The sequence below is a fragment of the Caballeronia sp. LZ034LL genome (assembly GCF_031451215.1).
Classification (GTDB): domain Bacteria; phylum Pseudomonadota; class Gammaproteobacteria; order Burkholderiales; family Burkholderiaceae; genus Caballeronia.
The window spans coordinates 963,243-1,004,558 of the sequence record NZ_JARUXR010000004.1; the positions used below are offsets into that span (position 1 = coordinate 963,243).

General features: G+C 65.5%; 42 protein-coding genes and 1 riboswitch (1 of these 43 cut by a window edge). Of the genes, 17 read left to right on the forward strand and 25 right to left on the reverse strand.

Going from position 1 to position 41,316, the window contains the following annotated elements; all coding sequences use genetic code 11:
* A protein-coding gene (locus tag QCE83_RS31810) for an ethanolamine ammonia-lyase subunit EutB (protein WP_309820439.1) crosses the window boundary here: on the forward strand, positions 1-902 show its 3' portion. 487 nt of this gene lie to the left of the window's left edge; only the last 902 of its 1,389 coding nucleotides appear in the window; its start codon lies off the left edge, out of view; its stop codon occupies positions 900-902.
* Positions 899-1,687: an ethanolamine ammonia-lyase subunit EutC gene (gene eutC, locus QCE83_RS31815; RefSeq protein ID WP_309820440.1), complete on the forward strand. Its 789-nt coding sequence runs from the start codon at positions 899-901 to the stop codon at positions 1,685-1,687. The genes QCE83_RS31810 and eutC overlap by 4 nt, the downstream gene beginning before the upstream one ends.
* Here the strand turns inward: eutC and QCE83_RS31820 are convergent.
* The 3 genes from QCE83_RS31820 to QCE83_RS31830 form a co-directional block, all read right to left on the reverse strand.
* The gene (locus QCE83_RS31820) at positions 1,684-3,537 is read right to left on the reverse strand and encodes a sigma-54-dependent Fis family transcriptional regulator (RefSeq protein ID WP_309820441.1); all 1,854 of its coding nucleotides are present in this window, start codon (positions 3,535-3,537) and stop codon (positions 1,684-1,686) included. The two genes, eutC and QCE83_RS31820, sit on opposite strands and share 4 nt — an antisense overlap.
* A 151-nt stretch (positions 3,538-3,688) precedes the next feature.
* Positions 3,689-3,862: a DUF1328 domain-containing protein gene (locus QCE83_RS31825; protein ID WP_309820442.1), complete on the reverse strand. Its 174-nt coding sequence runs from the start codon at positions 3,860-3,862 to the stop codon at positions 3,689-3,691.
* 169 nt (positions 3,863-4,031) lie between these two features.
* Positions 4,032-5,180 carry an OpgC domain-containing protein gene (locus QCE83_RS31830; protein WP_309820443.1) on the reverse strand — a complete coding sequence of 383 codons (1,149 nt, stop codon included), beginning with the start codon at positions 5,178-5,180 and terminating at the stop codon, positions 4,032-4,034.
* Between the two features lie 305 nt (positions 5,181-5,485).
* Here QCE83_RS31830 and QCE83_RS31835 point away from each other — a divergent pair, with 305 nt between their 5' ends.
* Both QCE83_RS31835 and QCE83_RS31840 read left to right on the forward strand, forming a co-directional pair.
* Positions 5,486-6,238: a TerC family protein gene (locus QCE83_RS31835; RefSeq protein ID WP_309820444.1), complete on the forward strand. Its 753-nt coding sequence runs from the start codon at positions 5,486-5,488 to the stop codon at positions 6,236-6,238.
* A gap of 192 nt (positions 6,239-6,430) precedes the next feature.
* Positions 6,431-6,907, forward strand: coding sequence for a hypothetical protein (locus QCE83_RS31840; protein WP_309820445.1), 477 nt, complete (start codon positions 6,431-6,433; stop codon positions 6,905-6,907).
* 43 nt (positions 6,908-6,950) lie between these two features.
* Here QCE83_RS31840 and QCE83_RS31845 read toward each other — a convergent pair whose 3' ends face one another.
* The 7 genes from QCE83_RS31845 to QCE83_RS31875 form a co-directional block, all read right to left on the reverse strand.
* Positions 6,951-7,352, reverse strand: coding sequence for a DUF4186 domain-containing protein (locus tag QCE83_RS31845; protein WP_309820446.1), 402 nt, complete (start codon positions 7,350-7,352; stop codon positions 6,951-6,953).
* A 7-nt stretch (positions 7,353-7,359) separates the two neighbouring features.
* Positions 7,360-8,082, reverse strand: coding sequence for a precorrin-4 C(11)-methyltransferase (gene cobM, locus QCE83_RS31850; RefSeq protein ID WP_309820447.1), 723 nt, complete (start codon positions 8,080-8,082; stop codon positions 7,360-7,362).
* The gene (locus QCE83_RS31855) at positions 8,079-8,822 is read right to left on the reverse strand and encodes a cobalt-precorrin-6A reductase (protein ID WP_309820448.1); all 744 of its coding nucleotides are present in this window, start codon (positions 8,820-8,822) and stop codon (positions 8,079-8,081) included. The genes cobM and QCE83_RS31855 overlap by 4 nt, the downstream gene beginning before the upstream one ends.
* A 37-nt stretch (positions 8,823-8,859) precedes the next feature.
* A complete protein-coding gene (cbiE, locus tag QCE83_RS31860; RefSeq protein ID WP_309820449.1) occupies positions 8,860-10,071 on the reverse strand; it encodes a precorrin-6y C5,15-methyltransferase (decarboxylating) subunit CbiE in 1,212 nt (403 codons plus the stop codon).
* Positions 10,072-10,430: 359 nt separating this feature from the next.
* Positions 10,431-10,802 (reverse strand): type VI secretion system tube protein Hcp, encoded by a 372-nt coding sequence (locus QCE83_RS31865; protein ID WP_309820450.1) that lies wholly within the window; start codon positions 10,800-10,802, stop codon positions 10,431-10,433.
* Between the two features lie 127 nt (positions 10,803-10,929).
* Complete coding sequence (locus QCE83_RS31870) at positions 10,930-11,478, reverse strand: hypothetical protein (RefSeq protein ID WP_309820451.1); 549 nt, start codon at positions 11,476-11,478, stop codon at positions 10,930-10,932.
* Positions 11,465-11,872 carry a DUF3592 domain-containing protein gene (locus tag QCE83_RS31875; protein ID WP_309820452.1) on the reverse strand — a complete coding sequence of 136 codons (408 nt, stop codon included), beginning with the start codon at positions 11,870-11,872 and terminating at the stop codon, positions 11,465-11,467. The genes QCE83_RS31870 and QCE83_RS31875 overlap by 14 nt, the downstream gene beginning before the upstream one ends.
* Positions 11,873-12,535: 663 nt before the next feature.
* Between QCE83_RS31875 and cobG the strand changes: the two genes are divergently transcribed.
* The 4 genes from cobG to cobJ are packed head-to-tail and all read left to right on the forward strand — an operon-like array spanning position 12,536 to position 16,809.
* Positions 12,536-13,798 carry a precorrin-3B synthase gene (gene cobG / locus QCE83_RS31880; RefSeq protein ID WP_309820453.1) on the forward strand — a complete coding sequence of 421 codons (1,263 nt, stop codon included), beginning with the start codon at positions 12,536-12,538 and terminating at the stop codon, positions 13,796-13,798.
* Complete coding sequence (locus QCE83_RS31885; RefSeq protein WP_309820454.1) at positions 13,791-14,417, forward strand: precorrin-8X methylmutase; 627 nt, start codon at positions 13,791-13,793, stop codon at positions 14,415-14,417. The genes cobG and QCE83_RS31885 overlap by 8 nt, the downstream gene beginning before the upstream one ends.
* A complete protein-coding gene (locus QCE83_RS31890; protein ID WP_309820455.1) occupies positions 14,414-15,142 on the forward strand; it encodes a precorrin-2 C(20)-methyltransferase in 729 nt (242 codons plus the stop codon). Before QCE83_RS31885 ends, QCE83_RS31890 begins: the two co-directional genes overlap by 4 nt.
* Entirely contained in the window at positions 15,130-16,809 is a 1,680-nt protein-coding gene (cobJ, locus tag QCE83_RS31895) for a precorrin-3B C(17)-methyltransferase (protein WP_309820457.1), read from the forward strand. The genes QCE83_RS31890 and cobJ overlap by 13 nt, the downstream gene beginning before the upstream one ends.
* Positions 16,810-16,813: 4 nt before the next feature.
* On the opposite strand, the gene QCE83_RS31900 is transcribed toward cobJ, so the two are convergent.
* From QCE83_RS31900 to cobW, 5 genes are all read right to left on the reverse strand, one after another.
* Entirely contained in the window at positions 16,814-17,275 is a 462-nt protein-coding gene (locus QCE83_RS31900; protein ID WP_404985990.1) for a type VI secretion system amidase immunity protein Tai4, read from the reverse strand.
* A 102-nt stretch (positions 17,276-17,377) separates the two neighbouring features.
* Entirely contained in the window at positions 17,378-17,950 is a 573-nt protein-coding gene (locus QCE83_RS31905) for a VWA domain-containing protein (RefSeq protein WP_309821199.1), read from the reverse strand.
* A gap of 104 nt (positions 17,951-18,054) precedes the next feature.
* Positions 18,055-19,077 carry an ATP-binding protein gene (locus QCE83_RS31910; RefSeq protein ID WP_309820458.1) on the reverse strand — a complete coding sequence of 341 codons (1,023 nt, stop codon included), beginning with the start codon at positions 19,075-19,077 and terminating at the stop codon, positions 18,055-18,057.
* Complete coding sequence (gene cobN, locus QCE83_RS31915) at positions 19,074-22,850, reverse strand: cobaltochelatase subunit CobN (protein ID WP_309820460.1); 3,777 nt, start codon at positions 22,848-22,850, stop codon at positions 19,074-19,076. Before cobN ends, QCE83_RS31910 begins: the two co-directional genes overlap by 4 nt.
* Before the next feature lie 6 nt (positions 22,851-22,856).
* Complete coding sequence (gene cobW, locus QCE83_RS31920; protein ID WP_309820461.1) at positions 22,857-23,948, reverse strand: cobalamin biosynthesis protein CobW; 1,092 nt, start codon at positions 23,946-23,948, stop codon at positions 22,857-22,859.
* 309 nt (positions 23,949-24,257) lie between these two features.
* Between cobW and QCE83_RS31925 the strand changes: the two genes are divergently transcribed.
* On the forward strand, positions 24,258-24,680 hold the full coding sequence (locus tag QCE83_RS31925) for a cobalamin biosynthesis protein (protein WP_309820462.1): 423 nt from the start codon (positions 24,258-24,260) through the stop codon (positions 24,678-24,680).
* 162 nt (positions 24,681-24,842) lie between these two features.
* Here the strand turns inward: QCE83_RS31925 and QCE83_RS31930 are convergent, their stop codons facing one another.
* Positions 24,843-24,977 carry a hypothetical protein gene (locus QCE83_RS31930; RefSeq protein ID WP_309820463.1) on the reverse strand — a complete coding sequence of 45 codons (135 nt, stop codon included), beginning with the start codon at positions 24,975-24,977 and terminating at the stop codon, positions 24,843-24,845.
* A gap of 218 nt (positions 24,978-25,195) precedes the next feature.
* On the opposite strand from QCE83_RS31930, the gene cobO reads away from it, so the two are divergent.
* The 3 genes from cobO to QCE83_RS31945 are packed head-to-tail and all read left to right on the forward strand — an operon-like array spanning position 25,196 to position 27,338.
* Positions 25,196-25,798, forward strand: coding sequence for a cob(I)yrinic acid a,c-diamide adenosyltransferase (cobO, locus tag QCE83_RS31935; protein ID WP_309820464.1), 603 nt, complete (start codon positions 25,196-25,198; stop codon positions 25,796-25,798).
* 5 nt (positions 25,799-25,803) lie between these two features.
* Positions 25,804-27,108, forward strand: coding sequence for a cobyrinate a,c-diamide synthase (locus QCE83_RS31940; RefSeq protein WP_309820465.1), 1,305 nt, complete (start codon positions 25,804-25,806; stop codon positions 27,106-27,108).
* Complete coding sequence (locus QCE83_RS31945) at positions 27,105-27,338, forward strand: DUF1289 domain-containing protein (RefSeq protein ID WP_309820466.1); 234 nt, start codon at positions 27,105-27,107, stop codon at positions 27,336-27,338. The genes QCE83_RS31940 and QCE83_RS31945 overlap by 4 nt, the downstream gene beginning before the upstream one ends.
* A gap of 68 nt (positions 27,339-27,406) precedes the next feature.
* Here QCE83_RS31945 and QCE83_RS31950 read toward each other — a convergent pair whose 3' ends face one another.
* Both QCE83_RS31950 and QCE83_RS31955 read right to left on the reverse strand, forming a co-directional pair.
* On the reverse strand, positions 27,407-28,210 hold the full coding sequence (locus QCE83_RS31950) for a CbtA family protein (RefSeq protein ID WP_309820467.1): 804 nt from the start codon (positions 28,208-28,210) through the stop codon (positions 27,407-27,409).
* 9 nt (positions 28,211-28,219) lie between these two features.
* The gene (locus QCE83_RS31955; RefSeq protein WP_309820468.1) at positions 28,220-28,453 is read right to left on the reverse strand and encodes a CbtB-domain containing protein; all 234 of its coding nucleotides are present in this window, start codon (positions 28,451-28,453) and stop codon (positions 28,220-28,222) included.
* 28 nt (positions 28,454-28,481) lie between these two features.
* A riboswitch (cobalamin riboswitch) is annotated at positions 28,482-28,608 on the reverse strand.
* Between the two features lie 48 nt (positions 28,609-28,656).
* Here QCE83_RS31955 and QCE83_RS31960 point away from each other — a divergent pair.
* The 3 genes from QCE83_RS31960 (at position 28,657) to QCE83_RS31970 (ending at position 30,028) form a co-directional block, all read left to right on the forward strand.
* On the forward strand, positions 28,657-29,214 hold the full coding sequence (locus QCE83_RS31960; protein ID WP_309820469.1) for a histidine phosphatase family protein: 558 nt from the start codon (positions 28,657-28,659) through the stop codon (positions 29,212-29,214).
* Between the two features lie 80 nt (positions 29,215-29,294).
* Entirely contained in the window at positions 29,295-29,666 is a 372-nt protein-coding gene (locus tag QCE83_RS31965; protein WP_309820470.1) for a DUF1428 domain-containing protein, read from the forward strand.
* Between the two features lie 47 nt (positions 29,667-29,713).
* Entirely contained in the window at positions 29,714-30,028 is a 315-nt protein-coding gene (locus QCE83_RS31970) for an antibiotic biosynthesis monooxygenase (RefSeq protein WP_309820471.1), read from the forward strand.
* A 110-nt stretch (positions 30,029-30,138) separates the two neighbouring features.
* Here QCE83_RS31970 and QCE83_RS31975 read toward each other — a convergent pair whose 3' ends face one another.
* The gene (locus QCE83_RS31975) at positions 30,139-30,459 is read right to left on the reverse strand and encodes a hypothetical protein (protein ID WP_309820472.1); all 321 of its coding nucleotides are present in this window, start codon (positions 30,457-30,459) and stop codon (positions 30,139-30,141) included.
* A gap of 92 nt (positions 30,460-30,551) precedes the next feature.
* On the reverse strand, positions 30,552-31,502 hold the full coding sequence (gene lhpI, locus QCE83_RS31980) for a bifunctional Delta(1)-pyrroline-2-carboxylate/Delta(1)-piperideine-2-carboxylate reductase (protein ID WP_309820473.1): 951 nt from the start codon (positions 31,500-31,502) through the stop codon (positions 30,552-30,554).
* Positions 31,503-31,788: 286 nt separating this feature from the next.
* On the opposite strand from lhpI, the gene ppk2 reads away from it, so the two are divergent.
* On the forward strand, positions 31,789-32,691 hold the full coding sequence (gene ppk2 / locus QCE83_RS31985; protein WP_309820475.1) for a polyphosphate kinase 2: 903 nt from the start codon (positions 31,789-31,791) through the stop codon (positions 32,689-32,691).
* A 41-nt stretch (positions 32,692-32,732) separates the two neighbouring features.
* Here ppk2 and QCE83_RS31990 read toward each other — a convergent pair whose 3' ends face one another.
* From QCE83_RS31990 to QCE83_RS32010, 5 genes are all read right to left on the reverse strand, one after another.
* The gene (locus tag QCE83_RS31990; RefSeq protein ID WP_309820477.1) at positions 32,733-32,957 is read right to left on the reverse strand and encodes a hypothetical protein; all 225 of its coding nucleotides are present in this window, start codon (positions 32,955-32,957) and stop codon (positions 32,733-32,735) included.
* Positions 32,958-33,121: 164 nt separating this feature from the next.
* The gene (locus QCE83_RS31995) at positions 33,122-34,645 is read right to left on the reverse strand and encodes an efflux transporter outer membrane subunit (protein WP_404985998.1); all 1,524 of its coding nucleotides are present in this window, start codon (positions 34,643-34,645) and stop codon (positions 33,122-33,124) included.
* Positions 34,642-37,842: an efflux RND transporter permease subunit gene (locus tag QCE83_RS32000; RefSeq protein WP_309820481.1), complete on the reverse strand. Its 3,201-nt coding sequence runs from the start codon at positions 37,840-37,842 to the stop codon at positions 34,642-34,644. The genes QCE83_RS31995 and QCE83_RS32000 overlap by 4 nt, the downstream gene beginning before the upstream one ends.
* 31 nt (positions 37,843-37,873) lie before the next feature.
* Positions 37,874-39,070, reverse strand: coding sequence for an efflux RND transporter periplasmic adaptor subunit (locus QCE83_RS32005; RefSeq protein ID WP_309820483.1), 1,197 nt, complete (start codon positions 39,068-39,070; stop codon positions 37,874-37,876).
* Positions 39,071-39,163: 93 nt separating this feature from the next.
* Positions 39,164-39,982, reverse strand: a complete 819-nt coding sequence (locus QCE83_RS32010) for an alpha/beta hydrolase (RefSeq protein ID WP_309820484.1) — start codon at positions 39,980-39,982, stop codon at positions 39,164-39,166.
* Positions 39,983-40,200: 218 nt separating this feature from the next.
* On the opposite strand from QCE83_RS32010, the gene QCE83_RS32015 reads away from it, so the two are divergent.
* Entirely contained in the window at positions 40,201-41,211 is a 1,011-nt protein-coding gene (locus QCE83_RS32015; protein ID WP_404986001.1) for a LysR family transcriptional regulator, read from the forward strand.
* The last annotated feature ends 105 nt before the right edge of the window (positions 41,212-41,316 follow it).

Here is a 41,316-nt window from a genome sequence, read left to right on the forward strand (position 1 = left end):
CGAATCATCCGACCGACGATCCCAAGGGCATCGCCGCCGCGATGCTCGACGGCCTCTTCTACGGCTGCGGCGACGCGGTCATCGGCATCAATCCGGCCTCCGATTCGCCCACCGCCATCGGCACGCTGCTCACGATGATGGACGACTTCCGCCAGCGCTACGACGTGCCGATGCAGTCCTGCGTCCTCACCCACGTCACCAACACGCTCGCGGCGATCGAACAAGGCGCACCGGTGGATCTCGTGTTCCAGTCGATCGCAGGCACCGAACGCGCCAATGCGAGCTTCGGGGTGTCGCTTGCGCTGCTCGAGGAGGCGCGCGACGCGGCGTTGTCGCTCGGGCGCGGCACGGTCGGCGACAACGTCATGTACTTCGAAACCGGCCAGGGAAGCGCGCTGTCGGCGAACGCGCATCACGGCGTCGACCAGCAGACCTGCGAAGCGCGCGCCTACGCGGTGGCGCGCCGCTTCCAGCCGCTGCTGACGAATACGGTAGTCGGCTTCATCGGTCCGGAATACCTGTACGACGGCCGGCAGATCATTCGCGCGGGACTGGAGGATCACTTCTGCGGCAAGCTGCTCGGCGTGCCGATGGGCTGTGACATCTGCTACACGAATCACGCCGAAGCCGATCAGGACGACATGGACACGCTGCTGACCCTGCTGGGCGCCGCGAACGTGAATTTCATCATGGGCGTGCCGGGCGCGGACGACGTGATGCTCAACTATCAAAGCACCTCGTTTCACGACGCGCTGTATGTCCGTCGGCTGCTCGGCCTCAAGCGCGCGCCCGAGTTCGAAGCGTGGCTCGCCAGAATGCGCGTCACGGATGCACAGGGCGGTTTGCTTGCGCGTCCATCAGGCGCGTCCCGTCAACCGCTGCTTGACTGGATCGACGCATGACGACGACGCCACCCCGCCAGGACGATCCGTGGGACGCGTTGCGGCGTTTCACGAATGCCCGCATCGCGCTGGGCCGCGCAGGCAGCAGCCTGCCCACCGCGCCGCTGCTCGCCTTCCAACTTGCGCATGCGCAGGCGCGCGACGCGGTCCACCAGCCGCTCGATGTCGGCGCGCTTGCCGAGGCCATCCGCGCCGCAGGCTTCGACACACTCGACGTGCCGAGCGCGGCCCCCGATCGCGCCACTTATTTGCGTCGTCCCGACCTGGGGCGCATGCCCGGCGAAGCAGGCGACGCGCGTCTCGCCGATTACGCGAAGAGCCTGCATGACGCACCGGACCTGGTGTTCGTGGCCGCGGACGGACTGTCCGCCGTCGCCGCGCAGCGCCACGTCGCGCCGCTGCTCGCGAGCCTGCGGCCACGTCTCGACGGCTGGCGCATCGGTCCTGTGGTGATCGCCACGCAGGCGCGAGTGGCGCTGGGCGATCCCGTCGGCGAACGCTTGCGGGCGCGGATGGTGGTGATGATGATCGGTGAACGGCCGGGACTCAGTTCGCCGGACAGTCTCGGGCTCTACGTGACGTATGAGCCGCGCGCCGGCCGTCACGACGCCGAGCGCAACTGCATCTCCAACGTGCGCCCCGAGGGCCTGCCTTACGACGCCGCCGCGCACAAGCTGATGTGGCTGCTGAACGAGGCGCGCCACCTCGGACTGACCGGCGTCGGGCTGAAGGATCACAGCGGCGCGCTGCCCGCGCCTCACAGCCCGGGCGCGCTCGAAGGCTAGCCGCGCAGCTTGCGATACACCGTCGTGCGCGACACGCCGAGTTCGCGCGCCGTCGCCGATACATTGCCGCCGTGCGCCTTGAGCGCCGCCGCGACCGCGCCGGCTTCGATGTCGGCGAGACGCCCGCCCGACGGCAGCGTCGGTGCGAATGACGGTTCTACCTCGCCGAGTGCATCGAGTTCATCCATGAAATCGTGCGGCAGATGGGCGACGCGGATGTGGGTGTCGTGATCGTCGAGCATCGCGCAGGCCGTGCGCAGAACGTTGCTCAACTGCCGCAGGTTGCCCGGCCAGGGATGCCGCGCGAACAGCGCGAGCACGGCCGGATCGATGTCGATCGGGCGGCTGGTGAAACGCTCATCGCGCAGCATCTTGTCGGCGACCGCGCGCAAATCGCTTCGCTCGGCGAGCGGCGGCAGCGTCACCGAGAGCCCGTTGACGCGGTAATACAAATCTTCGCGGAAAGTGCCCTGCGCGACGCAATCGCGCAGCTTGCGGTTGCTCGCGCAGACCAGCATGAAATCGACCGGCACCGCGCGCGCCGCGCCGAGCGGCTCGACCATCCGCTCTTGCAGCACGCGCAGCAGACGGCTTTGCAGCGCGAGCGGCATGTCGCCGATTTCATCGAGGAACAGCGTGCCGCCGTTCGCCTGCACGATCTTGCCGGTCGCGCCGCGTTTGGCCGCGCCGGTAAAGGCGCCCGGCACGTAGCCGAACAGCTCGGATTCGATCAGCGTCTCCGGCAGCGACGCACAGTTCACCGCGACGAACGGCCCTGCGCGACGCGGCGAATCGGCATGGATCGCGCGCGCGAGCATTTCCTTGCCCGCGCCCGTCGGCCCGCCGATCAAAACGGGAATGTTCTTGCCGATCACCTTGCGGACGCGGCCGGCGACGTCCTGCATGTGCGCATCGCCAGTGCAGAGCGCCGCGAGTGCCGACGACACCGGCTCGGCAACGGTCACGGCTACGCTCGTCGCCGGCCTGCCGCGAAACTCGATGCTCGCGAACACGCCGACGCCGCTATGCAGCACCAGCCGCCGCGGCGCGTCGCCGGGACGCCCGATCAGCGTTTCGACGCCCTCGCCGAACAGCGTCTCCGAAGTTTGCGCGCGCAGGCTGCGCAAATCGAGCCCGAGCTGGAACTGCGCGCTGCGGTTGGCGCACAGCAGACGGCCGTCCAGTTCGAACACAGCGATGCCTTCCATCAGCGTGCCGATGAATTCCGGGCGGCTGTGAAAACGGACGCGCAGCTTGTCTTCGAAGGCGCTCGAAATCAGCCGGTTCTCGATGGTTTGTCCCGACATCTTGACGAGCGCCATCGTGTGCTGGTGATAGCCGCGCCGGTCGCCGGTGACGTCGAGGACGCCGGACAGGTTGCCGAGCGGATCGAGGATCGGCACGCTCGAGCAGGTCAGGAAATGATTGGCGCGCAGGTAATGCTGGTCGCCGTGGACGGTGACGGCCGTGCGTTCGGCGATCGTCGTGCCGATGGCGTTCGTGCCCTGATGCGCCTCGTTCCAGATCGCGCCGGCGCGCAGCGCGACTTTTTCGGCACGGGCGAGGAAGTCGTCGTCGCCGAACGAATGCAGGATCAGGCCGCCCGCATCCGTCAGCGCAATCATGCTGTGGGTGTTCGCAAGCTGGGCGTACAGCGTCTCGATGACCGGCAGCGCGTGCGCGCACAGCGTGCGGCTCTCGTCGAGCTTGACGGCCAGTTGCGCACCGGTCAGCACGGCGTAATCGGGGCGCATCGTTTCAAACAACCCGAAGGTGGCCGAGCGCTCGTGCGAATGACGGATGAGATCGCGCTGCGCGGGCTGCAAGGCCGCGCCGATGGCGTGCTGCATCGCCTTCCTCCTTGTCGGTTCAGCGCGGCTGTCGACGGGGCTTGGTGCCATCCGCCGCCGCGTGAATGTCTCCTCGCCGCAATGTAACACTGCGGCGGGAGACGGGTCGATCGGAGGAAGCACGCGTAGGCGGTATTGAGCCGCCTCGGCGCTACAGCACGAGCGAGCCTGCCGAAATCGCGATGACCAGGAAGATGACGAACAGGATCAGGAAGATGAAGAAGCAGATCTTGGCGATGCCCGCCGCGCCGGACGAGACGCGTGTGAAGCCGAAGAGGCCCGCGACGACGGAGATGATTGCGAAGAGGATGGCGAGTTTAAGCATGGCGGTTCCGGTTTTTTTGTCGTGATGGCCGGTGTACATGCAAGGAGCGTGCCGCGCACCACTTTCTGCACCAATTCGATGGTGCGTTGAGAAAAAGACGGTTAGTTGCTGGCTTAACTCCCAAAAAAAAGTGGGCAAGGATTGCCCGCTTCTTCGGCTCTTTTGCGCGTCAACGTCCGCGCGTATCGGCGGCCACGCGGGCGGGCGTCGCTGCAGGCGTCGGCTTCGGCAACGGTCGACGGCTGCCGAGCCAGCCCGCCACGGCCTGATGCACGCGCGGCACGGCGAGCAGCGCGCCGATGGCCAGCGCATCGGCGGCCAAGCCGGCCGGCACGTTGATGAGGCCATCGGTCAGCGTGAACAGGACGGAGTCGACGACCAGCGAAATGACCGTGCCCGCGACGAACGCCACCATGCCGTCGCGCCCGACCGCGCCAATGCACGGCAGGCGGTTCGCGATCGCCTTGATGACGCCATAGCGCGCGAGATTGGCGCAGATCCACGCGATCGCCAGGAAATTGACGATGCGCGGCCCGGCGAGATCGCGCTTGAAGGCGCTGTCCAGCACCGGCGGCAGCACGAGCAGCTTGTAGTACGCCATGCCGGCGATCAGCGCGACGGCGCCCGCACTGACGATCCAGCCAAAACGATGCGCAGTCAGCCGCTGATACACGGGCTGACAGCGCGCCAGCACGCCGAGCACGAACATCAATTGCCAGGCGGCGGGATTGAAATCCCAGAGGTTGTCTTCGGCCGAGGGCAGATACTCGCCGATCGCCGGCGCGCACGCCCACAGCGCGAGGCTCAGTCCTAGCAGGATCCACGGCTTGCTGCGGGCGAGCGGCAGCATCAGCGGCACGGCCAGCGCGAACAGCGCGTACATCGGCAGGACGGCAGCGAGGTAGGGCTGGCGCTCGAACGTGAGGATTTGTGCGATCGACGACACCGGTTCGGCCATCAGGCTGTCGAGATCGTGCAGCGCGAGATTCGGCGCGTGGCCGAAGAACGGCCGCAGCAGGAAGGACGCGGCCAGCATCAGCACGGCGGTGACGAGGAAGGCGCGATACAGCTCGAACGCCCGCTTCAGGAAACGCCGGCGCGCGGCGCTTTCGGAACGGCGCTCGGCGAGCGAGACATAGGCGGTGGCTGTCGCGAAGCCGCCGAGGAAGACGAAGACCTCGGCGGCGTCATTGAGCGCGAAAGCATGCAGGGTGAAGCGCGACACCATGCTGCCGCCGATGTGATCGACGACGATGATGAGCAGAACCAGTCCCCTGAAGAAGTCCAGCTCGACGAGACGTTGTGATTTTCCCTGCATGCGAAGTGGCGTATTTTCCTGGACGGCAGGAAGTGTAGGACGGCCGGATTTTGAGCCGGCTCGAAAGGATTGGAGTTTACCCGTAAAGCCCGCTCAATCGCATCTCAATAGATGCAAAAATCCGTTTCAAATCCGGTATTTGTGGCCAATAGGCCATATTTGGTCTCAACACACGACCCCGGGCGGCAAAAGCTCGCTATCGTGTGGCGCTTCGATTCGAATGAATATTTCAAGTTCCTTTCATTTCGGGAGTCGAGCAGGTTAACATCCCGCCATCGCCGCCAAACTGATCACGCCCGCACCGCATGGACTATCTCCTCGCCCTCCTCGCCGATCCCGCCGCCTGGGCCGCGCTCGCGACGCTCGTCGTCATGGAAGTCGTGCTCGGCATCGACAACCTCATCTTCATTTCCATCCTGACCAACAAGCTGCCCGAGGCGCACCGGGCGCGCACCCAGCGCCTGGGCATCGGCCTCGCGCTCGTGATGCGGCTTGGCTTGCTCGGCACGGTCGCGCTGATCGTGCGGCTCACGGCGCCGATCTTCGAAGCTTTCGGGCACGGCTTCTCGTGGCGCGACCTGATCCTGATCGCGGGCGGCGTGTTTCTCGTGTGGAAGGCCACCACGGAGATCCGTCATCACGTGACGCACGACGCCGACGGTCACGGAGGCGCGAACGCCGGCGGCCGTCTGACGCCGCTCTCGGCGATCGGCCAGATTCTGCTGCTCGACCTCGTGTTTTCCATCGACAGCATCGTGACCGCGGTCGGCATGACCGAGCACATTCCGATCATGTTCGTCGCGGTAATCGCCGCAGTGGCCGTGATGCTGTTCGCGGCCGGGCCGCTGTCGAGGTTCATCGATCGGAATCCGACCATCGTCATGCTGGCGCTCGGCTTCCTGCTCGTGATCGGCATGACGCTGATCGCGGAAGGTTTCGGCTCGCATGTGCCCAAAGGCTATATTTATGCCGCGATGGCGTTCTCGGCGCTGGTGGAGGCGCTCAACATGCTCGCCCGGCGCGCGAAGACGCGTAAGGCAGGCGCAGCGAGGGATTGAGACACTCCCGACGGATTGGCGGCAGTTGCGAATTCAAAAATAATCCAGGCAGAGGCCAGACCCTACCGTCCCGAGATTGACTCACTTTGCGCAGTCGCTGTTTTCGCCGGCGACCTGAGCGGTCACTGTGCCTATGGATTCGTTCTGTGGCCTACGGCCATCGGCTGCCTCGCTGCCTCGCTGATTGCGTGGATGGATGGCTGGCCGGCTGCCATCGCGGTCGCTTGCCCGCCCACCTTGCAGTACCTCGGCCGCATCAGTTACGGGATCTACCTTTTCACCTGGCCGTGGGCCGGTACCTGTTCGATCAGACCCGATCAGACCGAGGTTCGGAACATGTCGCCGCTGGCCTTCTTCCTGATCGCGTTCGCGATCACCGTCGCGGTGGCGTCCGCGAGTTGCTACGGACCCAGGACCATCGATCTCGCCCACCTGGATCCCGCCGGCACGCCGATCTGGATGAAGATCAAGGGCGATCCGCCTCCGGGTACGGTGGCCGTCATCGGCGGTGAAAGAATCCCCGTGTCGATGGCCGATAACGTCGTGGCGTTCAACCTGACGCCGGATATCCTGGCTCACCCAAGCCAACAGGCTGTGTTCCTGGAGCATCGCGGATTCATCAGCGTGGCAAGATCGGCTGAGGTTCAAGTCCAGATCGGCAGCAACTGACAGGCGCGGCGCGCCTTGCGGGCGCACGCGATCATGCCGGGCGTCAGAACAGACTGCGCTGACGCTCCTCACGCTCGGACCGCAACGCTTCCGGCAGCGGCTGCGCCCGCAGCCAGCGTTCGATTGCATCGACTACATGCTGCCGCTCGACGGCATCCAGCGCCCGCCCCGCCGGGATCTCATGCCATTTGGCCAGACACGAGCGGCAGCACGTCGCCGTCGCGTGCTGCGCGATGAACACCGGATGCCCGCGCATCGGCGTCTGCTTGCCGTCGTTGGGCGGCAGCGGCGGCGCGAGACGTCTGCCGATCAGGTCGTGCGCCTGCGTGAGCACCGTCTCCATGCCCTTCTCGCCCAGATACTTCCCTTCCCTCACGCCGAGCGCAAAGCGCCGCTGGAACGCCGACCGGGCGAGTGCGGCGAAGACGGCGTCGAGGTCGCGCATGGCGGGATCAGCTGCCGTAGAGCGTGGAGTCGGCGAAACCGTCGGCGGACAGCACGCGGCCGACGAGAATCATCGCCGTGCGTTCGACGCCCGCCGCCCGCACCTTGTGCGCGATGTCCGCGAGCGTGCCCTCGATGCGCGTCTCGTCGGGCCAGCTCGCGCGAAACACCACGGCCACCGGACAGTCCGCGCCGTAGTGCGGCAGCAGGTCGGCGACGATGCGCTCGATGTGACGCACGCCGAGATGAATCGCGAGCGTCGCGCGATGCCGCGCCAGGTCCGCAAGCGCTTCACCCGGCGGCATGGCGGTACGGGTTGCGTAGCGCGTGAGGATGACCGTCTGGGAGATGCCGGGCAGCGTCAGCTCGCGCCCGAGCGCGGCCGCGGATGCAGCCGTCGCCGTCACGCCGGGCACGATTTCATAGGGAATGCCGAGCGCGTCGAGCCGGCGCATCTGCTCGCCGATCGCGCCGTACAGCGAGGGATCGCCGGAATGCACGCGCGCCACGTCGTGGCCGGCGACGTGCGCGTCGTGCAGCAGCGCGACGATGGTATCGAGATCGAGCTCCGCCGTATCGATGCACGTCTCCGCGCGATGACCGGCGAGCACTTCCTTCGGCACCAGCGAGCCGGCATAGAGCAGCACGGGGCACGTGCGGACCAGCCGCTGCCCTTTGACGGTGATGAGTTCGGGATCGCCGGGTCCGGCGCCGATGAAATAGACAGTCATGCTTTGGATGAGGGTTGAAGGCCGAGTGCGTCGAGCGCTTCGAGTGCATCGGCGACGGTGTCGAAACTGCGGTCGGCGGCGGGCAAATCGGGACGCGCGAGCATGATGACCGGCAGGCCGCGTTCGCGCGCGACCGTCAGCTTCGCCTCGGTCGCGCGGCCGCCGCTGTGCTTGCTGATGACGACATCGATGCGGGCTGCGTCGAACAGCGCGCGTTCGCCGTCGAGGGTGAACGGGCCGCGCGCGTCGATGATCCGCGCGCGTGCGGTGCCCGCATGTGCTTCGAGACAACGCACGGTCCAGTATTGCGATGCGGGAATCTCGTCCAGATGCGCGAGCGGTTCGCGCCCGAGCGTGAACAGCGGGCGGCTGAATCCGGCGATGCCGGCAACGATGCCGCGCCAGTCGGACACGAAGCGCCAGTCGTCGCCGGGCTGTGCAGGCCACGCGGGACGGCGCACGGCCCACAGCGGCACGCCCGTGCTGTCGCAGGCTGCGCGCGCGTGGCGGCTCATTTGCGCGGCATACGGATGCGTCGCATCGACGACGAGCGCGATGTCCGCGTCGCGCAGATAGGCATCGAGCCCGTCGATGCCGCCAAACCCGCCGACGCGCACCGTGCACGCGAGATCGTCCGGTACGCGCCCAAGGCCTGCCAGGCTATAGACGTGACCGGCGGGCAGTGCGCGCGCGATCGCAAGCGCGTCGCCGGTGCCGCCGAGCAGGAGAATGCGCTTCATGCCGTGCCGGCCTTGCGGGAAGACGAACACAGGCCGCTCATGGCTTGCTCGCTTGCAGCAGCGTGATGGGCAGCGCCTGGCGCCAGGTATCGAAACTGCCGAGCGGCTCCGCCTGAGCGACCGCGATGCGCGTCAGTTCGCCGCCGTGCCGCGCGCGCCATTCGACCAGCGCCATCTCGCTCTGCAAGGTCACGGCATTGGCGACGAGCCGTCCGCCCTGACGCAGGCGCGACCAGCACGCATCGAGCACGCCGGGCACGGTCAGCCCGCCGCCGATGAACACGGCGTCCGGCGCGGGCAGGTTGTCGAGCGCGGCGGGCGCCTCGCCCTTCACGAGTTGCAGCGCGGGCACGCCGAGCGCGTCGCGGTTGTACTCGATGAGCCGCTGCCGGCTCTCGTTCGATTCGATCGCAATCGCACGGCAGGCTCGGTGCGCGCGCATCCATTCGATGCCAATCGAACCGCAGCCCGCGCCCACGTCCCACAGCAGTTCGCCCGGCTGCGGCGCGAGATGCGCCAGTGTCACGGCACGCACCGCGCGCTTGGTGAGCTGGCCGTCGTGCCGATAGGCGTCGTCGGGCAGTCCCGGTGTCAGCGGCGGGCCGGCGTGGCCCGCGTGCGTGCGGCAGTCGATCGCGATCAGATTGAGTGCGGCGACGCGCGGCTCGCGCCAGTCGTCGGCCCGTTCGTCGATACGGCGTTCGCTGGCGCCGCCCAGATGCTCGAACACGCTCATGCGACTCGCGCCGAAACCATGCGCGGTGAGCAGCGTAGCGACGGCGGCGGGCGTGGCGCCGTCGGCGCTCAGGACGAGCAGGCGCGCGCCGCGATGCACGTCGGCGAGCAGCGACGCCGCCGGCCGGTTGACGAGCGACACGCACGCCACGTCCTGGAGCGCCCAGTGCAGGCGCGCCGCGGCCAGCGACAGCGACGACGGCGCGGGCAGCACGCGCATTTCCTCGCCGGCGACTTCACGCGCGAGCGTCGCGCCGACGCCGAAGCACATCGGATCGCCGCTCGCGAGCACGCAGATGCGGGTCTTGCCGTCGCCGCGTTCGGCGAGCACGGCGTCGATCGAAAACGGCCGGGGCCACGGCACGCAGCGCGCGGCGATACGGGACGGCAGCAGCGCGAGATGGCGCTCGCCGCCATGGATGGCCTGCGCTTCGACGAGCGCGCGGCGCGCGGCGCGGGACAGGCCGTGCCAGCCGTCCTCGCCGATGCCAACGACGGTCAGCCAGGTCGACATGCGGCATCTCCTCGATGTGGGTCCAGGCCTGTCAGGTAAACCGCTCAGTAAAGCGCCCGAGGGGCCGTCAGGGCCGGATGGTCGGTAAAAGCGGGCATGATACAGGTCCGCCGGAGCTCGAGTTGGCCTTGCAGTGAACGGTTCGGTTGTCACGTTTCTCGAGCTTCGTGAAGGCTCGTCAACTCTTGATGGCCTGAAGACTCGGCTCTCATAGATTACATGGGTACGACCGGTTTCCCGTGGTCTGAATCAAATCAAGGCCGAAGTGGCGGCGCGCGACAGCGCTTGATTCAAGAACGCGCAACGGAAGGCGGCAAACCTGCGCAAAGCGGACGCGAGCGATCGGTGACGATGCTCGCTTAGCTGCGGAGATCGAATAAGGCGGTGACGGTTCCGCCTCTCTGCCCCAGGTCCGTCAACAGAACATACTCGTATTTCATTCGAACAAAAGAAAGCGCGACGCGTTCTACGATGGTGCCGCCCGCGCCGACGGGTTCCACGACCGTGACCCTCACATCATCCATACTCCACCGCATGAATTCCTGTGGCGTTCCTCCGGCCATACGTGAAAACAGCGCGGCTTTAGGGATGGACTGACCCACGGCACAGTACTTGGCCAAATTCGGGCTGGCGCGGTCCAGGCGGTGCACGAATTCCACGTCGCGAATGTTGCTCGCGGTCCGCTTCCTGCATTGCTGTGTGATGCGTCGGACGTCTGATGCAACGACCACTTGAACGAGATGACATCAATGGCCTTGGGCACGCTCTGCGATTCGCCCTCGATACCGTCAACCAGGATAAAAGTCTCCATGCGTTCCTTTTCCTGACCAAATGAACTTGCAATGCGAATCAAAAATCTCAGCCGTGAGAGACAAAGCCAATCGACGACGACAAGCCAAGTCCGTCAATCAAACCCTCGCTGATACCCTTCATGACAATCATGGCCCTGGCGTTTCTTGCCGCCATACCGATCAAGGCCGGACTAGCAGCGCACGCAAGCATCAGTGCCTCCGGAATGCCCATGTGCATGATTGTGTAAGCCTTTGCGATCAGCATCCCGCCACCCATTTCGGCGATGAACGCGCCGCCGCCAAAATCGGCCGCGGACAGTTCGTCGCCTTGGAAGGAGTAGTTCATAAGGACGACTCCGTCGCCCCAGAAATCCGTGGTTGAGCCCGAACCGGTCAACCCACGACCTTTAGGCAAGGGCAATTCAGGAAGCTGAAACTGCTTCGGGATTCTCAGGCTAAGAAGATTGATTCCAAACGTGGAAAAGTTGAAATGGTGGGTTACTTTCGCGGGATCATCCAGCACGAGTATGCCGCGTGCAGCAGATAAAGGCCCCAACGCGCCAGCCACACTGGCACCGGTGTTATATCGCCAACGACTCTTTCTATAACTGATCATTCCTCGATCCGAAGTTGAGCAAGGACTTCCCCATTAGTCCCGATATGACCACAACCACGCCAAACAGAAGCGGCATGAAATCGAACAGGTTTAATGTCTGGTTGACCTTCGGCTGCATACCGGGCGCGCTGCGCAAATAACGCACCTCAAGGCGGTCGCCCACCTCCACCGGATAGGTACTGCTTCCGGGGAAGGTGACGGTTACGCCCTTGTCTGTCGTGAAAGACACTTCCGGGTGATATCCACCATGATTCAGCTTGACGACTTCGCCCACTGTCACCGTGGATTCGAGATAGAAATCAATATCCATCCAGGTGAATTGACCAAAAATCGCGATCAGGCAAACGCCCAGAAAAACAGTGACCCAATCGATTCGGGCCGTGCTCCGTTTCATAACCTCTGGCTCGGTTTCACGTGCGCGGGATTTCCTACGTTCCTATCTCTTGCTCGGTTCAACTTGACTGCGGCACAGCCTGATTCGACAAAGCTGAAATCGCCGAGTCGTGTTCCGCTTTGCGTCGCGCAGAAGGACTGCTGGTCAGGTAAATGCATCATGTGTCACGTCTCCGTGTCATCAAACCATCCGTCAAAAATATCGCGATAACAAAAGCATGTGTGTCGCTTTGTGTAACGAATTCAAATGCCCGCCTGAAAAAAAATGTCCGCACACATACAAGCGGTATAAATGCTTGCTCAACAGCATTTACTCGGCTCTTCAGCGGCCAAGAAATCGCGTTGATGACCGGCGTCCCGATAACGTTCATGCGCGCCATGCCGAGCATCGGCTTGAGTCGCGATGTTCGATGTTAGAATTCGGACCTGCCTTGCCTGACAAGGCTTTGCGGCATATTTGGAGACGCCGGCAGGGCTGGCACTTGTACGCAGCGAGTCCGCCCTCCGTGCCGCTGCCTCACATGCCCCGGCGCGAATAACGCCCCCAAGCCAGGCGACTTGCCAACCGAACGTTTTCGCGCGACACCCACCGGCCGATGCAACCGGTCAGCGCCACACACGCGAAGCCTCACGGGCCATGCCTTTGATCTCACTCGACCATCCAGTGCCTGCGACCGCATCCCGCACCTCCGCGTGTCCGGGGCTGATGCGCGTCGTTACCGCGCTTGACGGCGGTCTCGCGCGCCTGCGCCTGACGGGCGGCGCGCTGAGCGCCGACGCTGCGCGTGCCGTGGCGCGGGCCGCGCGCGAGTGCGGTTCCGGTGTGATCGAAGTGACCAATCGCGCGAACCTGCAACTGCGCGGCATTCGCGCCGATGCCCACGCGCGGCTCGTCGACATCGCTTCCGCTGCGGGTCTGGCGCCCGCGACCAAGGGCGCCGACGACATCCGCAACCTGATGCTGAGCCCGCTCGCGAGCGATGCCACGCGCACGCTGGCCGCCGAGCTCGTCGCCGCCATGCAGGCCGATACCGCGCTGCATGCGCTGTCGCCGAAATTCGCGCTGCAACTGGATGGCGGCGAGCAACTCGCGATGCTCGATCATCCGCATGACTTGTGGCTTGCCGCGCTCGATGACGGTGCGCGTTTCGCTTACGGCCTCGCCGGCACGATCCCGCGGCATGCGCACGATACGCCCGCACTTGGCGTGATTTCCCGTGACGATGTCGTTCCCTTCGTGACCGACATGCTGCGCCGCTTTCTTGCGCTTGCACGGCCCGACGAGCATCGCATGCGCGATCTGCTGGCGCGCGCCGGCACGCACGCCCTTGCCTTTCCGGAGCCGGAAGCGGCGCTACGTTCGTGGCGGCGCACTTCCTCCGATGCCACGTTGCGGCTCGGCGCGCACGGCGGCACGAACACGCAAACAATGGCCTACGCCGGCGCACAGGCCCCGCTCGGACGCCTCGACGCCGCCACGCTCGACGCCCTCGCCGCCATCGCCACGACCTATGCCGCGGGCCGTCTCGCGATGACACCATGGCAGAGCGTGCTGATCCCGGACCTTGCGCCGCACGCCGCACGCGACGTCCTGCGTGAACTGCGCAGACTAGGCCTCGCGACCGAGCCACGCGACCCGTTCGCGCGCCTGATCGCGTGCGCCGGTTCCGCCGGCTGCGCCAAAAGCCGCGCAGACACAAAATCCGATGCACAACGCCTCGCCCCTCTTCTCCCCGCGCACGCACTGGCGCAGGTGCATCTGAGCGGTTGCGAGCGTTCGTGCGCGGCGGCGCATCCGGTCGCGACGACGCTGTTGGCGCGCGCACCGGGCCGTTACGACCTTTACTGCGGCGAGCAGCTCGCCGCATGCAACCTGACACTCGAAGAGGCAGCCGAACGGCTCGCCCGGAGCACGACCGATGCTTGACTACATCCGCGACGGCGCGGAGATCTATCGCCAGTCGTTCGCGACAATCCGCGCCGAAGCCGACCTCGCCGCCGTCCCCGCCGATCTCGAAAAACTCGCAGTGCGGCTGATTCACGCCTGCGGCATGGTCGATATCGTGAGCGACCTGCGTTTCTCGCCTGGTGCGGGCTTGGCTGGCCGCCGCGCGCTCGCGGCCGGCGCGCCGGTCCTGTGCGACGCGCGCATGGTCGCCGAAGGCATCACACGCGCACGCCTGCCGGCGGCCAACCGCGTGATCTGCACGCTCGCCGATGCGTCGGTTCCCGAACGCGCCCGCGCGCTGGGCAACACGCGCTCGGCGGCGGCGCTCGAACTCTGGCGGCCGGATCTCGAAGGCGCGATCGTCGCGATCGGCAATGCGCCGACGGCCCTGTTCCATCTGCTCGACATGCTCGATGCCGGCGCACCCCGGCCCGCGCTGATCCTGGGCTTTCCGGTGGGATTCATCGGCGCGGCGGAATCGAAGGCGATGCTCGCCGCCGACAGCCGCGGCATCCCATATGTCGCGCTGCTCGGCCGGCGCGGCGGCAGCGCGATGGCCGCCGCCGCCGTGAACGCGCTGGCTTCGGAGGTCGAATGATGAGCGGACGTCTCTATGGCCTGGGCGTCGGTCCGGGCGATCCGGAACTGCTCACCCTGAAGGCGCTGCGCCTGCTGAAGGCCGCGCCGGTGGTCGCGTATTTTGTGGCGAAGGGCAAGAAGGGCAATGCGTTCGGCATCATCGAGTCGCATCTCGACGATGCGCAAACCCGCCTGCCGCTCGTCTATCCGGTCACGACCGAAGCGCTCGAACCGCCGCTCTGCTACGAAACCATCATCAGCGCGTTCTACGACGACGCGGCCCTAGAAATTTCGGGACATCTCGAATCCGGACGCGATGTCGCGGTGATCTGCGAAGGCGATCCCTTTTTCTACGGCTCGTACATGTATCTGCACGACCGCCTCGCGACGCGTTTCGACGCGGAAGTCGTGCCGGGTGTGTGTTCGATGCTGGGCGGCGTCGCCGTGCTCGGCGTGCCGCTGGTGTATCGCAACCAGAGCTTGTCGGTGCTGTCCGGCGTGTTGCCGGAAGCGGATCTCAAGCGCCGCCTCGAAGCCGCCGACGCCGCCGTCATCATGAAGCTCGGCCGCAACTTCGAGAAAGTGCGCCGCGTGCTGGCGGAACTCGGCCTCGACGACCGCGCGCTCTACGTCGAACGCGCGACGATGGCGAATCAGCGCATCGTCGCCCTCGATGAAGTCGATCCGATGGCGTCGCCGTACTTCTCGCTGCTCGTCGTGCCGGGGAAGAAATGGCAGGCATGACGAGCAGGACCGCGCCGGCGATCGTCGTGCTGGGCAGCGCCGCGCTCGACACCGCGCGACGCATCCAGGCGCACGTTCCCGGCGCGCGCATCCATGGGCTGGCGAGCCGCGTGGACGCTCATTCCGCCGACATCGCCTATGACGATTTCGGCGCGCACCTGCGTTCGCTGTATGTGTCAGGTACGCCGGTGATCGCGCTGTGCGCCGCGGGCATCGTGATCCGGGCGCTGGCATCGTGTCTCGCGGACAAGGGCGCGGAACCGCCGGTGCTGGCCGTCGCCCAGGATGGCAGCGCGGTCGTGCCGCTGCTCGGCGGCATGAGCGGGGTGAACGTGCTGGCGCGCGAGATCGCGGCTTCGTTGCACATCGCGCCCGCCATCACGACGAGCGGCGAACTGCGCTTCGGCCAATGTCTGCTCGCGCCGCCCGAAGGCTACGTGCTGGCCGACATCGAGCAAGGCAAGCGCTTCGTGTCGGAGCTGCTGGCGGGCGAGACGACGCGTATCGAAGGCCACGCGCCCTGGCTCGACGACGCGCCGCTTCCGCGCGCCGCCGACGCTCGCCTCGCCGTGCGCATCACGCCGTATGGCGCGGGCACAGCTACGGCCACGGCTACGACGGACGATCTCGTGATTCATCCGCGCTGCGTGCTGGCGTGGCTCGACGATGCGGGCATCGAAGGCGATATCGCGGAACGGGTGCGCGTTGCAATGCGCGAAAGAGGACTCGCGCCGCTCGCGCTGGCCGCACTTGTTGCACCGCTTCGGCAAGATTCACTCGAAGCACTCACGGAGGCCGCGCATGCGCTGAGCGTGCCGCTGCGCCTGTGCGATGCACCGCCCTTCGACGCGGCCGGCTCGAACGGCGTCGCGCTGCACGTCGCGGATACACCGGTCGATGCGCTTGCCATCGGCCGTGCGCGCGGCACGCTGACGGTGCTGGGCCTGGGTCCCGGCAGCGCGGATTTGCTGACGCCCGCCGCGCGCCGTGCGCTCGATGAAGCGCAGGACGTGCTCGGCTATGAAACCTATGTGCGCATGGCCGGGCCGTTCCGCGACGACCAGCGCGTCCACATGACCGACAACCGCGAGGAATTGCAGCGCGCGCGGCATGCGTTCGAACTGGCGAGCGAGGGACGGCGCGTCGTCGTGGTGTCGTCGGGCGATCCGGGCGTGTTCGCCATGGCGGCGGCGGTGCTCGAAGCACTCGACACCGGCGGCGCCGATCACGCCGGTTGGCACGCCGTGAAGCTTGCGATCGTGCCGGGCGTATCGGCATCGCTGGCGACGTCGGCGCGGGCGGGCGCGCCGCTCGGTCACGACTTCTGCGTGCTCTCGCTGTCCGACAACCTGAAGCCGTGGAGCGTGATCGAGAAACGCATCGCGCACGCCGGCGAGGCCGATCTGGTGATGGCGTTCTATAACCCGTTGTCGAAGGCGCGGCCCTGGCAGTTTGATCGCGCGATGGAGATCGTCAGGCAGCATCGGCGGGCGGAGACGCCGGTCGTCTTGGGACGGGACATCGGCCGTCCGGGGGAACGCCTGAGCATCGTGACGCTGGGGGCGCTGACGAGCGATCTCGTCGATATGCGGACGATGGTGATCGTCGGGTCATCGACGACGCGGACGGTGGGGGACTGGGTTTATACGCCGCGGTGGTATGAGTGAGGGGTTAGCGGGAAGGTGGATGGATGCGGCGGTTCGGGTCGATCACCATGGCCTTCACCAGATGGTCCAGGTCCTTGCTGTGATACAGGTCGAGGCATTTGAGAAAGTCGAAGCGAATGTTGAGGCCGTTCGTTTCGGCTTCGACGAGCGGATTACGATAGTCCCGTTCAAGGTAAGCCTTCACAAGTGACGTGATGGCCTGGGGCGTCCGGTCCAGATCGTAGTAGGTCCAGTCACGCAGCGCACTGACGCTGCTTCCGGAATCGATTCGTGCGTCCGCGCTGCTGTCGTAGGCCGTTGCGATGCAGGTAGCCAGCACCATGTCCCTTAAGTTTTGGGCGTAGGTGCGCGTGGGCGCTTCTGGCGAGTTGGCGGCGACTGGAAAGCCGATGAACGCCATGCACGCCATGAAGCGTCGTAGAACCGTTGCCGCACGCCGCGGCTCGGAAGCAACAGGTTGATGCATGCAGCAGTCTCAGCGGAAGTCGGATTGAGCGGCATTCTGGTCGCGAATCGCTTCACTGACAATGACGCGCAAGCTTTGTGCGGTGAATTCAGAGGAATCGCATCACCCCTCCAACCCCAACTCCCCCGCCGTCAAATACTCCGCCTCCCACTCCCGCGCGAACGCCCTGCACCGTCCGACGCGCACGGCATGCTCATCAAAATCCACGACCACAATCCGATCCACATCCCGTGGCCGATCCGGCTGCTCATTCGTCCGTCCGTCCGTCAGCAGCCACAGCGAGCGACGCTGCGACGGCCTGCGCCGTGCCGTGCGCGTCAGCAGCGCCGCCGCACGCGCCAGTCCGAGCGTAAGCGGCGTACCCCCGCCGCCGCCGATCGGCGCTACCCAGCGTTCATTGAACACATGCGCCGCGCCCGGCTGACGGCGCACCTCGGCGCGCCCGCCACCAAAGCACACCAGTGCAATCTCCGCGCGCTCGCGATACGCGCGATCGAACAGCGCGACCAGCATGCCCTTCGCGCGCGCGAGCCGTTCGCCCGCGAGCATCGATGCCGAGCAATCCAGTACGAAACAATGCAACGCGGCGGCCTCGCCTTGCTTGCGCCGATACCGCAGATGCTCCGGCTGAAGACGCGCCGCGCGCCGGGCACGCAAAGTAGCCGGCCAGTCGATGGACACGCTTGCATCGCCCTCACGCGAGACGTGACGCCCGGGTGAACGCGCCGCTTTCCATCGAAGACGATGCTCTCCGGCATCCGCGTCCCGCCTTCGATGGTTCAGGCTTTTTTTGCGGCGAGCGGCCTCACGTGCTTGATCTTCGTGATGCCGGCGGGCTCGGGCGGAAGATGGCCCCAGTCGGTATCGCCGGAATCGGATTGCGAAGGCGCCGGATCGCGGTCCGGCGGCGGCAAGGAAGGAGAAGACGACGAAGCCGCATCCCCCTCGTGCCTGCGATGCCGCAACACCGCATCCGCCACGTGCTCGACATGCGTGACCGTGACATCGGCGGCGCTCTCCAGCGCCGCCAGCGCACGCGCCGCGCGCAGCATCACGAGATCGGCCCGCAGACCGTCCACATGCGCCGCGATGCACAGTTCACTCACACGCGCGTGAACGGCATCGTCGAACGTGAAGGAAGCAAGCGCCGCACGCGCCGCGTGAATGCGGGCATGCAACGCGGCCTGCGCCGCTTCATGCCGCGCGCGAAAGGCGGCTGGATCGGCATCGAATGCAAGCCGCGCCTTCACGATCTGCTGACGCATGGCCGCATCGAAACAATTGCTCATTTCCACCGCCAGCCCGAACCGGTCCAGCAGTTGCGGCCGCAATTCGCCCTCTTCCGGATTCATCGTGCCGATCAGCACGAAACGCGCGTCATGCCGATGTGAAATGCCGTCGCGCTCGACGATGTTCACCCCGCTCGCCGCGACATCCAGCAGTTGATCGACGAGAGGATTCGGCAGCAGGTTCACTTCATCGACATAAAGAACGCCGAGATGCGCCTTCGCCAGTAAGCCCGGCGAGAAGCTCACGCCGCCGTCGCGCAGCGCGCTCTGCAGATCCAGCGTGCCGATCAGCTGCTCCTCGCTCGCACCGAGAGGCAGGCTCACGAGCCGCCCCTCGGGCAACAGTTCGGCGAGCGCGCGCGCGGCCGTGGACTTCGCCGTGCCGCGCGGCCCGCTGACCAGCACGCCGCCGATCGACGGATCCACCGCCGCCAGCAACAACGCCTGCTGCAAGCCGTCCTGACCGACGAGCGCGGTGAACGGAAATACCGGAGAAGAAAGAGATGGATTCAAGACTGTCGGCCCTCGATGCGTTGCTCGACATCGAGCAGATGCCGCTCGACCTGGTCACGATAATCCGCGGGGTTCTGCCACAGGCCGCGCTCCATGGCTTCGAGCAGCCGCTCGCAGATCGATTGCAGCGCGTGCGGATTGTGCCGCGCAATGAAGTCGCGCGTGGCGGGATCGTTCACATAGGCATCGGTGACGAGCGCGTATTGATGATCCGACACCACGCGCGCGGTCGCGTCATAGCCGAACAGGTAATCGACCGTCGCGGCCATTTCGGACGCGCCCTTGTAGCCGTGCCGCTTCACGCCGTCGATCCATTTCGGATTCACGACCCGCGCGCGCACCACGCGCGCAATTTCCTCGTGCAGCGTGCGCACGCGCGGCGCGGCGGGATTGCTGTGATCGGCGTTATAGGCCTGCGGCTGCACGCCGGACAGATAGCGCACGGCCGCGACCATGCCGCCCTGGAACTGGTGATAGTCGTTCGAATCGAGCAGGTCATGCTCGCGGTTGTCCTGGTTCTGCAACACGACATCGAGCGTCGAGAGCCGCGTGCCGAAACTCGCGCGCGCCTCCACGCCATCGCAGGACTGCGCATAGGCATAGCCGCCCGTGCTTTGATAGGCGGCGGAGAGATCGGCGTCCGTCTGCCATTGCTTCGCGTCGATCAATTCCTGAAGCCCCGCGCCATATGCGCCCGGCTTCGTGCTGAACACGCGCCAGCCCGCTTGCCGCCGCGCCGCTTCGGCATCCATGCCGCGCGCCATCAGTTCGTCGCGTTCGCGCAGGATGCGGGCGCGGATCGGATTGACGTCGGCGGGCTCGTCGTCGAGGGCGGCCACGGCCTGCACGGCGGCATCGAAGAGATGCATCAGGTTCGCGAAGGCATCGCGGAAAAAGCCCGACACCCGCAGCGTCACGTCGATACGCGGCCGGTTGAAGATCGAGATCGGCAGGATCTCGAAGTCCGTCACACGATGGCTGCCCGCCGCCCACTTCGGCCGCACGCCGATCAACGCAAATGCCTGCGCGATGTCGTCGCCGCCGGTGCGCATCGTCGCCGTGCCCCACACCGAGAGGCCGATGGCACGCGGAAAATCCCCGTGATCCTGGACATGGCGCTCGACCAGCGCATTCGCCGACTTGAGTCCGAGCGACCATGCCGCTTGCGTCGGCAACGCGCGGGTATCGACCGAATAGAAGTTGCGGCCCGTGGGCAAGACGTCGGGCCGGCCGCGCGAAGGCGATCCGCTCGGACCCGGCGGCACGAAGCGCCCTTCGAGCCCGCGTTTCAGTTGCAGCAGTTCCTGCGGTCCACAGGCATCGAGACGCGGCAGCACCTCGCGCCGCAAGCGCCCGAGCACGAGCGACGCGTGCGCGCCGGGCGCCTCTTGTGCGTCGTCCGACAATAGTTGCATCGCTAACCATTCGAGGCGCTCACGCGTATCGCCATGATGACGCCATGGCGTATCGCTCACCGCCGCGAGCTTCAGCGGACGCGGACCGGTCCATGGCGCGGCCCAGTCCGAGTCGAGCGGGTCGAAGTGATCGCCGAGTTGCAGGTCGCGCGCGAGCGCGGTGATGAGACTGGCGTTCGCGCCCTGTCCGTCGCCAACGGGAAAGCGCCCGAGCGCCAGCAGCGTGTCGCTCCGCTGCGTGCCCGCCGGCGACACGCCGAACACATGCAGGCCGTCGCGGATCTGCGCTTCCTTCAGCTCGCAGAGATAGGCATCGGCGCGCGTGAGCAGTGCGTCTTCTCCTGCTATGTCGCGCGGGGCATCGAGCCCGAGTTCCTCATGCAGCCGGTTCTCGACGATGGTCCTGAGAATGGACTGGCGCAACAGCTTCGCGCGGCGCACGTCCACCATCAGCGCTTCGTAGTATTCGTCGACCTGGCGTTCGAGGTCCTGCAAGGGCCCATAGTTTTCCGCGCGCGTGAGCGGCGGCATCAGGTGATCGATTATGACGGCCTGTGCGCGGCGCTTGGCCTGACTGCCCTCGCCCGGGTCGTTGACGATGAACGGATAGAGATGCGGCATCGGGCCGAGAATCGCATCGGGCCAGCACGATGACGACAGCGCCACGCTCTTGCCCGGCAGCCATTCGAGATTGCCGTGCTTGCCGACATGCACGATCGCATCGGCCTGGAAACGCACGCGCAGCCAGAAGTAGAACGCCAGATACGCATGCGGCGGGACGAGTTCGGCGTCGTGATAGCTGGCGTAATCGTTGCGTTCGCGCGAACGCGCGGGCTGGATGCCGACGAACACCTCCCCGCAGCGATACCCCGCGATCATGAAGCGGCCGCTCCGCACGGTGGGATCGTCTTGCGGCGGGCCCCAGACGGCTTCGAGCGCGGCGCGCGCGTTGGCGGGCAGGGTGCGGTATGCGTCGAGGTAATCCGCCATCGACAGGCTTTGCAACGCGGGCCGAAAGTCGCGCACGAGCGGGTCGTTGGTCACGCCTTCCGTCAGCATGCCGATCAGCGCGTCGCCATCCGCCGGAATCTGGCCGACGCGATAGCCTTCGCGCGCGAGCATCGACAGAATGCCGATGGCCGATGCCGGCGTATCGAGCCCGACGCCATTGCCGATGCGTCCCTCGCTGGCCGGATAGTTGGCCAGCACGAGCGCGACGCGCTTCTGCGCATTCGGCGCCTGGCGCAGCCGGCACCAGCGCCGGCTCAGTTCAGCGACGAAACGCACGCGCTCGTCGTCCGCCTGATAGCGCACCACGTCGACCTGCGTCTGCTTGCAGTGATACGCAAGCCCCTTGAAGCTCACGGCGCGCGTGATGATGCGGCCATCGACTTCGGGCAGCGCCACGTGCATCGCGACATCGCGCGAGTTCAGGCCGTGATTGGACTGCTGCCAGTCCTCGCGATTGCCGCCGCTCAGGATGACCTGCAGCACGGGTGCATCGCCGGCGACTTCGAACGCCTCGCTCTCGTCGATCACGCCCGCCGCGAATGCCGTCGTGTTCAGCACGAGCGCCGCACGCTGCTCCGCGCACACGCGCTCGACCACTTCACGGCTCACGCTGTCCTTCAGCGATGCAATGGCGATCGGCAGCGGGTTCAGCCCTTCCCGTTCGAGCGCTTCGACGAGGGAATCGAATACGGCCGTGTTGCCCGATTGCAGATGCGCGCGATAGAACAGGATGGCGACGACCGGCGCGTCCTTCGTCCAGCGCGCCTGCCAGTCCGCGACCGTGGCGATCTCGCGTTCGGGATGATAGATGGCTACTGCGGGCAGTGCGGCGGGCGGCGGCGGCTCGGTGCCGTAGTCCAGCGCACGCCGCGCGATGGCGCGCAGGAACGCTTCCGCATTGCGCGCGCCGCCTTCGCGCAGATAGCGCGAGAGCTGGCGGCAGAATGCGGGATCGACGGTGCTCCTGGCGATCAGGTTCGGGTCTTCCGTCAGATCGCCCGAGAACATCGCGAGCATCTGGCGCTGCTTGTTCGCCAGCGTCACCAGACGCTCGATGCCATACGGCCAGTACGATTCGCCGCCGAGATGATCGACGACCACGACCTGCGCATGGCTCAGCACATCGTCGACGTAGAAGTCGACGGACGCCGGCTGGCGCAGGAACGACTGATTGGCGAGCCGCACTTCGGGAAAGCCGGGCTCCAGACGCGGCACCACGCTGGCCAGCAAGGCGAGCGTGGTGTCGGCGGAACTGAGAATGACGATCGGCGCGCGAGTCTGCTCGATGCGCATGACGCCCTGCGCGTCGTCGACGAAACCGCCCGGGGTCGTGCGCAGCAGATGCATGGCGCGTTACGCCTGCGCGGGAGTGTTCGTGAGCGCGAGCGCGGCTTCGAAGGCGCGCTGCAATGCGTCCGCGCTCAGGTCCTCGCCGATCAGCACGAAGCGGCTCTGCTGCCGGTCCTCGTGCGCTTCCCAGCGACGGTCGAAGTAGCTGTCGAAACGCTGCCCGACGCCCTGCACCACGAGCCGCATCGCCGCGCCCGGCAATGCCGCGAAACCCTTCACGCGATAGATCGTGTGCTGGCCGACCAGCGTCTGCAACGCGGCGATCGCTTGCTCGCGCGATTCGACCGGCGCGTGCACGACGACCGAATCGAACTCGTCGTGATGGTGATCGGCGTGACCTGCTTCGTCGGGCGAGCCATGATGATCGTGGCGCAGGTGAATGGTCTCTTCCGATGCCGCTTCGAGACCGAGCAACGCGTGAATGTCGAGCTTGCCCATGTGCGCGGGCACGATCTTCACCTCGGCGGGAATCTCCGGGCGCACGAGCGCTTCGACCTTGCGCAGGGCCTCGGCGTCCATCAGGTCGGTCTTGTTGACGATGACGAGGTCCGCCGACGACAACTGGTCTTCGAACAATTCATGCAGCGGCGATTCGTGATCGAGATTCGGGTCGGCCTTGCGTTGTGCATCGACGGCGACCGGGTTCGCCGCGAACTGGCCGCTCGCGGCGGCGGGACCGTCGACCATGGTGACGACTGCATCGACGGTGAAGGCGTTGCGGATGGACGGCCAGCTGAACGCCTGCACGAGCGGCTTGGGCAGCGCGAGACCCGACGTCTCGATCAGCACGTGATCGATGCTGTCACGCCGTTCGAGCAGCTGCTCCATCACGGGATAGAACTCCTCCTGCACGGTGCAGCAGAGACAGCCGTTGGCGAGTTCGTAGAGATTGCGGTCGGCGGATGCTGCTTCGTCGTCGCAGCCGATGCCGCAACCTTTGAGGATCTCGCCGTCGATGCCGAGTTCGCCGAACTCGTTGACGATGACTGCAATGCGCTTGCCTTGGGCGTTGGACAGGATATGCCGCATCAGCGTGGTCTTGCCGCTGCCGAGGAAGCCGGTCACGACGGTAACGGGAATCTTGCGGGTCTGCATCGTGGCTCCGGGGAGGGTGTTGAGTTTGGGATGCGCAAGGCGGGATGAAGTGCTGCATCGACTGAACGATGACGCGCGTTTTGCGCTCGGGTCTGGCGAGGCTGGGGCGCGGATTGCTGCGCTGTTGCCGGAGCCGGAACGGAATGCCGCAAAGCCTTGTCAGGCAAGCCGGACACAAATTTTAGCACGGGGGTTTTGGTACGGTCGCCTGTGTGGAAGAGGAAACTTGAAGGGCGCCGCGTTCCAGGAAACGTTCATGCACTGCACGTTAAAATCCCCCTCTTCCCTCGACAATCCACCCGCCTCGCGATGAACTCCGCCATCGATCGCGCCCCGCCGCTTCCCTTGAAGCTTGCCGTAGGCATCGGCTGCAGGCGCGGCACGAGCGCCGATGCAATCGAACGCGCGGTGCAAGCCGCACTCGGCCCGCATGCATTCGGCGATATCGCCGTTATCGCCACCATCGACACCAAGCGCGCCGAAGCCGGTCTGCTTGCCTTCTGCACACGTCACCATCTGCCGTTGCACTTCTTCAGCGGCGCGGAGATCGCGCAGGCGCCGCACACGGCGCGCTCGCATCACGCGCGCAAACATCTGAACGTGGACGGCGTCTGCGAGCCTTGTGCGCTGCTGGCGGGCAATTCGGCCACGCTCATCGTGCCGAAGACGATCGATTCCGGCGTAACCGTCGCGATCGCAGCGGCGCGCGGAGCATTCGGAAGCGGCGCTTGATGGCGCGATCGCCCCCGCCCGCCATGGCTTCCTTGCGTGCCAGCGGCTTGGCGACCACGGGCTTCAGTTTGTCGTAACAAAGCCAGATCAGTATGGTCAGTGCCACGAGTTCCAGATAAAGGTAAAACGCATCCATCGTCTTGCTCCAATCTCCAATAACAGTCACCGCTGATCCTTCATGGAAGGATCGACCTCGCTTTCCCGCGGCGGCCGCAGCGACCAGATCCAGCCGAGCAGCACCCCGTAGAACACGAGCGAAGCCATACCGACGACGATCACGACAAGCAGGCTGTCCATGGATCTCTCCCTAATGGTTCACCGATGCAGCAAGCGAAGGGCGCTGAACCATGTTTCGTGATTCCTCGTGATGCCGTTTCGTTGTTGCGCAATGAATGATGACCGCCGTGAATTAGCCCGGCATGAGCAGGGAAACCCGCGACTCGGAGGGCCGCCTGCGGTACGATACGGCCGGTTCGCGCCTTGACTGGCAGCCCCCCGACCCTCCCGGAGATCACGTGAAAACCGATACCGAAGCGCATCTGCGCATGACCCAGCGGCGCAAGGAAGGCCACGAGAAAAAGCAGGCCGCAGCGGATCACGAGAAAGGCCTGCTGATCGTGAACACCGGTAACGGCAAGGGCAAGACCACCGCTGCGTTCGGCATGGCGGTGCGCGTGCTCGGACATGGCATGAAACTCGGCGTCGTGCAGTTCATCAAGGGCGCGCTGCATACGTCGGAGCGCGATTTCCTCGGCGCCATCGCGAACTGCGATTTCGTCACGATGGGCGACGGCTACACCTGGAACACGCAGGACCGCGAGGCCGACATCGCCACCGCACGGCGCGGCTGGAACGAGGCGCGCCGCATGATCGAGAGTGGTGAATACCAGATGGTCGTGCTCGACGAACTCAACACCGTGCTCAAGTACGACTACCTGCCGCTCGAAGAAGTGCTCGACGTGCTGAAGGCGCGTCCCGCGATGCTGCATGTCGTCGTGACGGGACGCCACGCACCGGATGCCCTTGTCGAACTGGCCGATCTCGTCACCGAGATGCGGATCGTCAAGCATCCGTATCGCGAGCAGGGCGTGAAGGCGCAACGCGGCGTGGAGTTCTGAACCCGATGCCGCACTGTCCCGCCCTCTTCATCGGCGCGAGCGCATCGCACCAGGGCAAGACCACGGTCACTGCCGCGCTGGCGCGCCATCACGCGCGTCGCGGGCTGAAGGTGCGGGTCTTCAAGACCGGCCCGGATTTTCTCGATCCGATGATCCTCGAACGCGCGTGCGGGGCGCCCGTGTATTCATTGCATCTGTCGATGGTGGGCCCCGACGCATGCCGCGCGCTCCTTGCCCAAGCGGCGCGCGAGGCCGATCTGATCCTGATCGAAGGCGTGATGGGCCTGTTCGACGGCACGCCGAGCAGCGCCGATCTCGCCGCCGCATTCAAGGTGCCGGTGCTCGCGGTGATCGGCGCACACGGCATGGCGCAGACCTTCGGCGCCATTGCATTCGGACTCGCGCGCTATCGCGAGGACGTGCCGTTCTACGGTGTGCTCGCCAACCGCGTGGCGTCGCCGCGCCATGCGCAGATGTTGTCGGAGACCATTCCCGCAGGGCTGCTTTACTTCGGGCATCTGTCCAATGCCGACGATATCGCGCTGCCCGAACGGCACCTCGGTCTCACGCAGCCCGCTGAAGTCGCGGGACTCGACGCACGCCTCGACCGCGCCGCCGACGCCATCGCACAGACCTCGCTGCGCGATCTGCCGCCGCCCGTGCAGTTCGACGACGCGACCCTGCCCGAACCGCCGCGCCTGCTCGAAGGCGTGCGCATCGCCGTCGCGCACGACGCCGCGTTCTCGTTCATCTATCCGGCGAATCTGGACCTGCTGACCGCGATGGGCGCGAGCATCGAGCGCTTCTCTCCGCTCGCCGACGAACCCGTGCCCGCCGCTGCCGATGCGCTCTATCTGCCCGGCGGCTATCCGGAACTGCACGCCGCCGCGCTGGCCGGCAACCGGCGCACGCGTGCGTCGATCGAAGCGCATGTCGGGCATGCGAAGCCGGTCGTCGCGGAATGCGGAGGCATGCTGTATCTCGTCGAGTCGCTCACGATCCTCGACGGCACGCAGCACGCGATGCTCGGCATCCTGCCCGGCGCGGCCTTCATGCAGCGCAAGCTGTCGCGCCTCGCGATGCAGCGCATCGACACCGCGCACGGCGCGATGACGGGCCACACGTTCCACTACTCGACGCTCGACACCTCGCTGCAACCCGTGCTCAAGGCCGCACACGCGTCCACGGGCGCCGAGGGTGAAGCGCTCTATCGGCATGGACCGGTGACGGCCACCTACATGCACGCTTACTGGCCGTCGAACCCGGCCGCAACTGCCGCGCTGTTTCGCGGCGCCTCGCTCTCACGATGACGCAAGACACTCAAGCACCGCTGGACCTGGCCTTCACCATCGAGCGCGCCATGACGCAGGAACCGGTCGGCTCGCCCTGTACGAACGTCTGCAAGCTAGACGCCGATACCGGCCTGTGCCTCGGCTGTTTCAGAAGCCGTCAGGAGATCAAGACCTTCCGTTCGCTCGACGATGATGCGAAGCGCGCGTTATTCGATGAACTGCTGGCCCGTCGCGCAGCACAGCGCTGATACGCAACAAAGCCCGCGCTCCTCACGGGACGCGGGCTTTGTCATGTCAGCACAGCCGGTTTGACGATTCAGGCCGCAGCCATTCTCCGCACCGGCGGCCGTTCGAGTTCACGCGCGGCCAGCGCGCCGAACAACAGCCCGAGCGTCGTCCAGATCAGCGCCTGGATGCCGATGGCGGTTACGCGGAAGTTCCACAGCAAGGACGCCGAGAAGCCTTCCGGCACTTCATCGACGTGCGGCAGCACAACCTGCGCAATCACGATCACGACCACGTAAGCGAGCGCGGCGACGAGCGTTGCGTTCCACGCGCCTTGCCGTGCCGTCAGGCGCCGCTGCCAGCGCACGGCCCACACCATGGCCGCAATCGAAATCGCCACCATCGTGAAGAACAGCGCGGTGCGCGGTCCTATCGTCGCCGCATTGCCCACGGCGGGCGGATTGGGCGGGTACTTGAGGAACGGCACGATGGCCACGCTCACGAAGCCGAACAAGGCCAGCAGCGCTGACGTGCCCCGCGCATGCAACGCGCCGAGCCGGCCATACGCAAACGCGAAGACGAGCGAGAAGATCCCGCCGAGCGCAGTGCCGAACACGACGACGCCCGTCAACAAGCCGAGGCCCGCCTGGGTGCCGCGCGAGACCAGTTCTTCATCGCCGTGATCGTGGCTCTGGTCCGCGTTCGCGGAGGCATTGGCGGCTTCATGACCGTGCTCGTGTTCGTGTGCAGGCGCGGCCTCCGCATGCTCATGCTGCTCTTCGAAGGCGATGGCCTGCGCCACCGAAGGCTCGCCGAAGCCACGCGCGAAGCCGAAGCCGATGAGGCCCGCGACCAGTCCCGCGAGCATGCCGCGTATCAGCAGGGTGCGAATCATGCTGCGCCCTCAGTGGCAGGGAAAGCCGAGCAGATGCCGGCCGTCGTGAACGAATTCGTGGATGTACATGCCCGAGAAGATCGACGTCGCGCCTTGTTCGGCGCCGACAAAATAAATCGCGATCAGCAGGATCAGGCCGATGAACACGGCCCAGGGCAGGACTTCGCGCACCGGCAGCGGCACGGGGGCGTCGAAGGAAGGGGAAACCGGTGCGGCAAAGCCCGGCGCGTTGGAAGCATTCATGGTGTTTCTCCAGGGATAGGCGCGTCCCGATTGATGAAGAGCATGCAGCAGGGTCTGACTCGCGGCGCGCCGCATGGCGCTGACGGACCGCTTACAGTGGCGCGACCGTGCCGGGTTTGCACCGGCTTCCTCGCACTGCAGGCTTGCCATTCTATGACGATTGCCCGCAAAGTAAAACGATAACCTCTGAACCGCCGATTGCCTTGGAACTCGTTCTCCTCTGTCACCCCGCCACGCGCGCGATGAAAACCGGCCGCTTTCCTGCCGGCGACGAACCCGCCGATGACACGCCGCACGCGCCCTTGCCCGCCGATGACACCGCGCGCGTGATCTCCAGCCCGGCCCGCGCGGCGCGCGAGATGGCGGCCTGCATCGCGCCTGATGTCGACATCGACGCCGCCTTCGACGACATCGACTATGGCAGCTGGCGCGGACGTTCCATTCGCGAACTCGCCGACGGCGAAGCCGCGCAACTGAGCGCATGGCTGACCGACCCGCAGGCGCGTCCGCACGGTGGAGAGAGCATCGCGCTGCTGGCCGCTCGCGTGATCAAAGGTCTCGCGCGGGTCGAACGCGAGATGCGTGGCGAGCGCTGCATCGTGGTGACGCATGCCATCGTCGTGAAGGTGGCCGTGGCCCATGCGCTGCGCAAGCCGCTGACCTCCATCTATGCGATGAACTTCGCGCCGTGCTCCGTCACCGTCCTGAACCGCAGTCCAGGCGCACAGGACTGGACGGTGAGCCTGCCCCCGCCGGCCTGAACTTCAGCGCGTGCAGCACGCTCCAAGCATGCAGCGCAGCCATTGCGCGAGCCTGCTCTCAAACCGCTGAGGAGACACACATGGCGCATTACGTGGATGGATTCGTCGTACCCGTGCCGGCCGACAAGATCGAAGCCTATCGCGCCATGGCCGAGGCGGCCGGCAAGATCTGGATGGAGCACGGCGCGCTGCACTTCGTGGAAGCTGTCGCCGACGACGTGAAACCCGGCAAGCTCACGTCCTTCCCGCAGAGCGTGCAGATGAAGGAAGGCGAGACCGTGGTGTTCTCGTATATCGTCTATGCGTCGCGCGAGGAACGCGACCGCGTCAATGCGAAGGTGATGGAAGACCCGCGTCTCAAGGCCATGATGGAAACCGGCGAGCCGCCCTTCGATGCGCAACGGATGTTCTTCGGCGGCTTCAATGCCATCGTCGAACTTGGACGCGACTGAGTTTTTTTGTTGTATGACCGCGCTTGCCGCAAAGGAACTGCATCGACATGTATATCGCCATGAACCGCTTCAAGATCGTGCCCGGCGCCGAAGCCGACTTTGAACGCCTCTGGACCAGCCGCGACACCTATCTCAAGGACGTGCCGGGCTTCGTCGAGTTTCATCTGCTGAAGGGACCGACGAAGGACGACCACGTGCTCTACTCGAGCCACACGATCTGGGCGAACCGTGAGTCCTTCGACGACTGGACGCGCTCCGATGCCTTCCGCGCCGCGCACCGCAATGCGGGCGGGGAAACCCGCCAGCTTTATCTCGGCCACCCGGAGTTCGAAGGCTTCGAAGTGATCCAGACGGTCAAGTGAGCGTCAAGTGAGGCCCGGCGAACGACCGGTCCATTCAGCCGTCCGTTCGCACCTGGAGCACGCGCGTTTTACACACGTGTGAAAAAACGCGCGTCGCCGACAGGCTCCTGTCAGGCCTTCGCGCCGCGCGCCATCCGCTGCAGCGTCGACGAATCGATGGCCGCGGCGCAAATGCGCACCGCCTCCTTCAGCGTGCGCGGACGGCCCGCGCCGAACTGCGATTCGAGCATGGCCACGGCGCGCAGACGCTCGTCGTTGCCGAGCTTCTCGCCGGTCGCCAGTTCAAGCACCGAGATGAAGTAGGCCGCGGGCGGCGCGGCGTTGGGTGTGGGGCGTGGCGGGCGGTTTGCGCTTGCTGCGCCGCCGCTTTCATGGCCGTCCTCGTGGGCGGGGATCCAGGGGTGCCACTTGCTGTCGTATCGACTCTTCATGAGTGTGTTCGCTGGCTGAATTGCAGGGACACGCTGTTGCGCGCCTCGTCATTAAGCCAAACGACAGCAAGGACCGTTCCAAGCGGCGTCGCTCAGCGCCCGCCCGCGGTTTCTTCCGACAAAATCACCCGCGCCACACGGCACGCCGCCAGGTCCCAAGCCGCGCAGCCGACCGACTTGAACATGACCGGCCGGGCGGCATCGTTCTTTGCCGCCGGGGCCGCGAGCGCCTCGGCGAGCGCCCGCACCGCGCCCCATTCCACGCCCGCCAGGATGAAATCGCCGGCTTCGTGACGGGCGCCGGCCAGATCGTCCACATAGAGCGCGCTGCCGTGCACGATATCGGCGGCGATCTCGGCGGCATCGGCGGTGAACGCGCCCACGCCGATCACCAGCCGTCCGGCGCGCGCGGGCGCCGTGTAGACCGGCGTCTTGCTGGTGGTCGCGGCGATCACGACATCGATCGATGCCGGAATCTCCGCCGTCTCCAGCGGCGCGAGGTAGCGGCCCGGCGCGGCGTGCGTGTCGCAGAACGCACGCGCCCGCCCGGCACGCGAACCCTGCACGACGATGCGCGCTTCCGGATAAACAGCCGCCAGCGCCTCGACATGAAACGCCGCCTGCCTGCCCGTGCCGATCACCAGCACCTCGCGTGGCGCGGCGCCGTGCAGCGCGCGGATCGCCAGCATCGAGACCGCAGCCGTGCGCCGCCCGGTCACGGTGGGGCCGTCGAGCATGAAGTGCGGCACGCCGGTGGCGGCATCGTAGGCGGTGACCTGACCGTGGATCGTCGGCAGGCCGAGCGCGCCGTTGCCCGCGCACACGTTGACGAGCTTGTGCATCGCGAGATCGGCGGCGCTGGCGGGCATCGACAGCATCACGCCGCCCTCGATCGGCACGACCATGCGCTCGGGGCTCACGATGCGCCCCGCCGCGTAGTCGAGCATGGTCGCAGCGAGCGTGTCCACGAGACGGTCGTACGGCACGAGACGGGCGGTCTGCACGTCGTCGAAACTCTGGAGGGCGCGAGGCGTTGGGGTCATCGTGTTCTCGTCTGGCTGGAAGAAGGTGGACATGCCATCGGCATGCCATTGAAGCGCGGGATTATTCTAACGGCGCGCACAACGACGGCGCGACCGCGTCATAAAGCCACTTAACCGGCGCGGCGCACGCCTGTCACAATGAATCCCCCGGACGACGAGTCAGGCGTGAGCGCCGTTGTCACATGCCTGCCACCGGCGACGGTCATACTCGGCGGACCCGCGCCCTCGTCCCGCGCAGCTCGCGCGTTGCACCACGACAGCCCAGCACACAATCACGGAGCCCACCATGAGCATCGACACGACGGACAAGCAGCGCCGTTTCCACGCGGACCTCATCGACAGTTACGACGAAGAGTTCGAGATGGAAATCGACGACCGCTTTCTGGACGGTGAATCGACCTTCTCGGATGAAGAGCGCGCGCTGCGCAAGACCTATTTCCGCGAACTGTTCCGCCTGCAAGGCGAGCTCGTGAAGCTGCAGGACTGGGTCGTGCATACAGGTCATCGTCTCGTCGTACTGTTCGAAGGCCGCGATGCCGCCGGCAAGGGCGGCGCGATCAAGCGCATTACGCAGCGTCTCAATCCGCGGGTCTGTCGCGTCGCCGCCCTGCCCGCGCCGAACAATCGCGAGCGCACGCAGTGGTACTTCCAGCGCTATGTGTCGCACTTGCCGGCGGCCGGCGAGATCGTGCTGTTCGACCGCAGCTGGTACAACCGTGCGGGCGTCGAGCGCGTGATGAACTTCTGCACCGATGAAGAGTATGAGGAATTCTTCCGCTCGGTGCCCGAGTTCGAGAAGATGCTGGTGCGCAGCGGGATCCAGATCATCAAGTACTGGTTCTCGATCACCGATGACGAACAGGAAGTGCGCTTCCAGGCCCGTATCGATGATCCGCTCAAGCAATGGAAGCTGAGCCCGATGGATCTGGAAAGCCGCCGCCGCTGGGAAGCGTACACGGCGGCGAAGGAAGTGATGCTGGCGCGTACGCACATTGCGGAAGCGCCGTGGTGGGTCGTGCATGCGGTGGACAAGAAGCGCGCGCGCCTGAACTGCATCCAACATCTGCTGAACCAGGTGCCCTATCACGACGTGGAGCATTCGCCGATCGAACTGCCCGACCGCGTGTTCAATCCTGACTATCTCCGGCAGCCCGTGCCGGATGAGCTGTACGTTCCTGAGGTTTATTGAAGCAAGTTTATTGAATCGAGTGTGACGAAGCGCGGACCGGTTCAGCAGCAGTTGCTGCAAGGAACGTGCTTCACACTTTCGACATCGCGCCGGCGCGTGAATGCATGGCGCAGCGCGAACTGATACGCCTGTTGCGAACCCTTGAGCATCACGACGAACATGACCTGCGCGAGGTTGAAGTCGAGCGTGACCATCAGGCGCATCAACAGCAGCAGTGGCAGCACCACCGCCGGCTGATACAGTTGTTTGGCTATCAAGTCTTTCATCTTCGGCTCCTTATCCCATTTTCGTATTTTATGGACTGGGGCCTCGCGGATAAACGCTCCGCAGGTGAAGACATATGTTCCGTGAAGCGAACAATCCGCATTGGATGCGTATCAGCGCTTGTTCCAATGCACATGGCCCTGCGCGAGGCAGGGCCATGTTCACGTTACTTCTGCGCGAGACTCGCGTCGGGCACCGGCGTGGGCTTCGCATCGCCCCAGCCACCGCCCAGTGCGCGGATCAGATTCACCGTCGATACCGCCTGCAAGCCCTGCAACTGCACCGATGACCGCTGCGTTTGCAGCACCGTGCGTTCGGCGTCGATGACATCGAGATAGTTCACCGCGCCCTCGGTGTACTGCGTGCGCGACAGCTGCGCGGCGCGCACCGAGTACTTCACCGCATCGTCCTGCGTCGCGGTCTGGTCTTCGAGAATGCGCAGGTCGGACAGGTTGTCTTCCACTTCGCGGAACGCCACGAGCACCTGCTGCCGATAGCTCGCGACATCCTCTTCATACACCGCCCGCGCGTTCGCGAGATTGCCCTTGCGGCGGCCACCATCGAAGATCGGCAGGTTCAGCGCCGTGCCCGCGAACGGCCCGAGCAGGAACGTGCGGCTCGACCAGTTGAAGAGATCGCCGAGCGTCGCCGATTCGAAACCGCCCGAGCCCGTCAGCGTCAGCGACGGGAAGAACGCCGCCTTCGCCACGCCAATGCGCGCATTGGCCGCGGCCATCGCACGCTCTGCCGCGGCGATGTCGGGACGGCGTTCGAGCAGCGCCGAAGGCAGGCCCGGCGGCACGCGAATCGTGACCGGCTTCAGCGGATTGGCGGCCATCGAGAACTCCGAGGGCGTCTTGCCGAGCAGCACCGCAAGGCTGTGCTCGGAGGCCGCGCGCAGACGCTGCACGGTCATCGCGTCCGAACGGGCAGTGGCCAGTTCCGACTTCGCGCGTGCAACGTCCAGCTCGCTGATGTCGCCTTCGGTGAAGCGCCGTTGCACCAGCTTCAGCGCCTGTTCGCGCAACTGCACGGTGCGCGTGAAGACATCGGTTTCGGCGTCCAGCTCGCGCAGGTTGAAGTAGTTCTGCGCGACATCCGCTTGCAGCGCCAGCTGCACCGAGCGGAACAAGGCCTCGCTCTGCGCGGTGTCCGCGTTGGCCGCCTGCACCGAGTTCGACACGCGCCCGAACAGATCCACTTCATACGACGCGCTCGCCTGCGCACGCCACAAGGTCTGCGCGGGCACATTGGCATTCGCCGGCAGGAACTGCGACGCGGGCGAGAACTTCTCGCGCGTCGGGCCGAAGCCCGCATCGAGCGTCGGGAACAGCCCCGCGCGCGCCGTCTGGTTGATCGCGCGCGCTTCCTTCACGCGCGCCGCTGCCGCCTTCAAGTTCTGGTTCGCGTCCTGCGCCTGCTTTTCCAGATCGTTGAGCGAAGCGTCGTCGAAGATCGTCCACCATTCGCCGCGCAGCATCTCTTCCGAGGGCTGCGCGGTCTTCCAGGTGCCCGCTTCCGATGCATCCAGCGTCTTTTGCGGCGTTTCCTTGTAGGCGGACGGCGCGCCGACATCCGGCTTTTCATAAGTGGGCGCGAGCGAGCAACCCGCGACCACCAGCAGCGCCGCCATCAGGCCCGGCACACCCAACCATCGTTTCATATGCAACTTGTTCATCATCGACCTCATTGCGCTTCAGGCGAAGCACCGATACCGCGCATCTGCGGATGCGAGCCATGCTTGTCCGTCACGTGTTCGGTGCGCGACAGCTTGCGCAGGATCACGTAGAACACGGGCGTCAGCATCAGACCGAACAGCGTGACGCCGAGCATGCCGAAGAACACCGCCACACCCATCGCGTGACGCATCTCCGAACCCGCGCCCGACGACAGCACGAGCGGCACCACACCCATGATGAACGCGATGGACGTCATCAGGATCGGGCGCAGACGCAGCCGGCTCGCCTCGATCGCGGCCTGCACGATGGAGCGTCCCTGCATCTCCAGTTCGCGTGCGAACTCCACGATCAGGATCGCGTTCTTCGCCGACAGCCCCACCAGCACCATCAAGCCGATCTGCGTGAAGATGTTGTTGTCGCCATCGGTGAGCCATACGCCGAGCAGCGCGGACAAGATACTCATCGGCACGATCAGGATCACCGCGAGCGGCAGCGTCAGGCTTTCATACAGCGCAGCCAGCACCAGGAACACCAGCAGCACGCTGATCGGGAACACCCACAGTGCTGCGTTGCCCGCGAGGATCTGCTGATACGTGAGATCGGTCCATTCGAACTTGATCCCACGCGGCAGCACTTCCGCCGCGATGCGTTCCGCCGCCGCCTGCGCCTGCCCCGACGAATAACCCGGAGCCGGGCCGCCGTTGATGTCCGCCGCCGTGTAGCCGTTGTAACGCACGACCATTTCCGGCCCGTAGGTCGGCGACACCTTCACCAGCGACGACAAAGGCACCATGTCGCCGATCGCATTGCGCGTCTTGAGCAAGCCGATATCCTCGGGATGCGCACGGAACGGTGCATCCGCCTGCACGCGCACCTGATACACGCGGCCGAAGCGGTTGAAGTCGTTCACATACAACGAGCCGAGATAGACCTGCATCGTGTCGAACACATCGGTCACCGAGACGCCGAGCTGCTTCGCCTTCACGCGGTCCAGATCGACATTCAGTTGCGGCACGTTGATCTGATAGCTCGAGAACGTCGGGCCGAGTTCGGGCGTCTGCGAAGCGCGCTTGATGAACGCCTGGGTGGCATCGGCGAGCGCTGCATAGCCGAGTGCGCCGCGATCCTCCAGCTGCATCTTGAAGCCGCCCAGCGTGCCCAGCCCCAGAACCGGCGGCGGCGGGAACACGGCGATGAACGAGTCCTTGATGCCGGCGTACTTCTGGTTCAGCGCACCCGCGATGGCATTGGCCGACAGCGCCTTGTCATGCACGCGGTCCTTGAAGGGCTTCAGCGTGACGAACACGATGCCCGCGCTGGACGAATTGGTGAAGCCATTCACCGACAGACCCGGGAACTCCACGGCGCTTTCCACGCCCGGCTGCTTCAGCGCGATAGCCGACATCTCGCGGATCACGCCTTCGGTGCGGTCGAGCGAAGCGCCGTTCGGCAGTTGCGCGAAGCTGATGAGGTACTCCTTGTCCTGCGCGGGCACGAAGCCGCCCGGCACGACCTTGCCCATCAACACCGCGCCCGCGAGCAGCACGGCATACAGCAGCATCATGATCGACTTGCGGCCGATCACGCCCTTCACGCCCTTGCCATACGCTTCCGAACCGCGATGGAAGACCTTGTTGAACTGCTTGAAGAAGCCGCCGAATACGCGGTCCATGGCGCGCGTGAGCCAGTCCTTCGGCTCGTCGTGTCCCTTCAGCAGCAACGCGGCGAGCGCGGGCGAGAGCGTCAGCGAATTGAACGCGGAGATCACCGTGGAGATGGCGATGGTCATCGCGAACTGCTTGTAGAACTGACCCGTGAGACCGGACATGAACGCGAGCGGCACGAACACGGCCACCAGCGTCAGCGCGATCGCGATGATCGGTCCGCTCACCTCGCGCATCGCCTGATAGGTGGCCTCTCGCGCTGACAGACCCGCCTCGATGTTGCGCTCGACGTTCTCGACCACCACGATCGCATCGTCGACGACGATACCGATTGCCAGCACCATCCCGAACAACGACAACGCGTTGATCGAGAAGCCGAACGCAAGCAGCAGCGAGAAGGTCCCGACGATCGACACCGGCACCGCGAGCAGCGGAATGATCGACGCGCGCCAGGTTTGCAGGAACACGATCACCACGAGCACGACCAGCGCGATGGCTTCCGCAAGCGTATGGATCACCGCTTCGATACTCGAACGCACGAACTGCGTCGGGTCATAGACGATCTGGTATTCGAGGCCCGCCGGCATGTCGGCCTGAAGTTCCTTCATGGTCTTGCGGACTTCGTCGGAGATCTGCAGCGAGTTCGCGCCCGGTTGCTGGTTGATTGCGATGGCCACCGCCGACTTGTTGTCGAGCAACGAGCGCAGACCGTATTCCGATGCAGCCAGCTCGACACGCGCGACATCGCCGAGGTGCGTGACGGCGCCGTCCGGCGACGTCTTCAGCACGATGTCACGGAACTCGGCTTCATTCTGCAGGCGGCCGCGTGCATTCACGTTCAGTTGCAGCGGCACGTTCGGCAGCGTGGGCGAGCCGCCGATCACGCCGGCCGCGACCTGCACGTTCTGCTCGCGGATCGCATTTGCGACGTCAGTGGCCGTGAGGCCGCGCTGCGCCACCTTCTGCGGATCGAGCCACACGCGCATCGAGTAATCGCCCGAACCCCACAGCTGCACTTCACCCACGCCCGCGATACGCTCCAGCCGGTCCTTCACGTTGATCAGCGCGTAGTTGCGCAGATACGTCATGTCGTAACGGCCGTTGGGCGAGTTCAGGTGGACCACCATCGTGAGCGTCGGCGAGGACTTGATGGTCGTCACGCCGAGCCGCTGCACGTCCTGCGGCAGACGCGGCAGCGCCTGGTTCACGCGGTTCTGCACCAGCTGCGTGTTCTTGTCGGGATCGGTGCCGAGCTTGAACGTGACCGTGGTCGTGAGGTTGCCGTCGCTGTTTGCCTGCGACTGCATGTACAGCATGTCCTCGACGCCGTTGATCTGCTCTTCCAGCGGCGAAGCCACGGTCTCGGCAATCACCTTCGGGTTCGCGCCGGGATACTGCGCATGCACGACGACCGAAGGCGGCACGACTTCCGGATACTCGGAGATCGGCAGCTTGAACATGGCGATCACGCCCGCCAGCAGCACGATCACCGAGAGCACGCCCGCAAAGATCGGGCGGTCGATGAAAAATTTGGAAATATTCATGACGAGTTCTGTCTGTTGCGGATGACGCGCATTACTGCGCGGATGCCGTCTTCACGACCGGGGCATCGCTGTCGTTGTTCATCGCGACGTTGTTGGCCTTGATCACGTCGTTCGGACGCACGCGCTGCAAGCCGTTCACGACGATGCGCTCGCCCGGCTGCAAGCCCTTGCTGATGACGCGCAGGCCTTCATGCGTCTGCCCAAGCGTGACTTCGCGGTACTGCACGCGGTTGTCCTTGTCGACGACCATCACGTACTTCTTGTCCTGGTCCGTGCCGATGGCCTCGTCCTCGACCAGCACTGCCGGATGCGGCGTGCCGCCGCCTACCTTGACGCGTGCATACAGCCCCGGCACCAGCGAGCCGTCCGGGTTGTTGAAGCGCGCGCGCACGCGGATCGTGCCGGAAGTGGTATCGAGGCGGTTGTCGACCGAATCGACGACGCCATCGCGCGAATAGCCATCCTCGTTCGCGAGACCCAGCGACACCGGCACCTTCGAACCCGCATCGCGGCCGAGATAGCGCAGATAGGTCTGCTCGTCGACGTCGAAGGAAGCGTAGATCGGCGAGACCGACACCAGCGTCGTCAGGAGCGGCGCGTTCGCGCCCGTCGACACGATGTTGCCCACCGTGAGCTCCGCGCGCGACACGCGGCCCGACACCGGCGCCGTGATGTGCGTGTAGGCGAGATTGATCTTCGCGGCTTCGAGCGCAGCCTGCGCGGCCTTCAGGTTGGCGACGGCCTCGCGGGCGGCGTTCTGCTTCTCGTCGTAATCGCGCTTGGCGATCGCGTTGTCGGCGAGCAGCCGTTCGGCGCGCGCGGCATCGGTCGAGGTGTAGCCGTTGCGCGCCTGCGCCGCCGCGAGCTGCGCCTGCGCGCGGTCCACTTCGGCTTCGTACGGGCGCGGGTCGATCGTGAACAGTGCATCACCCTTCTTAACGAGCTGGCCGTCCTTGAAGTGCACGGCGACGATGGTGCCCGGCACGAGCGGACGGATATCGACGTGATCCACCGCTTCCAGCCGGCCCGAGTAGCTCTGCCAGTCGGTGATGGTCCGGGCGATCACGGTGGCGACGTCCACTTCGGTGGCCGTCGGGCTGTGCGCAGCGGCCTTGGCTTCGTTCATGGCCGCGTCGCCGTGGCCGTGCAGGGCGGTATAGCCGCCCGCGCCGGCGATGATGACTGCCGCGCCTAGCGTGGCGTAGATGCGTTTGCGAGTGAAGAACATGGTGAGAGGCTCCGGTTGCGTTGAGATTGTTGTTGTGTGGTGCTGGGCTGGCGTGCCGATTCTTGCGTTGATGTTCGAACCGGTTGTCCGCGCTTACTTGGTGCGCGCCAGCCGCTTTCTGAAAAACGCGACGACATCGGCGAGCGCATCCGGGTGCGCGGCCAATGCGTGGTGCGAGGTCTTGCCATGACGCGTGACTTCAGTCGGCACGCCTGCGGCGATCAGTTCGCCGGCATATTTTTCCGCCTCGATATGCAGCAGATCGTGCTCGGCGCTCGCGATCATCGCGGGCGGCAGTCCGCCCAGACGCCGCGATTCGAGCGGCGCCGCGTACGGATGCAGGCGTTGCGACGGGTTCGGCAGATAGGCGCGATACCACTGCGCGCAATCGCAGGCTTCGAAATCGGGGCACAGCACCTTCCGTTCGTCGGCCATGCGCGTCAGGCTCGGATCGAGCAGCGGCGCCAGCAGGGCTTGCGCGGACATGTGGATATCGCCGCGATCGCGCGCGATGGCAGCCACGCACGTGGCGAGATTGCCGCCCGCGTCATGACCCGCGATGCCGATACGCAGCGGGTCTGCACGCTGTCCGCGCGCATGCGCCACTGCCCATTGCGCCGCGCGATAGCCGTCTTCGGGCGCGGCCGGAAACGGGAACGCGGGTGCGAGCGAATAGCCGACCGACACGACCCATGCGGGCGTATCGCGGGCAATCGTCGCGGCGGCAATGTCCGCGTCTTCGAGCGTGCCGCCGATGAAACCGCCGCCGTGAAAATAGAGCACGATGGGCACGACCTTCCCATCCGATGCAGGGCGATAACTGCGCACGGTGATGGGCTGCGTGTGTCCTGTGATGCGCACATCCTCGATGCACAGCCGGGGGCTCGACTCCAGATCCAACAGTGTTGCCATGGTTATTCGTAGTGCGGGGCCCGTGCTGCAAGGCCTGCGCGCATAAGTTGCGATGCTGCGAATTCTGGGGGCCGCGCCTTTCTGGATAAATGCCTATAATCCGGCAACACAATTCGGTCGCCCCGAACAATCGTGGTTATCCCTCGCGATTATTCGACAGGTCTTTCTTTGGCGTCCGCTTAATTCCTGGCGGCGCAAAGCATTCAAGGTGAGAGAACATGGATCGGCTTCAAGCAATGCAGGTCTTCACTCGAGTCGTCGACACCAACAGCTTTTCCCGCGCCGCGGACACGCTCAATCTGCCGCGCGCTTCGGTCACGACGATCATCCAGAACCTCGAAGCGCATCTCAACGTGCGCCTGCTCCAGCGCACCACGCGCAGGCTCAATCTCACGCCCGACGGCGCGGCGTACTACGAGCGCTGCGTGCGCATCCTCGCGGACATCGAGGAAGCCGAAGGTTCTTTCTCGAACAACGGCAAGGGGCCGCACGGCAAGCTGCGCGTGGACATGCCGGGCGCGATCGGGCGTCTTATCGTGATGCCGCAGCTATGCGATTTCCACACGCGTTACCCGGACATCGAGCTGATGATGGGATTCGGCGACAAGCCGGTCGACCTGATTCAGGAAGGCGTCGATTGCGTGATCCGCGTGGGCACGCTGCAGGATTCGAGTCTTGTGGCGCGGCGCATCGGCGTGTTCCAGGGCGTGACCGTGGCCGCGCCGCAGTATCTCGAACGGCACGGCATTCCCGAGACCATCGACGATCTGCAGGACCACACCGCCGTCAATTATTTCTCGAGCCGCACGGGCCGCGTGATGGACATGGACTTCGTCGTCGACGACAAGACCGTCGAAGTGAAGATGCGCGGCATGATCGCGGTGAACGATGCCGAGGCATATCTCAGTTGCGGCCTGAAGGGCGTCGGCATCATCCAGGTGCCGCGCTTCATGGCGCTGCCGCATCTGCGCGCAGGTGAACTCATCGAAGTGCTGCCGCAATGGAATCCGCTGCCGATGCCGATTTCGGCCGTGTATCCGCATAACCGGCATCTGTCGCCGAAGGTGCGTGTGTTCGTCGACTGGGCGGCCGAGTTGTTCGAACGCTGCCCGCTCCTGCAAGGCCAAAAGGATGCGGAAGACCGCTGCCTGCCGACGAGCACCGCATCGCCGAAGGTCGTGCGTCATGGCACGCCGGAAGTCGCCGGTACTGAAGATGTGGTTGCATAGCTAATCAATTTGCTGACCGGCGCGGGGCCGCTGCCGGACAGCGGGGGCCCCCGCCCCCCCCCCCCACAGCCCCCCCCCCCCCCCCCGCCGCCGAGTTGCCCCCGG

Excerpts from the sequence above, each read along its gene's own strand:
- eutC (WP_309820440.1), top strand. The coding sequence starts at position 899 with ATGACGACGACGCCACCCCGCCAGGACGATCCGTGGGACGCGTTGCGG.
- QCE83_RS31820 (WP_309820441.1), bottom strand. The coding sequence starts at position 3,537 with ATGCAGCACGCCATCGGCGCGGCCTTGCAGCCCGCGCAGCGCGATCTC.
- QCE83_RS31825 (WP_309820442.1), bottom strand. The coding sequence starts at position 3,862 with ATGCTTAAACTCGCCATCCTCTTCGCAATCATCTCCGTCGTCGCGGGC.
- QCE83_RS31830 (WP_309820443.1), bottom strand. The coding sequence starts at position 5,180 with ATGCAGGGAAAATCACAACGTCTCGTCGAGCTGGACTTCTTCAGGGGA.
- QCE83_RS31835 (WP_309820444.1), top strand. The coding sequence starts at position 5,486 with ATGGACTATCTCCTCGCCCTCCTCGCCGATCCCGCCGCCTGGGCCGCG.
- QCE83_RS31840 (WP_309820445.1), top strand. The coding sequence starts at position 6,431 with ATGGATGGCTGGCCGGCTGCCATCGCGGTCGCTTGCCCGCCCACCTTG.
- QCE83_RS31845 (WP_309820446.1), bottom strand. The coding sequence starts at position 7,352 with ATGCGCGACCTCGACGCCGTCTTCGCCGCACTCGCCCGGTCGGCGTTC.
- cobM (WP_309820447.1), bottom strand. The coding sequence starts at position 8,082 with ATGACTGTCTATTTCATCGGCGCCGGACCCGGCGATCCCGAACTCATC.
- QCE83_RS31855 (WP_309820448.1), bottom strand. The coding sequence starts at position 8,822 with ATGAAGCGCATTCTCCTGCTCGGCGGCACCGGCGACGCGCTTGCGATC.
- cbiE (WP_309820449.1), bottom strand. The coding sequence starts at position 10,071 with ATGTCGACCTGGCTGACCGTCGTTGGCATCGGCGAGGACGGCTGGCAC.
- QCE83_RS31870 (WP_309820451.1), bottom strand. The coding sequence starts at position 11,478 with ATGATCAGTTATAGAAAGAGTCGTTGGCGATATAACACCGGTGCCAGT.
- QCE83_RS31875 (WP_309820452.1), bottom strand. The coding sequence starts at position 11,872 with ATGAAACGGAGCACGGCCCGAATCGATTGGGTCACTGTTTTTCTGGGC.
- QCE83_RS31885 (WP_309820454.1), top strand. The coding sequence starts at position 13,791 with ATGCTTGACTACATCCGCGACGGCGCGGAGATCTATCGCCAGTCGTTC.
- QCE83_RS31890 (WP_309820455.1), top strand. The coding sequence starts at position 14,414 with ATGATGAGCGGACGTCTCTATGGCCTGGGCGTCGGTCCGGGCGATCCG.
- cobJ (WP_309820457.1), top strand. The coding sequence starts at position 15,130 with ATGGCAGGCATGACGAGCAGGACCGCGCCGGCGATCGTCGTGCTGGGC.
- QCE83_RS31900 (WP_404985990.1), bottom strand. The coding sequence starts at position 17,275 with ATGCATCAACCTGTTGCTTCCGAGCCGCGGCGTGCGGCAACGGTTCTA.
- cobN (WP_309820460.1), bottom strand. The coding sequence starts at position 22,850 with ATGCATCTGCTGCGCACGACCCCGGGCGGTTTCGTCGACGACGCGCAG.
- cobW (WP_309820461.1), bottom strand. The coding sequence starts at position 23,948 with ATGCAGACCCGCAAGATTCCCGTTACCGTCGTGACCGGCTTCCTCGGC.
- QCE83_RS31925 (WP_309820462.1), top strand. The coding sequence starts at position 24,258 with ATGAACTCCGCCATCGATCGCGCCCCGCCGCTTCCCTTGAAGCTTGCC.
- QCE83_RS31930 (WP_309820463.1), bottom strand. The coding sequence starts at position 24,977 with ATGGACAGCCTGCTTGTCGTGATCGTCGTCGGTATGGCTTCGCTCGTG.
- QCE83_RS31940 (WP_309820465.1), top strand. The coding sequence starts at position 25,804 with ATGCCGCACTGTCCCGCCCTCTTCATCGGCGCGAGCGCATCGCACCAG.
- QCE83_RS31945 (WP_309820466.1), top strand. The coding sequence starts at position 27,105 with ATGACGCAAGACACTCAAGCACCGCTGGACCTGGCCTTCACCATCGAG.
- QCE83_RS31950 (WP_309820467.1), bottom strand. The coding sequence starts at position 28,210 with ATGATTCGCACCCTGCTGATACGCGGCATGCTCGCGGGACTGGTCGCG.
- QCE83_RS31955 (WP_309820468.1), bottom strand. The coding sequence starts at position 28,453 with ATGAATGCTTCCAACGCGCCGGGCTTTGCCGCACCGGTTTCCCCTTCC.
- QCE83_RS31965 (WP_309820470.1), top strand. The coding sequence starts at position 29,295 with ATGGCGCATTACGTGGATGGATTCGTCGTACCCGTGCCGGCCGACAAG.
- QCE83_RS31970 (WP_309820471.1), top strand. The coding sequence starts at position 29,714 with ATGTATATCGCCATGAACCGCTTCAAGATCGTGCCCGGCGCCGAAGCC.
- QCE83_RS31975 (WP_309820472.1), bottom strand. The coding sequence starts at position 30,459 with ATGAAGAGTCGATACGACAGCAAGTGGCACCCCTGGATCCCCGCCCAC.
- lhpI (WP_309820473.1), bottom strand. The coding sequence starts at position 31,502 with ATGACCCCAACGCCTCGCGCCCTCCAGAGTTTCGACGACGTGCAGACC.
- ppk2 (WP_309820475.1), top strand. The coding sequence starts at position 31,789 with ATGAGCATCGACACGACGGACAAGCAGCGCCGTTTCCACGCGGACCTC.
- QCE83_RS31990 (WP_309820477.1), bottom strand. The coding sequence starts at position 32,957 with ATGAAAGACTTGATAGCCAAACAACTGTATCAGCCGGCGGTGGTGCTG.
- QCE83_RS31995 (WP_404985998.1), bottom strand. The coding sequence starts at position 34,645 with ATGAGGTCGATGATGAACAAGTTGCATATGAAACGATGGTTGGGTGTG.
- QCE83_RS32000 (WP_309820481.1), bottom strand. The coding sequence starts at position 37,842 with ATGAATATTTCCAAATTTTTCATCGACCGCCCGATCTTTGCGGGCGTG.
- QCE83_RS32005 (WP_309820483.1), bottom strand. The coding sequence starts at position 39,070 with ATGTTCTTCACTCGCAAACGCATCTACGCCACGCTAGGCGCGGCAGTC.
- QCE83_RS32010 (WP_309820484.1), bottom strand. The coding sequence starts at position 39,982 with ATGGCAACACTGTTGGATCTGGAGTCGAGCCCCCGGCTGTGCATCGAG.
- QCE83_RS32015 (WP_404986001.1), top strand. The coding sequence starts at position 40,201 with ATGGATCGGCTTCAAGCAATGCAGGTCTTCACTCGAGTCGTCGACACC.